Genomic DNA, 40,875 nt, shown 5'->3' with positions numbered 1-40,875 from the left:
TGTCTTACTTTGTTCAGTTTTCAAAGGTCTATTCTTTTTTTGTTTTAACAACTTTTATATCTTAACAGATTCTTTAGAAGTTGTCAACACTTTTTGTTTTTTAATTTTCCGCCGCTTTTTTAACGACTTGATAAGTTTATCATTCAGTTTGTTATTTGTCAACAACTTTTTTTATTGAAATATCAAACTTTTGAAAGCTTATTACTTAAGCGACTTTGTTATTCTAACATGTCATTCTTTATTCGTCAACACTATTTTTTAAAGAAATTAATGTTGTTAGTAGGTAAAGAATTATTAGAGAACAAATAATAATATAGCAATCTATTTCTTAAATTGCAACAGAAATAATTACTTTTTTGAATAATATTTTTAAAAACGAATATTCAAAAAAAATGTTTCTTTTTTGTTCTATTTTTCCTACTATTTTCTTGCTAAGTTTTACAAATTACTGCTTATAGTTCGTCCATCAAATACTTGTGTTCCCCCGTCTTGTAGCTATTTTCTATAAAAAAGGAAAAGACAAGCAAAACGAAATCGTTTTACTTGTCTTCAGATTTTACTATTGGGATGAATATTCGGAAAATCGTTCCTTGACCAACAACACTTTCAGCGATAATTCGCCCCTTATAACTTTCAACTAATTGCTTAGCGATAGACAGGCCGAGACCATTTCCACCTTTTGTGCGAGCTCTAGCTTTATCAACTCGATAAAACCGATTAAAGATTTTCTTCAAGTCTTCTTGTGGAATCCCCTCACCAAAATCTTGAATCGCAATCTCAAATTCACTTAACGTAGAAGAAATCGAAATATGCACTTCTTTTCTCGTCGTAGAGTATTTAACCGCATTATCAAGAATAATAATGATTAATTGTTCAAAATGATTACGGTAGATTTGCAAGATTACTTCTTTAGATAAATCATCATCCAAAGTGATTACATAGTCTGGATATAAGATCTTAAAGTTATTGTAAACTTGATAGGTAACTTCTTTTCCTTTTGTTGTTTCATTACCATAATGAATATCAACTTGTTCCGCCCTCGAAAGATCTAGCATTTCTTGAACAAGACTTTTCATACGGCTAATTTCTTGCATACTTGCGCTAAGAGACTCCTCTAAGATTTCAGGGTCATCTTTTCCCCAGCGGTTTAGCAAACTCAAATGACCTTCAATGATTGCTACTGGTGTTCGTAATTCATGGGACACGTCTTGAACAAATTGTTCTTGTTGCTCCATGTATAATCGCATCCGATCAAGCATTTCATTAAAGATCTCAGCTAAATCTGCTAATTCATCATTTGTATCAATTTCAGGCATATGAATATCTGACTGTGGATCTTTTCGGATAGTATCCATCGTATCTCGCAGAACTTTTAACGGCTTCAGGAAATAAGAAGATAGGAAAAACCCCAAGATACTACTTAGAATCAATGAAACGACTTCTAAAATAATCAGTGTTAACAATAATTTATTGCGTATATCATAAAAAGAGGACAGCTCATAGAAAGTTTGCGCATACCCAATTTTTTCACGGGTTCCTTTAGAATAGATTGGTTGAATAGATAAAAATCCTGTTCTCCCATCAATCGTAACGATCGTTGGAACTTTTCTGGTTGTTTGTAACAATGATTGACTATGCTGCTGCGTTTTAAATATCAGCTTTTCTTCTAAATTGTAGACGAATAAATCCAATGATGACTGACCAAGTTCTGCAATGAAGGAATCAATTTTCATTAAGTTCCCTTCGATATTCGTCGTTTGGTCGTCAATATTACTATCATTTGTAGTTGTATTAGTCAAATTTCGGTACGTATTGACTAAAGTCAGCTCTTCATCTGAGTTAGCTAACCGAGAGGCCACTTGTGAAATCGTTCGTTCCACATTGTTTCGTTCTTTAGCAACAATCAGATTGATTGAAGACTTATAAGTAATAACCGCAAAAATAGTAAAAACAACAAATATAAAGAAAGAACTTGCAAAGGCCCACTTGATAGTCAAGGAGGGACCTTTCAGTTCTCTTTTTTCCGATTTTTTCGGTTTGATCACGAGCGCATCACATAACCTGTTCCGCGGACAGTTTGGATATAGCTTTCCTCCCCAGGAACATCAATCTTATTGCGCAAGTAACGAATATATACATCGACAACATTCGTTTCGACTTCTGTTTCATAACCCCAAACTTTGTTTAATAGAACATCACGGGCTAGTACTACATTGACGTTTTCCATCAACGTCAATAATAGCTCATACTCACGTTTGGTTAATTCAATTACTTCGTTTCCACGGCGTACCACACGATTTTCTTTTTCAATTGTTAGGTCGCGATAAGTAATTGTTGTTTGTTTTGCTACGTTTTTATCACCTTCGATATCAATTCGACGTAGCAAAGCTCGCAAGCGGGCTAATAATTCTTCAATTGCAAATGGCTTAACAATGTAGTCATCTGCTCCATGGTCTAAACCTGATACGCGGTCAATCACTGAATCCCTAGCAGTCATCATGATGATTGGTGTGTTTTTTACTTGACGGACACGTCGACAAACTTCTAATCCATTTAACTCTGGTAACATCAAATCTAGTAAAATGGCATCCCATTCATTATTTAAAGCAGCGTCTAATCCTGTGCGGCCATTATAATGAACTTCAGCATTGTACCCTTCGTGCTTTAATTCCAACTCGACAAAGCGAGCTAAGTTCTTTTCATCTTCAATGATTAGAATATTACTCATCTATTATTTTATCCTTTCCCTCTACGCGATTTCTACAAACTCTATCATTATACCGATATTCTACTTAAAAATCTATAGTCATTCTATCATGAATAAACAATTTTAAAAAGAGCCGAAGTCTATTCGTAACAAATGACTTCAGCTCTATCATGATTTATCTAAATTTTCAGTTTTGCAAAGTCAAGAACTACTTACTCTTCATGATACCAAGAGTAGTGGAAGATTCCTTCTTTGTCCACACGTTCATAAGTGTGTGCACCAAAATAATCACGTTGTGCTTGAATAATGTTTGCTGGCAAGCGTTCTGCTCTATAAGAGTCAAAGTAAGAAATTGCTGAAGAGAACGTTGGCACTGGTACACCAGCTTGAACGGCTAAAGCAACTACATCTCTCACTGATTGTTGATATTTCTTTGTGATTTCAACAAAGTAATCATCTAACAATAAGTTTTCGATGTCTGGGTCTTTATCATATGCATCTGTGATCTTTTGTAAGAAACGAGCACGGATGATACATCCTGCACGCCAGATTTTAGCGATTTCGCCAAATGGCAAGTCCCAATCGTATTCTTTTGAAGCTACTCGTAGTTGTGCAAAGCCTTGAGCATAGCTCATAATTTTGCTAAAGTACAATGCTTCACGGATTTTCTCAACCAATTCTTTTTTGTCACCAGTATATTCAAAATTATTTGGATTTGACAAAATTTTACTTGCTTGGACACGTTCGTCTTTATAAGCAGAGATATAACGAGCAAATACAGATTCTGTGATCAATGGAAGTGGCACACCTAAGTCTAAAGCACTTTGACTTGTCCATTTACCAGTTCCTTTATTGCCAGCTGCATCAAGAATGACATCAACAATCGGTTTGCCTGTGCCTTCATCGTCTTTACGAGTCAAAATGTCAGCAGTGATCTCGATTAAGTAGCTATCAAGTTCCCCTTGATTCCATTCTTTGAAGATCTCAGCCATTTCATCAACTGATAGCCCAAGAATATTCTTCATTAAGTCATAAGACTCCGCAATCAATTGCATATCTCCATACTCAATTCCATTGTGAACCATTTTTACATAATGACCTGCACCATTTGGCCCAATATAAGTTACACATGGTGCGCCATCTTCTGCTTTAGCAGAAATTTGTTCTAAAATCGGTGCCACTAATTCGTAGGCTTCTTTTTGCCCACCAGGCATGATAGAAGGGCCTTTTAGCGCGCCTTCTTCTCCACCTGAAACACCAGTACCAATAAAGTTGATTCCAGAGTTTGCTAATTCTTCATTGCGACGAATTGTATCTTTGAAGAATGTATTTCCGCCATCGATCAAAATATCGCCTTTATCTAAATGAGGTAATAATTCTTGAATCGTTGCATCAGTAGCTGGTCCTGCTTTAACCATCAAAAGAATACGACGTGGTTTTTCAATTGAAGCAACAAAGTCTTCCATTGTATAAGTTGCTTTAAAGTTTTTATCTGGATGTTCTTCTACTACTTCTGTTGTTTTTGAACCAGTACGGTTAAATAGAGCGACTGAATAACCGCGGCTTTCAATATTTAAGGCTAAGTTTTTGCCCATAACGGCCATACCGACAACGCCGATTTGTTGTTTCGTCATATGAACTCCTCCTACATTTGGGGTTAATCCCCTAATCTCTCTCATTATAGCCTAACATTGGTGCAATGCAAACCAATGTGCAAAATATTTTGGCGATTCCGAGAAAAAAATAAACCCCAAGGCTCCATGGTTAGCCTTGAGGTTTTACATTTTCTAATTAAAATGTATTAAGCTTCTTTAGACATTACGTCCTTACCATCATAGTAACCACAATTTGTACATACGTGATGGCTTTTTTTCATTTCACCACAGTTAGGACATTCGTTTAAACCTTTGATTGTCAATTTGTAGTGTGTACGACGTTTTGCTTTTTTAGCTTTTGATGTTCTTCTAGCTGGTACTGCCATTTTGCTACACCTCCTTGTAAAGTCTTGCATCCATTTAGATACAATATATTCCAATCTTACTCGTTATCTTTATTCCTTTGATTCATCATCAAAAAATTCCGATAGTTTTGCAAGACGAGGATCTACTTTTGTCTCAGCTTCTTCCACTTTTCTGCGCTCATGTTCTGCTTCAGAAATAACTTCCCAATCTGCCCCTTTAGGTAGGTTGGTTTCGTCTGCTTCCTCTGCTTCAGTAAGCACACGCATTGGAATTGCCAATAAAATATTATCTTCGATTGACTCTGTCAAATCAAGCTGTGTGCCCTCAATCAACAAAATCTCATCAGCAGATAATTGTTCGTCTCGACTTTGATACTGTTCTACTGTCATGAATAATTCATCAACCGGAAAATCCATCACTAACTCAACAGGTTCGAGTGAACGTGTTGATGGGACAGTCAGAGTCGTTTGCACAGTGTAATGAACGATATAGCCTTTTTTATCAACGGAAACAAATCCTTCAACAGCCACTGGTGCAACATCGAGTATTAAATTATCGCGTTTCATTAAACCTGATTTTAAATCAAGTGTTTCATGAAATACTAATGGTGTCTCTTGATATTTTCGTAATTCTAGTAAAGACCATTTCATTTTTCATCACTCCTAAGCAACAAAAGCAATTATACAGGGCAAAAACGTCCTTGTCAATGAAATTTTCTTGACACCTTACAGTTCATAAAAAAACAGTACATTATTTGGAAAATCAGTTTTCTTTTTTCACTTTCCCAACAAAATTTTCCTTTTCTTTTTGGCTAAAGTTCGATTAAGACGTCTTTTAACAAATTGATTTCTTTTCTCAAAAATTTTTTTGGAATTTTTTCTGTTCAATCGAAATAACAAGTAATCGGTTACTGATTTCGCAAAATTTTTCAAATGTATCCATCTAAACGTTTCCTGCTAACTTCGCAAACGACTTCGTTGAACTTTCAGTTGCTATCAAGAAACGAATCCATTACAATAACTATTATTTATATGGATAAAGAGAGGAGCTAACACATGAACACACGAGATATTGAATACTATGTTCAATTAGTCAAACTAAAAAACTTTACAAAAGTTGCTAATCTATTTCATGTTAGCCAACCCACAATCACTTATGCTGTCCAACGGCTTGAAAAAGAATTAAACGCTGTTCTCATCGTCCGAGATCGCTCGCACAATGAACTATTGATCACACCAGCTGGTCACCAACTGTTTATCCACGCACAGTCCATTCTTCAAGAAATCACTCGTGCAAAAGCTGAGATTCAACAACTACAAACAAAAAAAATTCGTCTTGGCATGCCACCAATCATTGGAAATGAATATTTTCCAAAATTATCCGGTTACTTCATTAGGCAAAAGTTGATGAATCAATTAGAAATCATTGATGGTGGTTCCCGCGACTTGTATGGAATGATTCATCAAGGTCAAATTGATTTAGCTTTACTTGGTTCAACTCAGCCAATTGTTGATCAGTCCTTAGAGACACAGTTGCTCTTAGACAAACGGTTTATGATTGTTGTCTCACCAGAACATCCACTTGCCCAAAAAGAAGCTGTTTCGTTCAAAGAATTGATCAGCGAAGAATTTGTTTTATTGAACGAGCATTACGTCCATCCTACTGCTTTTTCAAAATTAGCAAAACAAGCACACATCGAACCAAAAATTGTGTATCAAAGCAATGATTTATCCATTTTAAAAAGTATGATTCGCGAACAAGTTGGTATAGGTTTTTTAACAGAAATTGCGATTCATCCAGAAGACCAGTTAGTTGTACTTCCACTAACTGACACTGTACAGCCACGCTTTCTGATTTCACTTGTCACGCGCACACAGCAATTGCCAACTGATTTACAGCAACAAGTTGTCCGCGTCATTAATGAATTTATTCAGACACAAAAAAACAGCCCCTCAGATTGAGGAGCTGCTTTTTTTATACTATCTAGCAAATTAGATAGCTGTTGTTTCGCCACGGTATACAATACCACGACGTGAATCAACAGTAATTAATTCACCATCAACGATTGTTGAAGTCGCGTCTTTTGCACCAACGATTACAGGAATGTCTTGAGCGATACCTACAACTGCTGCGTGTGAAGTTAAGCCGCCTTCTTCAACTACGACTGCTGCTGCTTTTTCAATAGCAGGCATATATTCTTTATCCGTTGTTGGAACAACTAATACCATGCCGTCTTTTGCTTTTTTAATTGCTTCTTCAGCAGATGAAGCAACTACTGCGTTTGCAACAACAGATTTTTGGCCAACGCCTTGAGCTTCTAATAATTTAGAACCAATCATTTGAATTTTCATTACGTTAGTTGTTCCACGTTCACCAACTGGTACACCAGCAGTGATCAAGATTAGATCGCCTTCTGAAGCAAAGCCTAATTCAACTGCTTTTTTAGCAGCTAATTCAAACATTTCATCAGTAGTTGTTGGTTTTTCAGTAACTGTTGGGTATACGCCCCAGTTTAACATCAAACCACGTTTTGTGCGTTCGTCAAATGTAACTGCCAAGATGTCAGCATCTGGACGGTATTTAGAAATCATTTTAGCTGTGTAACCAGACTCAGTTGCAGCAACGATTGTTTTAACACCTAAGTTTTTAGCAGCACGAGCTACTGACAAACCGATTGTTTCAGTAACATCAGTTTTGTCAAATTGATTGATTTGGAATGTACCTAATTCAGCTAAAGCTTTTTCAGCTTCTTGGTCAATACGAGCCATTGTTGAAACAGCTTCTACAGGGTAGTCACCATTTGCAGATTCACCTGATAACATTGTTGCGTCTGTACCATCAAATACAGCGTTGGCAACGTCAGATGCTTCGGCACGTGTTGGACGTGGGTTTTCTTGCATTGATTCTAACATTTGTGTAGCTGTAATAACTGGGATACCAGCAGCGTTACATTTTTTAATGATACGTTTTTGAACCATTGGTACTAATTCAGCTGGAATTTCAACACCCATGTCACCACGAGCAATCATAACACCATCAGAAACTTTGATGATTTCGTCGATGTTGTCGATACCTTCTTCAGATTCAATTTTAGGGAAAATTTGAACGTGTGTCATATTTTTTTCTTCTAAAATTTCACGAATATCTAAAACGTCTTGTGCTTTACGTACAAAACTTGCAGCGATAAAGTCGATGTCGTTATCTAAACCGAAACGGATATCGTCAGCATCTTTTTCTGTAATACCTGGTAAGCTGATTGATACGCCTGGTGCGTTAACACCTTTACGTGATCCTAGCATACCTGCATTTTTAACTACTACAACTAATTCACGGTTTGCTTCGTCTTTTTCAACGATTTCCATGTCAATAAGACCATCATCGAATAAGATGTGTCCACCAACGTGAACGTCTTCAAACAATCCAGGATAAGTTACAGCGATTTTTTCTTTTGAACCAACATGTTCAGGGTCCATAGAGATACGAGTTTGATCTCCAACTTCGAATTTGATATAGCCGGCACGGCCAAAATCAGCTTCTGTTGTTCCTTGAACTGTTGTACGGATTTCTGCACCTTTAGTATCTAAAAGGATACCTACATCTTTGCCTGTTTTTTTAACGGCTTCACGAACCATTACCATACGTGATAATTGTTCTTCATGATCTCCATGTGAGAAGTTAAAACGGAAGACATTTGCTCCAGATTCGATCAGTTTAGAAATAGTTTCTACTGAATTACTTGCTGGTCCTAATGTACTAACGATTTTGGTTTTTTTCATTTTACAAAACGCTCCCATTCAATTTTGTTTATTTAAAGCTTTACAGCTTAAATAGCTATTAATTATAGATAGTTCAGTTGAGTCAAACAAAGTTTGCTCTGGTCTTATTCATTCCTTTGATTAAATCAAATTAGAATGAAAGAGTATTGTTTAATTCGTACAATGATAAGTCTGGTTTATGTTTGTTGTTTTCCAAAGTGTCAATGATGTCAGAAGCAACAATTTCATTGTCATGAATCCCAACACATAATCCGCCTTTACCTTGTTGTAATAATTCAACAGCATAAGCACCAAATTTACTTGCTAACACACGATCACGTGCGCTTGGTGCGCCCCCACGAACAACGTGTCCTAAGATAGATACACGAGTATGGTAGTCGCCGAATTCTGAAAGTTTTTCAGCAAATTCGTTTCCGCCCATTACACCTTCAGCCAAGATGATCAAGCAATGTTTTTTTCCACGATCGCGGCCTTCTTGGATTTTTTTAGCAACAGCAGCCATGTCAAAATCATGTTCTGGAATGATGATTTCATCAGCTCCGCCTGCAACACCTGACCATAAAGCGATATCGCCAGCGTTACGTCCCATTACTTCAATAACGAATGTACGAACGTGTGATGTAGCTGTGTCACGAATGCGGTCAATTGATTCAAGCACTGTATTAATTGCTGTATCAAAACCGATTGTGAAGTCTGTACCAGGAATATCATTATCGATTGTTCCAGGAATTCCCACTGCTGGGAAACCACGCTTAGTTAAAGCCATCGCTCCATGGTAAGAGCCATCGCCACCGATAACTACTAAACCTTCAATACCGAATTTTTTCAATTGTTCGATACCCTTTAATTGACCTTCTTCTGTAGCAAATTCTGGGTAACGAGCAGAGTACAAGAAAGTACCACCGCGTTGGATCTTATCACCAACGTCAGCAACGTCAAGACGACGAATATCTCCGGCAACTAATCCGGCAAATCCGTAGTTGATTCCATAAACTTCTAGACCTTCATAGATTCCTTTACGAACAACTGCGCGAATCGCTGCGTTCATTCCAGGTGCGTCTCCGCCACTGGTCAAAATTCCGATGCGTTTCATATAAACATTCACCTCATTAAAATACTTTATCCTAAGAAGACTTAGGCTATAACCATTTGTTTGCAATAACCACGTCTAACATTCTAACATTATTTTTCTAACTTGTCTTGATTAATAGCTAAAAAAATGAAAAAAAATGAAAGCACGTAGTATTTTTTACCGTAACTTATTTGAAAACAACATTTTCCTCTTGAAGTAAATAAGAAAGCTGTCCTCGCAGACTCTTACTCCCATCTACCCAGTTTTCCTCTGATAACACGATTTTCCGTTGTGTTTTTTCATAGTATAAAACAACTGGAATGTATCCGGGATGTTTCTGAAAAATTGTTTTCAATTGACGCATTGTTTCATGGTCTTCTTGTCCTTCTGTGATTCTTAAATAACAAGTTTGATCTGGAAAGTTTTTCTCAAATTCTTTCGCATCTGCAAATGTTTCGCCAATCAATTGTAATTCTTGGTTATAGCGACTTATTTCACTACGACCTTGTACAAACAGTACGTGATTCACTTCAAAAAGATTTCTGAATTGGCGATACAGCTTAGGAAAAACAGTAACTGTTACTTCACCTGAGCTATCCGTTCCTTCCACGAAAGCCATTCTTTCTCCTTTTTTTGTCCGAATTTCACGAATATTTTTGATGTACAATAACAAACTTACTGTCTGCTGAGGCACAATTTCGGTAATCAATTGAACACGTTTAGCTAAACGCAATCGCTCATATCCTTCTGTTGGATGACCAGATAAATAAACACCAAGATATTCTTCTTCTAGTGTCAAACGTTCATCTAATGAATAATCTGCAATTTCTTCTTCCTTCAACGCCATGATTTCCATCAAGTCCAAACTGCCGCTACTGTATTGAACGTTTTGGATCTTTCCTTCTAAATCGAGCATGAGCTGCTTACGATTTTTTTCTAACTCATCGAATACACCTACAGCAACTAAAGGTTTCAGGATATCTTCTTTGAGCCATCGCTTATCTATACGAATCAAAAACTCATCGACAGATTTGAACGAACCATTTGTTTTTCTTTCATTGATAATCTCTTCTACAAAATCTCGCCGTACCCCTTTGATTGCTGTCAAACCAAAACGAATCAATTGCGAATTGACTAATTCAAACCCATAAGCGCTTTGATTGATGGAAGGCGGACTCAGCGTTAACTTGTTCTTTCTAGCTTCAGCAAGGTATTCTTTAAGCTTAGCGGTATTGTGTCGCACGGCATTCATCAAACTAGTAAAGAATGCTCCTGAATAATGTGCTTTGAGATAAGCCATTTGAAACCCAACAAATGAATAAGCGAATGCATGTGAACGATTAAATCCATAATTAGCAAAACGCTCGATATAATCGTACACTTCAATTGCCTTTTCCTTAGAATATCCTTGCGCTAGTGAACCAGTTACAAAGTGTTCTCTTTCTCTATCAATAACTTCCTTTTTCTTCTTACTAATTGCACGTCGTAAAATATCTGCCTGACCTAAAGAAAATCCAGCCATCGTTGAAGCAATCTGCATGATTTGTTCCTGATACACAATAACTCCATAGGTATTTTCCAAAATTGGTTTTAATGCGTCATCCGGGTATTGAATAACCTCTTTCCCTTTTTTTCGTGCAATAAAGGTATCAATATTTTGCATAGGTCCAGGACGATACAAAGCGTTGACAGCAGCGATATCTTCAATATTTTCTGGTCCCAAACGCCGTAAAACATTTCGAATTCCTGCCGATTCAAATTGAAAGACGCCGGTTGTCTCCCCTTTTTGAAACAATCGGAAAGTTTTCGCATCATCCAGTGGTATTTGCTTAAGTTGAAGGTCGATTTTTTCTACACGTTTGATTGATTTAAGCGCATAATCAATAATTGATAAGTTCCGTAAACCTAAGAAATCCATTTTCAGCAATCCGATTTCTTCTACGGCATTCATGGTATATTGCGTTAAAAAAGCTTCGTCTGATCCCTGTTGTAAAGGAACTAGCTCTAATAGATTGCGGTCGCTCAATACCACCCCTGCCGCATGCGTCGATATGTGACGTGGCAGCCCTTCTAAAATGGTCGCTGTTTGAAACAGTAATTGATTTTTTTTATTTGCCTGCACCAATTCAACTAGTTTATTCGAAGTTTGGTAAGCTTGTGACAAGGTGATTTTTAATTGATTAGGGATCGCCTTTGACCAGCGATTTGCCTCACTTTGTGAAACACCAAATACTCGCGCAACGTCTCTTAATACCATTTTGGCAGCCATTGTTCCAAAAGTTGCAATCTGTGCCATATGATACTGCCCGTATTTTTCTCGGACATAATTCAAGACTTCTTCACGTTTATTATCAGGAATATCCAAGTCAATATCAGGCATTGTGTAACGTTCTGGATTTAAAAAACGTTCAAAGAGCAAATTATATTTCAAAGGATCCACATCTGTGATTGCCAAAACATAAGCAACTAATGAACCCGCAGCTGATCCACGCCCCGCGCCAGTAACGATTTTTTGTTTGTGTGCAAAAGCCATCACATCCCACACGATTAAAAAGTAATCGTCAAATCCCATTTGATGAATAATTTTTAATTCATAGTCTAAACGTTGTTGATATTCTGGTGTCAAAGATTCTACTCTTTTTGATAACTGATTTTGACACAATTGTTTGAGGTATACCGCTGCCGATTCATCATTTGGTACTGGATAATGCGGTAGCAGTTTTTGATGAAATTGAAACTCAAAATTCACAGATTCAGCTAATTTTTGAGTTGTCTCAAGAACTTTGTACGTATATCGTTCATTAAATTTTTGAATCATCTTACTCTCTGATTCAAGAAAGTTTTTATTTTCTAGTTGACTACTATCTGCTAATTCTTCTGGCGAAATCTGTGTACCTTCTTTTATATGTTTCATTGTTTCCAATGCAAACAAATCTTCCTGATGCAAGCTTGCAATCGGATGTAATGCACACAGTTGTTCCTCTTCAGCTGACAGAAACTCGTACCATTCTTTAGAATCCGAAACGGTTTGGCCAGTTACACCCACATAAAAATCGTGGAAATGGACTTTTTCTTTTAGCATTTGCCAATGACTAGCAAACGTTTCTGCCGTGCCATAATCATTTGCAATCGAATGACTATCTGGCACAATCAAAATCAAGTGGTCCGTCTTCGTCCATGTGTTCAGTTCAATAGTACCTTCAATCATTTTTTTACTCGAAACATTCATCAATTGTTGGTAACCAATCTTGTCTTTTGCATAAACTAACAGTCCGTAGTCTTTGTCTTCAAAAGTGTACTCAAGATGTAGGCCAATAATTGGTTTGATTCCTTCTTTGACGCACTCTTGGTAAAATTCTGCGGCGCCGTACAAAACATCCTCATCAGTGATAGCTAAATAAGTGTATCCAAGTTTTTTAGCTTCACGGACATACTCTCGGATGCGAATTGTACTTTGTAACAAAGAATATGAAGTTCTCGTATACAGTTGTGGAAAAAACATCTTGCATTCCGCCTTTTTTTTCGTTAAAATTCACTATCGTTAGTACAATTAAGCATTGTACCTTGCTTTACATTCAAAAAAATTCTGTTAAAATTGGGATAGAAAAGAGGTGTTCTTCATGCGATATATTGTAACGTTATTTTGGTCCCTAGTTTTAGGACAAGTTGTTGGTTACATTGGTAGTGCCTTGACAAAAGGAACTTACGATTTTGCTTTGACAGCAATTATGTCACTAATTGCCGGTATCATTATCATCTTAATCGGTGCAGTTGCTCCAACAAAAAAAGAAGCCTCATCGCACTCATAGTAAATCAAAACAGATTGGGAAAGCAAGTTTTCCCAATCTGTTTTTTTGTCTACGATTCGTTTTTTTTAAAATTTACTACGTAAAACCTTTCTAAAATTAAAAAGCGAGAGTCCGATATTCGATAAGACAAAACAACTGGTTACCACAAACACCGCACTGTAACCAAATGAATGGGCAACAGTCGAACCGAGCATTGGTCCTAAAACCTGCCCAAAATTACTAAACATTTGATTGTAACTATACACTCGACTCACACCTTCTTGAGGCGTGATTTTGCTAATCAACGTATTAATCGAAGGCATCAATGCTCCAGTTGAAAAGCCCAAAATAAAACGTAAAATCCCTAACTGCAACGGTGTTTGAACGAATGCCATAGGAAGGTAACAACAAAACGATAAGACCAATCCAGCAAGCAACACTTTATGGTTACCGATTTTATCCCCTAGCTTCCCTAATTTGGGAGAAGACAGTACCGCTGAAACCCCAGCAACTGAAACGATCAACCCACTAATAAAGAGAACATTATTGATATCTCCGCTCAATTGGCGAATATACAACGTTAAGATTGGACTGATACTAGTCACACCAATTTGTAAAATCAATGTTGTGATAAATAGTCCCACTAAAATAGAGAAATGATCCATTTTTGAAAAAATTTCTTTTGTGCTGACTAAATCTTTCTTCTCAACTGGATGGAAATCCTCTTTTACTAGAAAAATTGTTAAGATTGTCGTTACTAAAAGTACTGCACCCGTAATAATAAAGACGTTCTCCATGCCAAACCATTGCGCTAACGCACCACCCATGGACGGACCAATCAAATTCCCTGCAATTGCTCCAGTCGAAAGTGTCCCTAATGCCCAACCACTTTTTTCCTTCGGCGCTTGTGATGCAATCATTGCTGTAGCATTTGGAATATATCCAGATAAAATTCCATTAAAGAAGCGCATAATTAACAGCCAATACACATTAGGAACAAAAGCCAGTGAGCCCATGGTGATTGTCATTCCCGCTGCCGCTCGAACCATCATAATTTTCCGCCCTTTTCGATCTGCTAAATTTCCCCAAACCGGTGCAACAATTGCTGCTGCAAAAGCAGTAACTGAAATCGCTAATCCAGAAAATAATTCAACCTGATCTTGAGGCGTCCCTAGTTGTTCGACGTAAACAGGAATAAACGGCATGACTAAACTAATACTTGCACCAGTGAAAAAACAACCAATCCATGCAATAATTAAATTCTTTCTCCATTTAATCCCCATTCATCATCCCTCTTTCATCTTTCTTCATCATACCTATTTTTAAAGCAACAAGCAACGAATGTGAAAGCAAAAACAAAAAAAGACAAAAAATTCTGACTTTTCTATTACTCAACTAAATAAAAAGACAAAAAGTATCGTCAACAGACGTACTCTTTGCCTTAAAAATTTTAACAGAGATATTTTTGATTGATTTGTTTCATTTACTTAACTAGTTTAGATTGTCGCTAAAATAATAAAGTTTAAGATAAATAAAATATCAACTACCCACAAAGCAAGCGATACTTCTTTTGCTTGTCCTTTAACTACCTTCACAATTGTATACATGATAAAACCAGCAGCAATCCCATAAGAAATGCTATAGCAAAGACCCATAAAAATTGAAGCAAAGAAAGCAGGTAAAGCTTCATCAAGATTCGCCCATTTGATATCTGCAAATGAAGCCATCATCATTACACCGACTAAAATCAAAGCAGACGCCGTTGCTTGTGCAGGAACAATAGCAATCAATGGAGAGAATAAACTGCTTAGTGCAAATAAGATTGCAACGACTACCGACGTTAAACCAGTTCGACCACCCGCACCAATTCCGGCAGCAGATTCGACATACGTTGTTGTATTTGACGTACCAAAAATTGCACCAACTGAAGTTGCAATTGCATCAGCAAACAAAGCTTTATCCATTTTTGTTTTGAATCCTTTTCCATCTTCCAATGCATCCTCATCTTCTTTTGAGAAAATGCCTGTACGACGTCCCGTTCCGATAAATGTACCAATCGTGTCAAATGTATCTGATAAACTAAACGCAATGATTGTCATTAAAACTTGTGGAAGTCTTGAACTATCACTGAATAAAGATTGCATTCCCTCTGCTCCAAAAGCAGCACCAAAAGTTGTTCCTAATTCTTTAACTGAGTTTCCTAATGAATTAGCTTGCCAATCAATCGCTTGAAGATCGACCACACCCATCAATACACCTAAGATAGTTGTCACTACAATACCAATCAGCATTGCACCACGCACATTTTTAACTACTAAAATTGCTGTAATAACTAAACCAATAACTGCTAATAAAATGGGTGCATTATTGAAATTTGCTAAGGCTGGAACAATTCCACCATTAATTGTTACGTTTGTTGCCTTACCACCTTCAACTACAGAACTCGTGATTGCTGATTGATCCGCACTGAAAGAAAGGAACCCTGCATTTTTGATTCCCACATACGCAACGAAGATTCCAATACCGCCCCCAATGGCGTGTTGTAAACTTTCTGGAATTGCGTGAATAATCATTTTTCGAATTTTTGTTACTGTAATAAAAATATTAATCAACCCACAAATAAAGACCATTGCTAAAGCTTCTTGCCAAGAATAACCAAGACCAAACACGACAGTAAAAGTAAAGAAGGCATTCAAACCCATCCCTGGTGCTTGTGCGTAAGGAACATTCGCAAACAAGCCCATTACTAACGTCCCGATAACCGAAGCAATAATTGTTGCCAAGAAAACTGCTTGAAATGGCATTCCTGAAGCTGATAAAATCGTTGGGTTAACAAAAAGAATGTAGCTCATTGCAAAGAATGTTGTAACCCCCGCCATTATTTCTGTTGATACATTTGTTTTGTTTTCCTTCAATCCGAAAAACTTATCCATAAAAAATTCCACTCCCTGATTTTTTCTGATGAGGAAAGATATTAAATAAGACCAACAACTAATTTCCTCGAACAATTATTGATTATATCGTCGCTTCATTCGTTTTTCAACTAAAAAATGATATTTAAACATTAAAAAGCAAAAAACGTTCGTGTTTTGCTTCATTATTTCTAAAAAAGGGCGTTTTTCATTCTTCAGTTATTGATTTTCGCACTTGTTTATTGCGTCAAATATGCTAGACTAAAACAAATATCAGCTGAGAAAGGACTATCGCCATTGAATAAAAAGCTTATTGCCATTGATTTAGATGGGACTACTCTGAATCAAGACTCTTTAATTACAACTAAAACCGAACAAACCTTAAAAAAAGCCATTGCAGCAGGTCACTATGTTAGTATCGCTACTGGACGACCTTTTCGAATGAGTTATCAATTTTATCAACAGTTAGAATTAACTACCCCAATGGTTAACTTTAATGGGGCTCTTGTACACATTCCTAATCAACTTTGGAGTGGCGAAAAAGAATCACAAATCAATCGCGAGATCGCCTTTGAAATTGTTTCACAAAAAAAAGCATTGAATCTTGACTTCGTTGCCGCTGAAAACCGCGAAACTTTTTTTATTGATAGCTTAGATTTTTTCGATGAAAAAATCTTTGCTTCATCAAACCCGAGTGAAAAAAATCTGCTTTCTCCTCAAAACCTGACAACTAATCCAACTTCTTTGCTCGTTCGTACAGAAAAACAATTTGCAGAACAAGTTTCAAATGAATTGACCCGTCAATTTGGTAGTTATGTAGATGTCCGCACTTGGGGTGGACCAACAGCTATTTTAGAAATCGTTTCTAAAGGGATTGAAAAAGCAAAGGGTGTTCACCAAGTAGCCAATTATCTTGAAATCAAACAAGAAGACGTCATCGCATTTGGTGATGAGCACAATGATCTTGAATTATTGGAATATGCTGGTTGGGGCGTTGCAATGGCAAATGGCACCGATCAACTAAAAGGGATCGCTAATGACATTACGGAAAAAACGAACCAAGAGGATGGTCTAGCCGATCATCTAGAAAAATTACTTCAACTATAATTTGTATTTATTCTATAAGTAAGAAACAAAAAAAGCCTAAGACATTGATTGTCTTAGGCTTTTTTTTGCAGTGAAAAACTAGCTCATTTAGAATAATTTCAAGCGTTTCATCCACGGAAACATACATTTTATCAATGAATTTTTCAGCTTTTTTCTTCTATAGAAATTAATCCTTTTTTCTTCTATCCTTCTTAGACAGTTACGTAATCAATTGGTTCTGCTTGAGGGATTGTTTCATCAATAAAGTAAACTTTGTACCAAGTTAAGAAACTAAAAATCGTCCAGATCTTACGTTGCTCTTCTTTGACTCCTTCATGATGATTGTTTAACAATTCCATGATTTTATCTTGGTCAAAGAATTCTTTTGCAAAATCTGCTTCAAATAAAGCTTTCACTTCTTGATAACCATGTTCTTCTTTTAGCCAAGCTTTAATTGGCACAGGGAAACCTAATTTCACACGGTTTGACCATTCTTCTGGCAACTGTTTGTTTGCTGCTTGTCTGAAAATATCTTTCGTGTTGTTTTGGTTTAATAAATATTTGCTTGGAATTTGTTGTGCTAATTTCATCACTTCAATATCCAATAATGGCACACGAACTTCCAATGAACTTGCCATTGATAATTTGTCAGCTTTCAACAAAATATCTTTTGGCATCCATTGATGAAGGTCAACATATTGCATTTTATTGACTTCATCTTTGATTCCATCCGTTTTTTCGTAATGGACAGCCATAATTTCACTCACAGATGGTGCATCTTGATAAGTTGCTGTCAATAAATCAGCCGCTTCCTTTTCTTCAAAGACACGCGCATGACCAATGAAATACTCTTTAGCCGGCGCAAGTGATTCATATAAATGAATACGTCCGTGGAAGTTTTTCATTTTACCAATTTTGCGACCTAAACTATAACGCGTTCCTTTTGGCAATTTCTTCAACCCTTGCGCAATCACACGAATAAATTTTGAATTCGTATGGAAGCCATATGTTTGATAGCCAGCAAATAATTCATCTGCCCCTTCACCGGATTGAACCACACGGACACTTTGTGAAGCAAGGTTAGCTAGAAAATACAAAGGAACACAAGAAGGATTTGAATCTGGTTCATCCAAATGATATTGGATCAACGGAAATGCTTTGAATGACATATCTCCGTCGATAACCGCCGCAGTATTGTCTAAATCTAAAATCTCTGTTAATTTACGTGCTTCAATTGCTTCATTGTATGTTTTATCATCAAAACCAATTGAAAATGAATGATCTGGTTTTAAAACCGAAGTCACATAACTTGAGTCAACACCACTTGAAAGGAATGAACCAACTTCAACATCACTGATTGTATGTGCCTCAATCGAAGCTTTAACTGTTTCATCAATTTTGTCAATCCATTCTTGGCGAGAATGTGTACCTTTTGTTTCAAAATCAGCATCCCAGTATTCTTGAATGTTTAACTCACCGTTTTTATAAGTAAAATAATGGCCTTCAGGTAAACGGTACACATCTTTAAAGAATGTTTCGCCATTCAAAGGTGAGTATTGAAAAGTCATATAAGGTTTCAATGCTTCTTTATTTAACTCTTTTTGGAAATCAGGATGTGGTAAGAAACTTTTGATCTCTGAACCGAACATAAACGTACCATTCATTTGTGCATAGTAATAAGGTTTGATTCCAAAATGATCACGGGCACCAAAAAGTTCATTTTTTTCATTGTCCCAAATAGCAAAAGCAAACATTCCACGAATTTTTTGTAATAATTCTGTTCCCCATTCTTCATAACCATGAAGAAGAACTTCCGTGTCAGCGTGTGTGCGAAAAACATGTCCTGCCGCAAGTAATTCTTCTCGCAGTGGACGATAGTTATAAATCTCACCATTAAAGATAATGATTTTTGTTCCATCCTCATTATAAATAGGCTGTGTTCCGCCTTCTAAATCAATAATACTCAATCTTCTAAAACCTAAAGCAACGTGTTTATCGACATACTCACCAGAACTATTAGGTCCACGGTGTACAATGCGATCCATCATCGCGTTTACAACTGCACTCTTGTTATCTTTGTCATTAACAAAACCGACAATCCCGCACATTTAACTTTCACATCCTAATATAAATTACTTTTTCATTTTTTTATTTCATACTTTTCATCTTAACACACTCGAAAAGCGCTGACGAAAGGTTCTTCCCTAACAGTTTCGTCACATGAAAATAAGTTATGAAAACTTTTGAACATTTAATAAAAAGTTTTTCAATAACTAATTTAACATGTTTTCTTTTATGATGCTATCTTAATCCCTCATGCTTAAAAGAAATTTTGACTCTCTCATTTGCGCTATTCTATTTTTTAATTCCATAACTGCTAGAAAAGCGTTTTTTTTAACTTTTTTCACATTTTCATTCTATTAAACCTGCATTTATTCACAACTATTTTTGTTTAGTCGTTATGTGACAGCACAAAACAAGATTGAGATATGAATACTCAATCTTGTTTTGTTTTAGTTTAAATAAGGAAGGTACAGGATTTGAACCTGCGCGCCGGTATTAGCCGGTTCGGCGGATTTCGAGTCCGCTGCATTACCACTCTGCCAACCTTCCGCGATTTCTATTTTTAATCTTTTCGCCCAAAATGTCAAGCAACATTTTCACAACTGATTCTTTACATTTAAAGTCACAAGAAAAAGGTTGCACGTAATCAAACGACTACGCCAACCTTTTTTATTTTTTTAGCGGATAACTTCTGGATTTTCTAAAGACAACACAGAGTCAATTGTTCTAGAAATCAAAGAAATGATTTGCTCTTCTGTTGGCTGCATAATGTTTGAAGACATCAATGAAGCTAACCCAGTTACGACTACCCAAGTACCCGTATGTAACGCATCTAAATATTCGTCAGATAAATGACTGTATTTTTCGTCTTTCTTTGCAGCTTCATAGAAATAATTATATGAAAAATCATGCATTTTTTTACCGTCGCCATGCTCATCGATATACAATGCCATGTACAGACTATGATGTTTTTTCGCAAAGTTGATATAATTCAAACCTAAATCAATAATTTTGTCACCAGTATGCTCGACAGGGAAAACTTCTTCTTTGAGTTGATCAAAAATAGAATCCAAAAGAGTATTCTTTAAGTCTTCCATGTTTTTAAACTCTAGATAAATAGGTTGTGTCGAAATTCCCATCTTCTTTGCAATGTTACGAGCAGTAAATCCTTTGAAGCCTTCTTTAGCAACAACTTCATATGCTGCTTTTAGAATTTGATCTTTGGTATAGACTTTTCTTCTCATAAAAACTCCCCCACTTTGTACTGCATATATGTTCTTTAATTGTAACCGATAATCATCCTTCTTTGCAAACATTTTACTCATAATTGTTATATTTAAAGCAAATTAAGCTAAACTATTTAATGAAATTCTAATAAGGAAATGTGTCTTCATCAAATTATGCATTCCCTTTCATTTTTTTAGTCTTCTTTTTTTCCTTATTTTTTCACTCTTTTTTTGTCAGCTATGGCGAAAACACAACTAATCACCAAATAAGGAAACTATCGTTATTTATATTTATTTTAAAAAAGAAATAGTTACTAAATAAATTTCTTCGATAAAAATTAAATAAGTCTTTAGTAGGATGCATTTTCTTCACAAATCTTTTATACTTACTTCGAACTTACAAAACTGTTTGAATAGTGTCATCTAAAAAAGTAGCGTGTTTGCCACTTTATCGCGTATAGTAACCTTAGATCAAAAAACTTCAAGGAGATGATTCAAAATGAGCGTTGCAGCATCAAGAAAACTTATCAACTTTATTTCAATTATCGGTTTAGGCGCGTCTATCGCACTAACTGTTTACTTTATCAATCTTGGAGTCTTCAAGGACATCAATGCATTGAGAGGTCTTGTTGGACACTCAGTTATTCTTGGACCTGTTATTTTCATTTTGATTCAAATTCTACAAGTAGTGATTCCAATCATCCCCGGTGGCATCAGTACCGCAGCCGGCGTTCTGATTTTTGGTCCTTATGCTGGTTTTGTTTATAACTATGTGGGAATTTGTATCGGATCGGTTATTATCTTCTTATTAGGTAGACGCTACGGAAAACCCTTCATTTTATCTTTAATCAGCGATAAAACTTACGATAAATATATTGGTTGGTTAGATAATCAAAGTCGATTTGAGAAACTTTTTGCACTTGCAATTTTCCTACCAGTTGCGCCAGACGATGCGCTTTGTTTGATGGCTGGCTTAACAAATATTTCCGTAAAGAAATTTTCACTAATTATTTTCCTTGCTAAACCACTCTCTATTTTCTTATATAGTATGGCACTGATTTATGGTGGACAATACTTGACTGGTTTACTTGGTTAATTGGACAAAATAAATGAAGACATTCTGACACAGATTAGTGGTCTGACCTCTAACCTGTGTTTTTTTTATTTTTAAGATACAATAGAATTAGTAGGTGATAAAAATGAATTATTTAAAACATAGTTTAGGAAATGCTTGGGACTTTCTCAAAGGAACACAAAATTATTTTCGCGATGTTTTACTAATGCACGGCTTTATTTTATTTATTTGTCTGCCGTTATTGAATAGTACAACTCGTTTTATTTTACATCGTGGTGCAATTGATTATTTATCTTATGATAATATCGCCACCATTTTTTCTAAGCACCCTGGCGTACTAGGCTCGCTCTTTATCGTTTTGGTGCTGATTCTGCTTTTGGTCTATTTTGAATTCACTTTTTTATTGATTAGTGTTTACTTTATCAAAAAAAGAAAACCTGTGTCCTTAAAACAGCTACTTCGAATGACTGTCTTACAGCTAAAAAAGGTTCGTCCAGTTACGTTTCTCTTTTTCTTAGCTTATTTTCTACTGATTTTGCCGCTAAGTGGGTTAAGTTTTAACTCTGATTTATTATCAAAAATCAAAATCCCTTCATTTATTATGGATTTTATTTTTGAAAATCGGCTTGTGATTGTTAGTTTATTCATTTTAGTTTATCTTTTCTTAGCATACATCGGCATTCGGCTAATTTTTGCGTTACCAGAAATGATCTTACGCGACCGACCATTTCGCGAATCAATCCGAGAAAGTTGGCGACTTACGAAATCACGCTTCTTTGCGATTCTAGGTCAATTTATTATCATTGGTGGTAGTATCTTACTAATTTCCTCACTAGGTTATTTTCTAATTATCCTTTCACAAACGGCTGTTGAGAATTTTTTACCTAATTATTCATTGATTAGTGCTGTTTTCGCAATGACGCTATTACAATTGATACTTCTGTTTAATATTGTTATGTCAACTGTTGGAATATTTTACATTATTGTCGACTTCATGGATGATGAAGGCTTCTTGCCAGAAATTCCTGAATGGTTCACTCCTGAGCCACCTTTACATCGATATTCCACCTTAAAGAATGCTGGTCTTGTTCTTTTTTGTGTTTTCTTTGGCGTTGGCGTTTGTTTGTATAATATGAATTATTTGACTTCTGCTGCACAGACTACCCCTTTAACTGTTTCTCATCGTGGTGTTAGCAATCAAAATGGTGTTCAAAACACGTTACCTGCGCTAGAAAAAACAAGTCAAACTTATCATCCTGATTACGTTGAGATGGATGTTCAAGAAACAAAAGATGGCCAATTCGTCGTGATGCACGATTTTAACTTGAAGAATTTAACGGGCGTCAATCAACTACCACAAAATTTAACCTTGAAAGAACTAGAAAAATTAACAGTCAAAGAAAATGGGCAAGCAGCACCACTTGTTTCTTTTGATAGTTATCTGGCAGCTGCTAAAAAATTAAATCAGAAATTATTGATTGAAATTAAAACAACGAAATATGACTCAAGCGATTTGGTTGAGCGCTTCACGGATAAATATCGGGCAGAAATTCTGGAACAACATCATATTTTACAGAGTTTGACTTATCAAACTGTCGAAGACTTAAAGAAAGTGGAGCCAAAGTTTTACGTTGGCTATATTTTACCGTTTAATATTGTGGGACCACCGATTACTTCTGCCGACTTTTTAACAATGGAATATAGCACCATCAATCGGAATTTTATTTCATCTGCCCATGCGGATGGTAAAAAAGTTTATGTCTGGACGGTCAACGACTCGGATGCAGTCAGTCGAATGATGTTCTATGGTGCAGATGGCATCATCACCGATCAGATGGGGATTTTAAACAAAGAAGTAAAATCACTTGATGACGAAATCACTTATTCAGATAAATTGCTTAACTTCGTACTAGGTGTCGGTTAAGCATCACTTCACTTATCAAAAAAAAAGGCAATCGCTAATTTGTTAGCGGTCGCCCTTTTTTTATTTACTTATTCTCTTTTCGCGTCTTTAACAGCTCGAAAGATGGCTAAAATTGCGGGAATCGCTGAGACAATTGCGAGAAAAATTCCTAGTTTCCCTGAATTTCTTTTCTTTGTCATAACATCTTCTCCCTTCCTCTTTCCTTAAGTATAAAAAACTTTTGCAAATTTCTCAAAAGAAGTGATTGTTTACGACACCATCTCAACTGGTGCGTAAATATCTGTTAACTTAACTAATACGCGAAACTGTTTCTCATCAATAACAAAATGATCACATTGCTCGTAGCTTTCAACTAAAACAACAGCTGTGTTGGTATAGGTATGTTCGATATAACCAACGACTTCATTAGTTACACCAATAGGTTTGCATATGTAAGACTTTCCCACTTCGATATTTAACATCAAAATTCACTCCTTCAATTATTATTTGTTTTATTTATAATAACAGAAAAGCAAATAAATGAAAACGTTTTATTTTATTTTTTTGTATTTTTTTCTTTAAACCAACAAGAATTCATTCAGATTTTAAGTTATGCTATTTTTCATTTAATATCACTTAAATTTTATATTTTTTCGTCACGTAAGAAAGGTGACAAAACTGTTCTTTTATTATTGTTTCACGTTCGTGCAGTTTTTTCTTTTTTTTCATACACTGAAGGAAAGGAGGGATAGACATGGTTCTCATTCAAGCAGTAATCTTTATTACCTTAACAATTGGTCTACTCATTGGATTAACAGAAGATCGCTGATTTCTTTTGTTTTAAATAAACCATTTGTTTATGGATACCTCTTAATTGCAAGAAAAATGAGTTGGTGCTAAACTACAAATGGGTTTGAAAATTTACAGAGAGTTTAACTGAAAATTTCTCGAATTTTTCTCAATAATTGAAAGGGGGAACGAAACATGACTTTTAACAAAACAAATATGACTTATCGCGTAGCCTTTGACACTTCAACCAATCGTTTCATGGCAATTGACGCAAAAAATGAACACAATGTTGCTTTCGGTATTACAATCGAACAAGCTGTCCGAGCATTACATGAATCTAATTAAGGAGCTGGCCACCCCACATGACATCTAAATCATTCTCGGAAAAAAGCTAAAAGAGGTTTGCACATCTTAGACGATGCAAACCTCTTTTTGTTTTGCTCTATCAAATCATTTTGCTGTATTAAAAAAGAAGCTGCGACATATGCCACAACTTCTTTCCTTCACTAACATATTATAGACGTTCGTTCAATTCTTTTGCTAGGTCTTCAAAGCCAGGTTTGCCTAGTAGGGCGAACATGTTTTTCTTGTAGGCTTCTACACCTGGTTGATCAAATGGGTTGATTCCGTTCAAGTAACCAGAAATTCCTACAGCTATTTCAAAGAAGTACATTGTATAACCTAAAGTGTAAGCATCCATTTCTGGAATTTTAACTAGTAAGTTAGGTACATCACCATCTGTATGTGCTAATAATGTTCCTTCAAAAGCTTTTGTGTTAACAAAGTCAACTTCTTTTCCTTGTAAGTAGCCTAAACCATCTAGGTCAGCTTCTTGTTCAGGAATAGTGATTGACTTACGAGGTTTTTCCACTTTAACGATTGTTTCAAAGATATTGCGACGACCTTCTTGAATATATTGACCTAATGAATGTAGATCAGTAGAGAAGTTTGCACTTGAAGGATAGATTCCTTTTTGGTCTTTTCCTTCAGATTCGCCGAATAATTGTTTCCACCATTCTGAGAAATATTGCATTCCTGGTTCATAGTTGATCAACAATTCTGTCACTTTGCCTTTACGGTAAAGAATGTTACGCATCGCTGCATATTGATAAGCTTCGTTTTCTTCTAGTTTATCACTTGCATATTCTTTACTTGCATCAGCTGCACCTTTCATCAAGGCATCAATGTCTGCCCCACTAACAGCGATTGGTAGTAGACCAACAGCAGTTAATACAGAAAAACGTCCGCCGATATCATCAGGAATAACAAATGATTCCCAACCTTCAGCATCTGCTTCAACTTTTACTGCACCACGTGCTTTATCAGTTGTTGCATAAATACGTTTGTTTGCTTCTGCTTGACCATATTTTTTTACTAATAATTCTTTGAACACACGGAAAGCAATTGCTGGTTCTGTTGTTGTTCCTGATTTAGAAATAACATTAACAGAGAAATCACGATCACCAATTACTTCGATCAAGTCAGCTAAGTAAGTTGAGCTGATTGAATTTCCTGCATAAAAAATTTGTGGTGCTTTACGTGTTTTACCATCTAATAAGTTATAGAAAGTATGGTTCAAGAAATCAATTGCAGCACGTGCACCTAGATATGAGCCACCAATACCGATTACTACTAATACTTCTGAATCAGATTGGATTTTTTTAGCTGCTTCTTTGATACGTGCAAACTCTTCTTTATCATAATTTGTAGGTAAATCAATCCAGCCTAAGAAATCGCTGCCTGCGCCTGTACCTTCACGTAATAATTTGTCAGCCGCTGTTACTTGGCTTTGCATGTAACCTAATTCATGTTCATTGACAAACGGTGCTACTTTTGAATAGTCAAAATGAATGTGTGCCATTTGTTCTCCTCCTTAAAAGTTCACTATACAGGTATACTTTACGTTTTTTTTACTTTTTTTTCAAGCAAATATCTACGAACCTTTCAATATTTACAAGAAAATTTCACATTTAGACCAATCCTTGTGCAGACATTGCTTCCGCAACCTTTGCAAAACCGGCAATGTTCGCACCAAGTAATAGATTTTTTTCTTCATCATACTCAGCAGCAGTTTGACGACATGTTTCATAAATTGTTTGCATGATTTCGTCTAATTGTTGATCTACTTGCTCACTTTCCCAAGTTAAACGTTGAGAGTTTTGGCTCATTTCTAAGGCAGAAACTGCAACTCCACCCGCATTTGCAGCTTTTCCTGGGCAATACCAAACTCCTGCATCATGAAAAACAGTGACAGCTTCTACTGTTGCTGGCATGTTTGCCCCTTCTGCTACAATTTGTACGCCATTTTTTACTAAGATTTCTGCTAAGTCACCTGAGATTTCATTTTGTGTCGCACATGGCAAAGCAATAGCACATGCTTCTTCTAACGACCATACCGATTTTCCTTCATGATAAACAGCAGATGTCTTTTGAGCTGCATACTCAGTTAAACGTTGACGTTTTTTTTCTTTCACTTCTTTCAATAATTCTAAGTCAATACCTGTTGGATCATAAATAAAGCCACTTGAGTCGGAACAAGTCACCACTTTCGCTCCAAGTGCTTGCGCTTTTTCAATTGCATAGATTGCAACATTTCCGCTCCCAGATACAAAAACTGTTTTATCTGTAAATGAATCTTGCTCTTGAGCTAACAAGTGTTTAACAAAATAAACTAATCCATACCCCGTTGCTTCTGTACGAACTTTACTTCCCCAAAAATTCAAAGGTTTTCCTGTCAACACACCTGCATCATATTGTTTGATTCGTTTATATGCACCAAACAAATAACCAATTTCTCTTCCACCAACACCAATGTCGCCAGCAGGAACATCTAAAGAAGGCCCAATATGTTTTGAAAGCTCCAGCATGAAACTTTGACAAAAACGCATGATTTCACCGTCCGATTTTCCTTTAGGATCGAAATCACTACCACCTTTTCCGCCACCAATTGGAAGACCAGTCAGACTATTTTTAAAAATTTGTTCAAAAGCTAAGAATTTTAAAATACTCAAGTTAACACTTGGGTGAAATCTTAACCCACCTTTATATGGACCCAAGGCTGAATTGTATTGAATCCGATATCCTCGGTTCACACACCAATTCCCTTGATCATCTTGCCAAGGCACTCGGAATTGAATGATTCGTTCAGGTTCTACTAGAATTCCTAAAATATTTTGTTCGATGTATTCAGGATGGTTTTCTAAAAAATGCGTAACTGTTGGAAGTACTTCATCAATTGCTTGTAAAAATTCGACTTCTCCACGATCTTGTTGATGTAGTTTCTCTTGAATCGTTTGGACATATTTTTTTGCATTTGTCATTGTGTCACACTCCTTCGATTAGCTAATTTTTATTTTAGCTTATTTTCAGTCCCGGCTCAAAAATTTTTCTGCGTTTATTTTCGAAATATGCTACACTCACTTGTGAGGTGAAGCGAATGGAAACAAACTACGATGTAATCGTTGTCGGCGCTGGTACCAGTGGAATGATGGCAGCTATTAGTGCCGCAGAACAAGGTGCCAAGGTGCTATTAGTTGAAAAAAATAAAAAAGCTGGAAAAAAATTGCTAATGACTGGCGGTGGGCGTTGTAATGTCACAAACAATCGACCAGTGGAAGATTTAATCGCACATATTCCCGGAAACGGAAAATTTTTATATAGTACTTTTTCACAATTTGATAACTTTGATATCATGAACTTTTTTGAAACACAAGGCGTGCATTTAAAAGAAGAAGACCATGGCCGAATGTTTCCTGTTACAAATAAATCAAAAACAATCATTGAAGCGTTGATTACTCGTCTAAATGAACTTGGCGTCACACTCCTTTTTGGTACAAAAGTTGAAAAATTGGTACACAATAGCGGACAAGTCTACGGCATTCGAACAGAATTTGAAGAATTCCAAGCCCCTTGTGTGATTTTAACAACAGGTGGACGAACTTATCCATCAACTGGCTCAACTGGAGATGGCTACAAAATGGTAAAAAAAGTTGGTCATACAATTACCCCATTATACGCGACGGAATCTCCCTTGATTTCCGAAGAACCTTTTATTCAAGAAAAAACATTACAAGGATTGTCTTTACAAGATATTTCTTTAAGTGTCTTGAATAAAAAGGGACGAGTAATTACTGAGCACATTATGGATTTACTTTTCACACACTTTGGCATTTCAGGGCCTGCTGCCTTACGTTGCTCAAGTTTTATCAATCAAGAATTAAAGAAAACGGGCGAGCCAGTTACAATTTCTCTAGATTGTTTCCCAACTCGATCAAGTCATGACTTGATCCGAGAACTAACTGCTAAGAGTCGTCAATCGAAAAAAACGTTGGTCAATACTTGGCACGGCTTTTTACCTGAACGACTACTAACTTTTTATTTAAGTCATCTGAATTTGGAACAACAAACGGGTCAACAAACGTCGGAGAAACAAATTCAAGACTTTGTCCAATTATGTAAAGAATTTCATCTCTTGATAAACAAAACTTTCCCGATAGAAAAATCTTTTGTAACTGGCGGTGGTGTTTCCTTAAAAGAAATTAATCCCAAGACCTTAGAAAGTAAACTGGTAGCTGGATTATATTTTGCGGGTGAATTACTCGATGTCAACGGCTATACTGGTGGCTTCAATATCACTGCGGCTTTTGCTACGGGTCATGTTTCTGGTATGAATGCCGGTCAACAAGCCCAGGCCATTTAAAATATTACTAGTCCACTTAAATTATTCATTGGTTACTTATAAAAAAAATCCCCTTCAAGTTAAACTGGATACTAACTTGAAGGGGATGTTTTTATGCTCTGATATCGACAAATTTTCCATTTGTCAGTTGGCAGATTGCTTGTGGAGCTAACTCCATCTGCAGTCCTCTTTTGCCAGCGGAAATAATGATTTGTTCATAATTTTCCGCAATTTGATCAAGATAAGTTGGAAATAGTTTTTTCATTCCGATTGGTGAACAGCCACCACGAATATAACCAGTAGTTGCTTCTAACTCACGTAAATGGAGCATTTCTACTTTTTTATTTCCAGAAACTTTTGCCAATTTCTTTAAATCTACTTCATTTTCTCCCGGAATGACAGCAACTAGTGGACCAGTTACGTTTCCTACAGCCACCAATGTTTTAAAAATTCGTTGCTCACTCCCAGGAATCTGTTCAAAAATCGTAGTTGCACCTAAATGATTTTCATCCCATTCATATTCGTGTTCTGTATACGCAATTTTTTTTTGCTCTACGAGTCGAATTGCATTTGTTTTGACTTGTTTTTTCTTTGCCATATTTCCACCTCATTGCAACAAGCATGATAAATTCAAATACCATTCATCGTTGGTTGATACGATTACTCATGCTAAACTCTTAATTATTTGTTGCAGTTCTTTCACAGGTAATTGTCCTGGGGCCGAAGCAGACGCTTTTGAAATTGCCCCAAAAGTAACTGCCGAACCTGTTAAGCATCCTGCTACTCTTGATAACTTACCCATTTCTCCCATTGAAACAGTAATCAACGGGATTGAAACAAACGCACTTGCTCGTTTAGTCAATTCAAGCAAGCGAAAAACATCTTGTTCTGTTTGTGGCATCATTGCTAATTTTCCAATGCTAGCTCCAAAATGTTCCATCATATTTAGCCGGTAAAGCAGAACAGGATCTGATGGTGTTTCTTTAAATTCATGATTGCTGATAATGATTGGAATTTGATGATCTTTGATGCGCTCAATCATTCCGCGTCCCAAGCTTTCAATCTGAAACAATTCAATGTCTACCATATCAACCAACTGTTCAGTCACAACTGTTTCATACAAATCATGATATTCTCTAATCGATAGATCTTGTTTTCCGCCCTCAGCTAGCGTGCGAAATGTAAAAAGCAACGGTAATCCTTGAAGCTCATGTCGAAGAAGGACTAGTGTTTCTAGAACCTTTTCTAATTGCAAGATTTCTTGATAAAAATCGACACGCCATTCCACTAAATCCGCGCCTGCCTCGCGCGCGAGACGTGCTTCACTTAAGATTTTTTCTTGGGTCACACCAGTTAATGGTGCACAAACTTTTGGTCGACCAGTACCGATTTGCAAATTTTTCACTTGGATCATCCGTAACGACTCCCTTCTTACATTTGATTGATTTTATAAACAAATACCTTTAAGTAATCTCCTTCTGGAAAAGCGTTTGTCGTTTGAAAATCATTTGGTAAGCGATAAAGTCCGATTTGTTGATAGGAGACACCTTTGGCAATGAACTCTTCTTCAATCATCTTTTGAAATTGCTGAATCGTGACATTCGCCGCATTTGTTGAAGCAATCAGCACCCCTTCATCTGCTAAAATTTCCAGACTGTCTTTGACCAATTCGCCATAGTTTTTTGCCACGCGGAAAACTTTCTTTTTGTTGCGGGCAAAACTAGGTGGGTCCAAAACAATGACATCATAAGTCAATTGTTTACGACTCGCATATTTAAAGTACTCAAAAACATCCATAACGATAATTTTTTGTTGTTCAAGATCTAAACCATTGACTTCAAACTGTTCCTGCGTTTTTTTCAGGCTCCGTTTTGCAAGATCCACGCTGGTTGTCTCAACAGCACCACCCATCGCAGCCGCAACTGAGAAAGCACCTGTATAGCTAAACATGTTTAGTACCGATTTTCCTAACGCTAATCCATCAACCAACGCTCCGCGAACTTCCTTTTGGTCTAAAAAGATTCCTGTCATCAAGCCTTCATTTAAATAGGTTGCAAACTGAACACCATTTTCTTTTACAATCAATGGCTCTGGTGCTTCTTTTCCATAAATAAACTGACTTTCTGGCAGACCCTGCGTATCAAAACGAATTTTTTCATACGCACCTAAAATTTCCGGATATGCTTTTTTAAATGCTTCAACTAATTTTTCTCGATGAAGGTACAGTGTTTGGTTATACCAAGAAAAGACAGCAAACTGGTCATAATAATCAATAATCAAACCACCCATGCCATCACCTTCACCATTGAACAAGCGAAAAGCATTTGTTAAGTCATCACTAAAATAAGTTGTGCGTTTTGCTTTTGCTACCACAAATTTTTTCTCAAAAAAAGTTGTATCAAATACTTCGTTGTCTCGGCTTAATACCCAACCAATTCCTTTGTTTTGCTTTCCTAAGTAGCCTTTTGCCACAAATTGATTTTGTTGATCTACTAAATCGATCCATTCCGTCGTTTCCACTTGCGTATCGACTAAATCTTCTTTTTGAATGAGCGGATAACCTTTTCTAAATTGAGTGCTCGCTCGTTTTTTTACTTTTATTTTCATTCATTCACCTGCTTTTACTTTCTCATCCTTCAGTATAACAAAAATCAAACAGCTTGTCTTAAGCCACAAACCTCTAAGAAAGCTTAAAGAATCCCTTAACCAACTGCCATAAATCATCGCTTAGAATTGACACTAAAATCTTCGACTAGTAAAATAGATTAGAATATATAAGTTGTGTACTATGGGTTTTATGACACTCTTATTCTTATTTTTTTGAGTGTAGAAAGGAAGATTACTTTGAAACGTATAAAAACGCCCGCTTTTTTAAATAAGCGGCTCGGATTTTTTTCTTTGTTAGCTGTTTTAGTCTGGCTAAAAACAATTTTCGCCTATTTGATTGATTTCAATTTAGGGATTGAAAGCGGAGTGCAATACTTTATCTTATTTATCAATCCAATTGCGACTACTTTGTTATTACTTGGGATTGCTTTGTATGTGAGACGGGCAAGAGCTTCGTATATCACGATGATGGTGATTTTTTTCTTACTCACTTTGTGGGTGTTTTCAAATGTCACTTACTATCGTGAATTTACAGACTTTATTACCATCAATACTATTTTAGGCGCTGGAAAAGTTGCTAGTGGTTTGGGCGAAAGTGCCATTCGCTTGTTCCGCCCTTACGATTTATTGTACTGGATAGATTTTATTATCTTAACGGTTTTATTAGTCACTAAAAAAATCAAAATGGATGAACGTCCTGTCCGGGCCCGTATGGCATTTGCGATTTCAACATTAGCAGTTATGATTTTTTCTGGTAATCTTTTCTTGGCTGAAGCTGATCGCCCAGAACTATTAACTAGAACATTCTCTCGTGATTATCTAGTTAAATATCTTGGTCTTAATGCCTTTATGGCTTACGATGGTTTCCAGACTTATCAAACCAACCAAGTTCGTGCGGAAGCAAGTCCTAACGATATGAAAGAAGTTGAAAACTACGTTAAGGAACACTATGCTGAACCAAACGACGAGATGTTTGGTGTGGCAAAAGGTAGAAACGTTATCTATATCCATCTAGAAAGCTTCCAACAATTCCTGATTGATTACAAACTAAAAGATGAAGCAGGCGTTGAACACGAAGTAACTCCTTTCCTTAATAGCCTGTTTCACAGTAATAGTACGTATAGTTTCGATAACTTTTTCCATCAAGTCAAAGCTGGAAAAACCAGTGATGCTGAAACATTAATGGAAAACTCTCTCTTCGGATTAAACCAAGGATCACTCTTTACTCAATTGGGTGGAAAAAATACTTTCCAAGCTGCACCTGACATCTTGAGCCAAACACAAGATTATACTAGTGCTGTTTTCCACGGAAATTCTGGTACCTTCTGGAACAGAAATGAGACGTATAAAAATCTTGGTTATGATTATTTCTTTGATTCATCTTATTACGATGTAACCGATGAAAACTCATTCCAATACGGGTTGCATGATAAGCCATTCTTTGACCAGTCCGTTCAGTATTTAGAACATTTGCAACAGCCATTTTATTCAAAATTCATTGCTGTATCAAACCACTATCCTTATTCAAAATTTACTAATGAAGAAGCAGGATTCCCGATGGCAGCAACCAGTGATGAAACAATTAACGGCTACTTCGCAACTGCGAATTATCTGGATACAGCAGTCGAAGAATTCTTTAACTATTTGAAGTCAAGTGGACTATATGATAATTCTGTTATTGTTTTATATGGTGACCACTATGGTGTTTCCAATTCAAGAAACAAGACCTTAGCAGAACTACTTGGAAAATCAAGTGATACTTGGTCAAACTTTGATAACGCACAAATGCAACGTGTCCCTTACATGATTCATGTACCTGGTCAAACAAATGGCGGGATTAACCATACTTATGGAGGTCAAGTTGACGCGTTACCAACGTTACTTCACTTACTAGGTGTTGACACCAAAGATTATATCCAACTTGGACAAGATTTATTCTCTAAAGACCATGACCAAGTGGTAAGCTTCCGTGATGGCGATTTCGTTACACCAACTTACACTTACTACAGTGGTACGATTTATGATAACGCAACAGGTGAAGCCATTACCGATCCTTCCCCTGAAGTTCAAGCAAAAATTGATGAATGGAAAGTTGAGGTTTCAAAACAATTAGCTGTTTCTGATCAAATCAATAACGGTGATTTACTCCGTTTCTACACGAATAGCAATCTTGATCCAATTGACTCTGCCAACTATGATTACAAAAATGGTTTAGAAAAAATGACTGCGATTGAGAAAAAATTAGGTGATAAATCAACCAGCGTATTTAGTCAAAACGGTAATAAATCAACAACTAATCTTTATGAAACAAAAACGTATCAAGAAATAAATGGTACACCAACGACTGATACTTCTTCTTCAGAGAAATAAACGATTAAAAAGCGTGAGAAGCTAACTTCTCACGCTTTTTTGTACTCTTAAATAACAGTTTCTCACCTCTTTGCAGAATAACTCGCAATTTATCAAAAAGAATTTCATACTTTATTCATATTCATTTTTTATACTCTAATAGAGGTGAAAAGTATGAAAATAATCCGTTATGCTATTGCGCGTTTAGCATATTATAAAAAGCAAACAATTGTATATATTTTATTTTCAAGCTTCTTTGCTTTTTTGTTACTTATCTCTTTTAATTTATATAATTTACAAACTACTTTACACAAACAAATCCAAAACCGTTTAGCTATCTTTAGTTCAACTAGTCAAGAAGAAAAGATTCCACAATTAGATAGCGTTAGTCACTTCTATTCATCAGCTATTCTTGTCTTTGTGCTTTGCTTTGCGATTTGTTTTTTCTTCTTTTTTATCCATATTTTGAAACAAAATCGACAAGAATTGATGAACTGGCGTTTAACCGGATTTTCACAAAAAAAGTTATTCTTCTTTGTTTACACTCAAATGTTTTTACCAATTACTGTTGCTTGCTTAGGTTTACTATTATGGAGTATCAGTTTCCAGCATCTTTACGAAACACTGTTACAAAGAATCAACCTAACTGTTCTTACCTTATTTAAGTTTCCTGACTTTTCTGTTCCTTCTTCAATTAGTGGATTAACCATTCCTATCAATCAAGAAGCATTTTTTCAGATTGATTTTACGAGTGATTTTTTACTTGTTGATACATTTAAAGGAATTGTTCAAACACTATTCACTTTGACTTTCGTTAGCTTATTTATAAGTATTTTGTCATTTATCTATTTTTCTCGAAGACTGCAAAAAGGGAGGTTCACCCACCATGGAGCAACCAAATAATACGACTCATTTCAATTGTCTAACTGTTATTCTTAGTTCTAAAGAAAAGCAACAACAACTACTTAATGAATGGAAAGAAAACTTGTTGCTAGATGACTCGCCAAACTACACAATTGTTCAAAAAAATTGGCCTGTCTTTCCTTATTTAAAGTTAAAGGATCATGTCTACCTAGACATTTCAAGTAAAGATATCAAGTCAACCAGTTCCGCTTATCAATCACAATTAAAGCTGGATTCCTCTTGGGAAAAGCAGTCAGCAGATGACCTCTCTTTATTAGAAAAAATCAAACTGCAACTCTTACATTCTTTACTTGCTAAACGCACACAAATCATTGTAGAAGACGCATTTGACGACTTAACTATTGCAGAAACACAAGAATTGTTAGACATTCTTTGCTTACTAGCTCGTCAAAAAAATCAAACAATTTTGCTGTTCACCAACAATACGACTATTGCCCATAGTCCCTACATCGATCATTTAGAAGATGCTTCCTAAAGTATTTTTCTCACATATTTTACTCCACTATACTTACTAATTGATGATCACTAAAAAAGCCAGATGCGGAAATTTCCACATCTGGCTTTTGGTTTAGTTTTCTTGAGACACTTCTTTGATTTCTACATCCGGAAGTCGGACAGTAAATGTTGTTCCTTTTCCTTCTTCACTTTCGACCTCAATTTTCCCTTTATGCAGACGAACTAGTTGTTGCACGATGGGTAAGCCGAGACCAGATTCACCATACTTAGTATTTTTTCTTGATGGATCAACCTTATAGTAGCGTTCCCAAATATTTTTCATCTGCTGTTCTGAGATACCGATTCCTGTATCTTTGATTTTAATAATCGTTTCAAGATAACCTTTTTCAATACTGATAGTAATTTGACCATTTTCAGTAAACTGAATCGCATTTTGAATGATATTTACCATAATCTGTACGAAACGATCATAGTCAGCATAAACATCAATTTCTTCCTGAGCTTCCAAAATCAGTGTATCTCCTGCTGCTTCTGCTTTTGCTTCAAGCTGTGTCACAAGATTTCTCAAGGTTTCTGTTCCATTGAATTTCTTGATGACCATCGTAATTTGGTCGGTCCGAATTTTCTCATAGTCCAGATTCTCATTGACTAATCGAATAAGGCGCTCCGTTTCATTTTTCATTAACTTGATTGCATTCTCTCGTTGATTTTCTGGAATCGCATCATAGGCAAGCCCCTCTAGCAATCCATTGATTGTCGTCAAAGGCGTGCGCATCTCATGTGCAGCATCTGCCATAAATTGGCGTCGCCGATTCTCTTGCTCTTCGATTTCTGCTTGCGACTCTTTAAGTGAATTCGTCATCTTATTGAAATCATCTGCAAGTTCGTCAAATTCATCTTTGTCATGAACAGGTAGTTGGACATCAAAATTCCCGTTAGTCACTTCTTTTGTTGCATTGCGTAAACGATTGATTCGCTTCACCTGAAAAGCAGCAAACACATAACTAGCAATAACTGCAACAATACTTGAAAAAATAAACCCCTTGAAAAGATTCAAGGTAACTGAACGCACGCTATTATCAATATTTCGTGCTGGTTGGCTCACAACCAAAGCACCGTAAAATTCATGATTCAAATTAAACGGAACTAATGCATAAGAAGTTGCTTGCTGTTGGCCTAAAATATTTTTATGATCGGTAAATTTTTGTTGCTTTCCGTTACGCAAATTTTTCCATTGCTCTGGACTAATCGTGAAATCCAGCATTGAATCGTCTGTTGGATAAATAAGTCGCTCATTTTTGTCAATAAAAATAAAGTTAACATTCTGCTCCGTTAGCACTTGTTCTGTCAAAAGCAAAGCATTTTGAAACGCCTGATCTTGACTCAGTTGCGGAAAATTCGCAGCATATGTTTGTGTCGTTTTTTCAACAGATTCAGCATAACCAAACAACTGTTGGTAATTATTTTCTTCAATCGTTTGCTTCGTTAATTGTGTAAATGAAACCCCGACAATCAAAATAATCATGGCAATCATACTACAAAAAGCAAGTAATTGTTGATAAAGATAGCGCATTAGGCAACACCAGAATCATCAAACTTATAGCCGACGCCCCAAACCGTTTGAATTACTTGTGGACCGACTTTCTCAATTTTTTGACGAAGTTTTTTGATATGTGCATCAACTGTTCGCTCATCACCAAAATATTGATAATCCCAAACTAATTCCAATAGCTGTTCTCTTGAAAAAACTTGACGTGGTTTTTTCGCTAAAGTAAATAAAAGATCAAATTCTTTTGGTGTCAAACCTTCAATCAATTGACCATCTAGATAAGCTTCACGAGTTTTGGTATTCATTTTGAAATGTTCTGTTTGAATGTCGAAATGACTATCTGATTCACTGGTTTCTTCTTTTGCATCGACAAGTTCGCTTCGACGGTGCAAGGCTTTCATTCGTGCAATCAAGGTCAGTGGACTAAACGGTTTCGTTACGTAGTCGTCTGCCCCCATTTCCAGACCAATAACTTGGTCGCTCTCTGAATCGCGTGCAGTCAACATAATGATAGGTACTGTGCTTGAGATTTTCCGAATCTCACGCCCAACAACCATGCCATCCATTGTTGGTAAATTCAAATCAAGTGTAATCATGTCCCAGTGTGCAGGATTTTCTAAGAAGGCGTCTAGCCCGTCTTTCCCATCATACTTGAACGTTGCCTCCCAGCCTTCATTCAAAAAAAACATCTGCATCATTTCAGAAACAGATTGGTTATCTTCAATCATTAAAATGTTCATAGTCATCCCCTCCGGATTTCTGGTCAAATTTCTGTAATTTTTTTTCCGTTAAAATAAAAATCGGCATAATTGGAAAAACTAATACCAGCATTTCAATTAAAAAGTAATTCGTGTTTCCTGTTACTTTTAATAAATAGCCAATCGCAGCCATTATCAAGCCGAAAATAATAAAGTATTTTCCACTAACTTTCTGGGCTAACTGCCAGAGTTCATCTGTTTTAGCAGCTAACGGTGAGTGGTATCCATACAATGGCAAATTTCCCTTGGAAGGAAATAAGCGAAAGAAAATACCAATAGTCGTTAAAGCAACTCCTACAACTAAAAAAATCATTGATTTCCTCCTAAAAAGTTCTCTTTCTAGTATACTCCAAATAGTCTTGCGAACCAATACATTCAATAATTCTTCATGAAAGGTTTGTCTTTTGTTCATTCTTTGTTAAGATAGGTTTATTGAAAAGATAAAGGAGTTTTTTTTGTGTCAAACTATCAAGCAATTACTTTTTTTGACCTAGATGGAACACTGCTGGATGCGCATTCAACAATCACCTCAGAAGTTGCATCTGCCATGAATGCCTTAAAAGAAAATCATGTCTTACCTGTCATTGCCACAGGTAGAACAGAAATTGAAATCCAAAAGATTATGCACGATGCTGGAATCACTTCAGCTGTTACCATGAATGGCTCTTATATTCGTGTGGATGGAAAAGAAATCCATTCCGAGCTTTTTTCAGAACAAGAATGTCAAAGAATGTATGAACATGTGCGGTTACAAGGCCACGAACTTTCGTACTACAATCACCAAAATATTTGGTGTACTGGCCACAATCAACTAATGATTGATGCCTATAATTTTATTCATTCTGAAGTGCCACCGATTGATCCTTTTGCCTTTCGTCAAAATCCAATCAACATGCTTTTGATTCTTTCACAAAGTGGCGATGAGTATTATCATGAACAGTTTCCTGAACTAACTTTTTATCGAAACGGTCCTTATTCAATTGATACCGTGAAAAAAGGAATTTCTAAGGGTGTTGGCGTCAAACGATTAAAAGAAGAATTAGGATTGACCAATGTCCCAACTTTTGGATTTGGTGATGGTCCGAATGACTTCGCTCTGCTAGAAGCTTGCGACAATAAAATTGCAATGGGCAATGCCTACGATGGACTAAAAGAGTTGGCGACTTTCGTAACTAAGAAAAATACTGAAGGTGGCATCGTCCACGCATTGAAACATTTTGACTTAATTTAATTTTTTTAAAATAAAAAATCCGTAACGAATCTCAAAGCAGATACTACTGTTTTGAGATTTTTTTCTTTTTCTCTTAAGAAAAAACAACAGCAGTAAGAGTTCTCACTAACTAATTCAATCAGTCGGTGCCAATCAATATAAAAATCAAAAAAATTGACAAAAAAAGAAAAAATCTTTTAATGGACATATCCACTTATGGAGATGTCCATTAAAATTTTATGAGGTGATCTTTATGAATGAAATAAATTTAAGTAAATATTTGGCTGCGATTTATCGCCAAACGAAAAAATCATGGAACCATCAAAATAGTTTTGACTTTTTAAGGGCAACACAAACAGATATTATTATGTTTGCTCTAAAAAATCCTCATCAAATCCAAAAAGATATTGCACGTCGGATGGCAATTGATCCAAGCTTATTAACAAAAGACTTGAAGTTTTTAGAAAAAGAAGAAATTATTACCCGCTCACTAAGCAATGAATCACGTGCCTATCATGTTGATTTAACTGATAAAGGGAAAAAAATTGCAGAACAACTTGGTAATGAAATGGAAGAATGGTGGATTTCGTTCTTTCACGCCCACCCAGAAATCAATCAAGCACAGTTTACTGAACAATTGAAACTCGTTTATGAAGCATTTAATGCTAATGAATAGTGAAACGCAAGGAGACCTGAATCGAAAATGGAAAAACAACTTTTAGTAAAAAACCGAAAATTGATCACTGTCATCATCTTATCAGCAACATTTATCAGTATGATGAAAGGCCGACTGATTCTAGGAATTTTTCTTTTTATTCTTGGCTTTTTGATTGGCTGTCTTTTGTTGAAACGACAATTACGTATGAAAAAACCTTTAATCAATATCTATTTACTGAAACAACCCACTTTTATAAAAATGACTGGCATTAGTATCCTGGCATACATCATTTTGGTTGGGTTAGGACAGCTGGTCTCCATCTTTGCCCAAATGCAGCTTTCAGTCGATAGCTTAACTGCTGGTCTTATCTTATTACCAGGAGCCATTTTGAACGCTTTTTCTTCAATTGTTGTTGGACGAATTTACGACAAGCATGGACCAAAGAAATTAATCATAACTGGCAGCTTTTTGATGCTCGTATCCTTTATCCCCTTCTTTCTTTCACGAGTAGAAATCAATTTAGCTTTGTTGTCCGTGACTTATGCGCTTTGTCTCTTAGGAATTGGATTAATTTTTTCACCGTCACTAACCGAAGCTTTTAAAGAAATTGAACCTTCACAAATCAGCCAAGCAACGGCTTTGAATAACACACTTCGTCAAATGTTTGCATCTATCGGAATTACGATCATGATCAGCATCGTGACAACTCCTTCATCAATGAATGTTGGGATTACTTGGGTAATGGCTTTGTGTATTGTTTTGACTATTGCTATTCCGCTTCTCCTATTCCGTTTAACATCAGAAAAAAAGTGACCATTTTATTCAAGAAAATGTTACTAAATCTCGAAGCAAGTAGTACAGCTTCGAGATTTTTTCATGAAACTAAAAATGATTCAGCGAATAAAATTGATTGAACCTTTCATTAACTCTTCTCGCATTTTAGTGCCAATACTTTTTTATTGAAAATGAATAAAAATGTGGTATACTATTTTTGTGCGTAATGCATCTGTAACCCTTGTTACTTTACGGGGACGTTACGGATTCGACAGGCACAGTTTGAGCTTGAATTGCGTTTCGTAGGTTACGTCTACGTTAAAACGTTACAGTTAAATATAACTGCTAAAAACGAAAACTATTCTTACGCTTTAGCTGCCTAAAAACAGTTAGCGTAGATCCTCTCGGTATCGCCCATGTGCTCGAGTAAGGGTCCTAACTTTAGTGGGATACGTTTCAACTTTCCGTCTGTAAGTTGAAAAAGAGCTCATCAGACTAGCAATACAAAATGCCTGTCACTCGGCAAGTTGTAAAGCGAAACCTTAAATGAGTT

The 40,875-nt window shown here is 36.1% G+C and carries 34 protein-coding genes, 1 tRNA gene and 1 other RNA gene; 14 read left to right on the top strand and 22 right to left on the bottom strand.

Features of this window, described 5'->3' with window-relative positions:
• Positions 1 to 539 precede the first annotated feature (539 nt).
• The 5 genes from RV17_RS11855 to RV17_RS11835 form a co-directional block, all read right to left on the bottom strand.
• On the bottom strand, positions 540 to 2,045 hold the full coding sequence (locus RV17_RS11855; RefSeq protein ID WP_067484140.1) for a HAMP domain-containing sensor histidine kinase: 1,506 nt from the start codon (positions 2,043 to 2,045) through the stop codon (positions 540 to 542).
• Complete coding sequence (locus tag RV17_RS11850; protein WP_002290973.1) at positions 2,042 to 2,728, bottom strand: response regulator transcription factor; 687 nt, start codon at positions 2,726 to 2,728, stop codon at positions 2,042 to 2,044. The genes RV17_RS11855 and RV17_RS11850 overlap by 4 nt, the downstream gene beginning before the upstream one ends.
• Before the next feature lie 191 nt (positions 2,729 to 2,919).
• The gene (gndA, locus tag RV17_RS11845; RefSeq protein ID WP_067484139.1) at positions 2,920 to 4,341 is read right to left on the bottom strand and encodes an NADP-dependent phosphogluconate dehydrogenase; all 1,422 of its coding nucleotides are present in this window, start codon (positions 4,339 to 4,341) and stop codon (positions 2,920 to 2,922) included.
• Between the two features lie 167 nt (positions 4,342 to 4,508).
• On the bottom strand, positions 4,509 to 4,688 hold the full coding sequence (gene rpmF, locus RV17_RS11840; protein WP_067484136.1) for a 50S ribosomal protein L32: 180 nt from the start codon (positions 4,686 to 4,688) through the stop codon (positions 4,509 to 4,511).
• Between the two features lie 69 nt (positions 4,689 to 4,757).
• The gene (locus tag RV17_RS11835; protein WP_067484133.1) at positions 4,758 to 5,318 is read right to left on the bottom strand and encodes a YceD family protein; all 561 of its coding nucleotides are present in this window, start codon (positions 5,316 to 5,318) and stop codon (positions 4,758 to 4,760) included.
• 405 nt (positions 5,319 to 5,723) lie between these two features.
• On the opposite strand from RV17_RS11835, the gene RV17_RS11830 reads away from it, so the two are divergent.
• Positions 5,724 to 6,629 carry a LysR substrate-binding domain-containing protein gene (locus RV17_RS11830; RefSeq protein WP_071869305.1) on the top strand — a complete coding sequence of 302 codons (906 nt, stop codon included), beginning with the start codon at positions 5,724 to 5,726 and terminating at the stop codon, positions 6,627 to 6,629.
• 30 nt (positions 6,630 to 6,659) lie between these two features.
• Here RV17_RS11830 and pyk read toward each other — a convergent pair whose 3' ends face one another.
• The 3 genes from pyk to dnaE form a co-directional block, all read right to left on the bottom strand.
• Complete coding sequence (gene pyk, locus RV17_RS11825) at positions 6,660 to 8,444, bottom strand: pyruvate kinase (RefSeq protein ID WP_067484128.1); 1,785 nt, start codon at positions 8,442 to 8,444, stop codon at positions 6,660 to 6,662.
• 130 nt (positions 8,445 to 8,574) lie between these two features.
• Positions 8,575 to 9,537 carry a 6-phosphofructokinase gene (gene pfkA, locus RV17_RS11820; protein WP_067484127.1) on the bottom strand — a complete coding sequence of 321 codons (963 nt, stop codon included), beginning with the start codon at positions 9,535 to 9,537 and terminating at the stop codon, positions 8,575 to 8,577.
• A 166-nt stretch (positions 9,538 to 9,703) separates the two neighbouring features.
• The gene (dnaE, locus tag RV17_RS11815) at positions 9,704 to 13,018 is read right to left on the bottom strand and encodes a DNA polymerase III subunit alpha (RefSeq protein ID WP_071869304.1); all 3,315 of its coding nucleotides are present in this window, start codon (positions 13,016 to 13,018) and stop codon (positions 9,704 to 9,706) included.
• Positions 13,019 to 13,136: 118 nt separating this feature from the next.
• Here dnaE and RV17_RS11810 point away from each other — a divergent pair, with 118 nt between their 5' ends.
• A complete protein-coding gene (locus tag RV17_RS11810; protein WP_067484125.1) occupies positions 13,137 to 13,325 on the top strand; it encodes a YjzD family protein in 189 nt (62 codons plus the stop codon).
• 65 nt (positions 13,326 to 13,390) lie between these two features.
• Here RV17_RS11810 and RV17_RS11805 read toward each other — a convergent pair whose 3' ends face one another.
• Positions 13,391 to 14,587, bottom strand: a complete 1,197-nt coding sequence (locus RV17_RS11805; RefSeq protein WP_067484123.1) for a multidrug efflux MFS transporter — start codon at positions 14,585 to 14,587, stop codon at positions 13,391 to 13,393.
• Between the two features lie 213 nt (positions 14,588 to 14,800).
• On the bottom strand, positions 14,801 to 16,237 hold the full coding sequence (locus RV17_RS11800; protein ID WP_067484121.1) for an NCS2 family permease: 1,437 nt from the start codon (positions 16,235 to 16,237) through the stop codon (positions 14,801 to 14,803).
• 276 nt (positions 16,238 to 16,513) lie between these two features.
• Between RV17_RS11800 and RV17_RS11795 the strand changes: the two genes are divergently transcribed.
• On the top strand, positions 16,514 to 17,323 hold the full coding sequence (locus tag RV17_RS11795) for a Cof-type HAD-IIB family hydrolase (protein ID WP_067484119.1): 810 nt from the start codon (positions 16,514 to 16,516) through the stop codon (positions 17,321 to 17,323).
• Between the two features lie 191 nt (positions 17,324 to 17,514).
• On the opposite strand, the gene asnB is transcribed toward RV17_RS11795, so the two are convergent.
• The 3 genes from asnB to RV17_RS11780 all read right to left on the bottom strand — a co-directional run bounded on the left by asnB (position 17,515) and on the right by RV17_RS11780 (position 20,610).
• On the bottom strand, positions 17,515 to 19,410 hold the full coding sequence (gene asnB, locus RV17_RS11790; protein WP_067484117.1) for an asparagine synthase (glutamine-hydrolyzing): 1,896 nt from the start codon (positions 19,408 to 19,410) through the stop codon (positions 17,515 to 17,517).
• Positions 19,411 to 19,827: 417 nt separating this feature from the next.
• Positions 19,828 to 19,915, bottom strand: a tRNA-Ser gene (locus RV17_RS11785).
• Between the two features lie 128 nt (positions 19,916 to 20,043).
• The gene (locus tag RV17_RS11780) at positions 20,044 to 20,610 is read right to left on the bottom strand and encodes a TetR/AcrR family transcriptional regulator (protein WP_071869303.1); all 567 of its coding nucleotides are present in this window, start codon (positions 20,608 to 20,610) and stop codon (positions 20,044 to 20,046) included.
• A gap of 481 nt (positions 20,611 to 21,091) precedes the next feature.
• Between RV17_RS11780 and RV17_RS11775 the strand changes: the two genes are divergently transcribed.
• Together RV17_RS11775 and RV17_RS11770 are read left to right on the top strand one after the other, a co-directional pair.
• The gene (locus RV17_RS11775) at positions 21,092 to 21,688 is read left to right on the top strand and encodes a TVP38/TMEM64 family protein (protein WP_071869302.1); all 597 of its coding nucleotides are present in this window, start codon (positions 21,092 to 21,094) and stop codon (positions 21,686 to 21,688) included.
• 103 nt (positions 21,689 to 21,791) lie between these two features.
• Entirely contained in the window at positions 21,792 to 23,591 is a 1,800-nt protein-coding gene (locus RV17_RS11770) for a glycerophosphoryl diester phosphodiesterase membrane domain-containing protein (RefSeq protein ID WP_067484067.1), read from the top strand.
• A 248-nt stretch (positions 23,592 to 23,839) separates the two neighbouring features.
• Here the strand turns inward: RV17_RS11770 and RV17_RS11765 are convergent, their stop codons facing one another.
• Entirely contained in the window at positions 23,840 to 24,052 is a 213-nt protein-coding gene (locus RV17_RS11765; RefSeq protein WP_067484065.1) for a hypothetical protein, read from the bottom strand.
• Positions 24,053 to 24,554: 502 nt separating this feature from the next.
• Between RV17_RS11765 and RV17_RS13505 the strand changes: the two genes are divergently transcribed.
• Positions 24,555 to 24,704, top strand: a complete 150-nt coding sequence (locus RV17_RS13505; protein WP_169819341.1) for a hypothetical protein — start codon at positions 24,555 to 24,557, stop codon at positions 24,702 to 24,704.
• Between the two features lie 169 nt (positions 24,705 to 24,873).
• On the opposite strand, the gene RV17_RS11760 is transcribed toward RV17_RS13505, so the two are convergent.
• On the bottom strand, positions 24,874 to 26,220 hold the full coding sequence (locus RV17_RS11760; protein ID WP_067484063.1) for a glucose-6-phosphate isomerase: 1,347 nt from the start codon (positions 26,218 to 26,220) through the stop codon (positions 24,874 to 24,876).
• A 109-nt stretch (positions 26,221 to 26,329) separates the two neighbouring features.
• Complete coding sequence (gene gdhA / locus RV17_RS11755) at positions 26,330 to 27,679, bottom strand: NADP-specific glutamate dehydrogenase (RefSeq protein ID WP_071869301.1); 1,350 nt, start codon at positions 27,677 to 27,679, stop codon at positions 26,330 to 26,332.
• Between the two features lie 68 nt (positions 27,680 to 27,747).
• Here gdhA and RV17_RS11750 point away from each other — a divergent pair, with 68 nt between their 5' ends.
• A complete protein-coding gene (locus RV17_RS11750; protein ID WP_140444149.1) occupies positions 27,748 to 29,058 on the top strand; it encodes a BaiN/RdsA family NAD(P)/FAD-dependent oxidoreductase in 1,311 nt (436 codons plus the stop codon).
• 91 nt (positions 29,059 to 29,149) lie between these two features.
• On the opposite strand, the gene ybaK is transcribed toward RV17_RS11750, so the two are convergent.
• The 3 genes from ybaK to RV17_RS11735 form a co-directional block, all read right to left on the bottom strand.
• Entirely contained in the window at positions 29,150 to 29,635 is a 486-nt protein-coding gene (gene ybaK / locus RV17_RS11745) for a Cys-tRNA(Pro) deacylase (RefSeq protein WP_067484057.1), read from the bottom strand.
• 66 nt (positions 29,636 to 29,701) lie between these two features.
• Positions 29,702 to 30,451 carry a type I 3-dehydroquinate dehydratase gene (gene aroD, locus RV17_RS11740; protein WP_067484056.1) on the bottom strand — a complete coding sequence of 250 codons (750 nt, stop codon included), beginning with the start codon at positions 30,449 to 30,451 and terminating at the stop codon, positions 29,702 to 29,704.
• 17 nt (positions 30,452 to 30,468) lie between these two features.
• Positions 30,469 to 31,644 (bottom strand): class I SAM-dependent rRNA methyltransferase, encoded by a 1,176-nt coding sequence (locus RV17_RS11735; RefSeq protein WP_071869299.1) that lies wholly within the window; start codon positions 31,642 to 31,644, stop codon positions 30,469 to 30,471.
• Positions 31,645 to 31,881: 237 nt separating this feature from the next.
• On the opposite strand from RV17_RS11735, the gene RV17_RS11730 reads away from it, so the two are divergent.
• The 3 genes from RV17_RS11730 to RV17_RS11720 all read left to right on the top strand — a co-directional run bounded on the left by RV17_RS11730 (position 31,882) and on the right by RV17_RS11720 (position 35,392).
• The gene (locus RV17_RS11730; protein ID WP_071869298.1) at positions 31,882 to 34,014 is read left to right on the top strand and encodes an LTA synthase family protein; all 2,133 of its coding nucleotides are present in this window, start codon (positions 31,882 to 31,884) and stop codon (positions 34,012 to 34,014) included.
• 153 nt (positions 34,015 to 34,167) lie between these two features.
• The gene (locus RV17_RS11725) at positions 34,168 to 34,896 is read left to right on the top strand and encodes an FtsX-like permease family protein (RefSeq protein WP_071869297.1); all 729 of its coding nucleotides are present in this window, start codon (positions 34,168 to 34,170) and stop codon (positions 34,894 to 34,896) included.
• Positions 34,880 to 35,392, top strand: a complete 513-nt coding sequence (locus RV17_RS11720; RefSeq protein WP_071869296.1) for a hypothetical protein — start codon at positions 34,880 to 34,882, stop codon at positions 35,390 to 35,392. Before RV17_RS11725 ends, RV17_RS11720 begins: the two co-directional genes overlap by 17 nt.
• 93 nt (positions 35,393 to 35,485) lie before the next feature.
• Here the strand turns inward: RV17_RS11720 and RV17_RS11715 are convergent, their stop codons facing one another.
• The 3 genes from RV17_RS11715 to RV17_RS11705 are packed head-to-tail and all read right to left on the bottom strand — an operon-like array spanning position 35,486 to position 37,993.
• Positions 35,486 to 36,946 (bottom strand): sensor histidine kinase, encoded by a 1,461-nt coding sequence (locus tag RV17_RS11715; protein WP_067484045.1) that lies wholly within the window; start codon positions 36,944 to 36,946, stop codon positions 35,486 to 35,488.
• Entirely contained in the window at positions 36,946 to 37,662 is a 717-nt protein-coding gene (locus RV17_RS11710) for a response regulator transcription factor (RefSeq protein ID WP_067484043.1), read from the bottom strand. The genes RV17_RS11715 and RV17_RS11710 overlap by 1 nt, the downstream gene beginning before the upstream one ends.
• Entirely contained in the window at positions 37,643 to 37,993 is a 351-nt protein-coding gene (locus RV17_RS11705; protein ID WP_067484041.1) for an SdpI family protein, read from the bottom strand. The genes RV17_RS11710 and RV17_RS11705 overlap by 20 nt, the downstream gene beginning before the upstream one ends.
• Positions 37,994 to 38,137: 144 nt before the next feature.
• Between RV17_RS11705 and RV17_RS11700 the strand changes: the two genes are divergently transcribed.
• The 4 genes from RV17_RS11700 to ssrA all read left to right on the top strand — a co-directional run.
• Positions 38,138 to 38,911 carry a Cof-type HAD-IIB family hydrolase gene (locus RV17_RS11700; RefSeq protein ID WP_071869295.1) on the top strand — a complete coding sequence of 258 codons (774 nt, stop codon included), beginning with the start codon at positions 38,138 to 38,140 and terminating at the stop codon, positions 38,909 to 38,911.
• 232 nt (positions 38,912 to 39,143) lie between these two features.
• A complete protein-coding gene (locus RV17_RS11695) occupies positions 39,144 to 39,566 on the top strand; it encodes a MarR family winged helix-turn-helix transcriptional regulator (RefSeq protein WP_067484037.1) in 423 nt (140 codons plus the stop codon).
• A gap of 27 nt (positions 39,567 to 39,593) precedes the next feature.
• A complete protein-coding gene (locus RV17_RS11690) occupies positions 39,594 to 40,361 on the top strand; it encodes an MFS transporter (protein ID WP_071869294.1) in 768 nt (255 codons plus the stop codon).
• A 214-nt stretch (positions 40,362 to 40,575) separates the two neighbouring features.
• Positions 40,576 to 40,875: a transfer-messenger RNA gene (ssrA, locus tag RV17_RS11685) on the top strand; the annotation flags it as partial.

This window comes from Enterococcus thailandicus (assembly GCF_001886265.1).
In the GTDB taxonomy this organism is placed as follows: domain Bacteria; phylum Bacillota; class Bacilli; order Lactobacillales; family Enterococcaceae; genus Enterococcus_B; species Enterococcus_B thailandicus.
This window is presented reverse-complemented; position numbering and strand designations above follow the sequence as displayed.

Bases quoted from the DNA above. Each gene is read 5' to 3' on its own strand.
- RV17_RS11850 (WP_002290973.1), bottom strand. From the start codon at position 2,728: ATGAGTAATATTCTAATCATTGAAGATGAAAAGAACTTAGCTCGCTTT.
- gndA (WP_067484139.1), bottom strand. From the start codon at position 4,341: ATGACGAAACAACAAATCGGCGTTGTCGGTATGGCCGTTATGGGCAAA.
- rpmF (WP_067484136.1), bottom strand. From the start codon at position 4,688: ATGGCAGTACCAGCTAGAAGAACATCAAAAGCTAAAAAAGCAAAACGT.
- RV17_RS11835 (WP_067484133.1), bottom strand. From the start codon at position 5,318: ATGAAATGGTCTTTACTAGAATTACGAAAATATCAAGAGACACCATTA.
- RV17_RS11830 (WP_071869305.1), top strand. From the start codon at position 5,724: ATGAACACACGAGATATTGAATACTATGTTCAATTAGTCAAACTAAAA.
- pyk (WP_067484128.1), bottom strand. From the start codon at position 8,444: ATGAAAAAAACCAAAATCGTTAGTACATTAGGACCAGCAAGTAATTCA.
- pfkA (WP_067484127.1), bottom strand. From the start codon at position 9,537: ATGAAACGCATCGGAATTTTGACCAGTGGCGGAGACGCACCTGGAATG.
- dnaE (WP_071869304.1), bottom strand. From the start codon at position 13,018: ATGTTTTTTCCACAACTGTATACGAGAACTTCATATTCTTTGTTACAA.
- RV17_RS11810 (WP_067484125.1), top strand. From the start codon at position 13,137: ATGCGATATATTGTAACGTTATTTTGGTCCCTAGTTTTAGGACAAGTT.
- RV17_RS11805 (WP_067484123.1), bottom strand. From the start codon at position 14,587: ATGGGGATTAAATGGAGAAAGAATTTAATTATTGCATGGATTGGTTGT.
- RV17_RS11800 (WP_067484121.1), bottom strand. From the start codon at position 16,237: ATGGATAAGTTTTTCGGATTGAAGGAAAACAAAACAAATGTATCAACA.
- asnB (WP_067484117.1), bottom strand. From the start codon at position 19,410: ATGTGCGGGATTGTCGGTTTTGTTAATGACAAAGATAACAAGAGTGCA.
- RV17_RS11780 (WP_071869303.1), bottom strand. From the start codon at position 20,610: ATGAGAAGAAAAGTCTATACCAAAGATCAAATTCTAAAAGCAGCATAT.
- RV17_RS11775 (WP_071869302.1), top strand. From the start codon at position 21,092: ATGAGCGTTGCAGCATCAAGAAAACTTATCAACTTTATTTCAATTATC.
- RV17_RS11770 (WP_067484067.1), top strand. From the start codon at position 21,792: ATGAATTATTTAAAACATAGTTTAGGAAATGCTTGGGACTTTCTCAAA.
- RV17_RS11765 (WP_067484065.1), bottom strand. From the start codon at position 24,052: ATGTTAAATATCGAAGTGGGAAAGTCTTACATATGCAAACCTATTGGT.
- RV17_RS13505 (WP_169819341.1), top strand. From the start codon at position 24,555: ATGACTTTTAACAAAACAAATATGACTTATCGCGTAGCCTTTGACACT.
- RV17_RS11760 (WP_067484063.1), bottom strand. From the start codon at position 26,220: ATGGCACACATTCATTTTGACTATTCAAAAGTAGCACCGTTTGTCAAT.
- gdhA (WP_071869301.1), bottom strand. From the start codon at position 27,679: ATGACAAATGCAAAAAAATATGTCCAAACGATTCAAGAGAAACTACAT.
- ybaK (WP_067484057.1), bottom strand. From the start codon at position 29,635: ATGGCAAAGAAAAAACAAGTCAAAACAAATGCAATTCGACTCGTAGAG.
- aroD (WP_067484056.1), bottom strand. From the start codon at position 30,451: ATGATCCAAGTGAAAAATTTGCAAATCGGTACTGGTCGACCAAAAGTT.
- RV17_RS11735 (WP_071869299.1), bottom strand. From the start codon at position 31,644: ATGAAAATAAAAGTAAAAAAACGAGCGAGCACTCAATTTAGAAAAGGT.
- RV17_RS11725 (WP_071869297.1), top strand. From the start codon at position 34,168: ATGAAAATAATCCGTTATGCTATTGCGCGTTTAGCATATTATAAAAAG.
- RV17_RS11720 (WP_071869296.1), top strand. From the start codon at position 34,880: ATGGAGCAACCAAATAATACGACTCATTTCAATTGTCTAACTGTTATT.
- RV17_RS11715 (WP_067484045.1), bottom strand. From the start codon at position 36,946: ATGCGCTATCTTTATCAACAATTACTTGCTTTTTGTAGTATGATTGCC.
- RV17_RS11710 (WP_067484043.1), bottom strand. From the start codon at position 37,662: ATGAACATTTTAATGATTGAAGATAACCAATCTGTTTCTGAAATGATG.
- RV17_RS11705 (WP_067484041.1), bottom strand. From the start codon at position 37,993: ATGATTTTTTTAGTTGTAGGAGTTGCTTTAACGACTATTGGTATTTTC.
- RV17_RS11695 (WP_067484037.1), top strand. From the start codon at position 39,144: ATGAATGAAATAAATTTAAGTAAATATTTGGCTGCGATTTATCGCCAA.
- RV17_RS11690 (WP_071869294.1), top strand. From the start codon at position 39,594: ATGGAAAAACAACTTTTAGTAAAAAACCGAAAATTGATCACTGTCATC.